Here is a 57,186-nt window from a genome sequence, read left to right on the forward strand (position 1 = left end):
GCTGACGAGATCGGCACGGCGCCTTCGACGTTAAGCCATGCGATGCGAGCGCTCGAGGAACGTATGGGCGTGCGCCTGCTGAACCGCACCACACGCAGCGTTTCGCCGACNGAAGCAGGTTACCAATTGCTTGGGCGCCTTCAACCGGCGCTTGCCTCACTGGACGAGGCGCTCGACAGCGTCGCGGGTTTTCGGGGCAAAGTTGCGGGAACAGTCCGCATTAATACACCGCGGCTGGTGGCTGGCCTTCTGGTTCGCGCGGCTCTCCCCCGGATGGCGGAGCTGCACCCTGACGTGACTTTGGATATTGTCGTCGATGGGCGACTCATAGACATCGTGTCCAGCGGCTTCGATGCCGGCGTGCGCGCCCTTGGATCGGTGCCCAAGGACATGATCACCGTGTTGCTTGCGCGCCCGCTGACATTCATCTGTGTCGCCTCGCCCGCCTATCTCGATCGCTTCGGCGAGCCGGGAACCCCCGAGGAATTGCGGCGCCACCATTGCATCGGTCACCGCATGCCCAGTGGCAAGCTTTATCGATGGGAGTTCGAGCGCGCGGGCCAGGAACTCGCACTCGAGGCAAACGGCACCATCGTCCTTGATGACGAAGAGCTGATGGTCGAAGCTGCAAGAGAGGGTCTGGGCATCGCCTACGTGGCCGATTGGGCCGCCGAGGCGGCCTTGTCCGAGGGCAGTTTGCGAAAAATTCTGACCGCGTGGGTGCCGGCTCCGGAAGAAGTTGCGGTCTACTACCCTGGACACCGAGCCGTACCGCCCGCACTGCGGGCCTTTCTCGACATTGTCAAAGAGCTGCGGAAGAAATGACCGAAGCGACGAGCGGCCGCACCATGACTGGTCATTGAGCTAGTCTGGTCCGCTGGCTCTGCCGTCGAGCTTTTATTGATGACCTGAGGGCGGAACTGGGTCGGGCCCGCCATTATATCTCGATCAAGGCATAGGCGACGCCAAAACAACGGTTGTGATGACCACGAAAAAAGCCCAGCCCCTCAGAGCGGCCCGCACGTCCTCTGGCTTTGCGCCCTTCTGATCATCGTAATCGTTCATGCCGAACTCCTATGTCTCGCTGTCGATGACCGCTTCGCCTCGAGTGAAAACGATGCTCGCTCGAAAGCCAAACCCCCGCCCTCATCTCGCGCCACAAGTTGTGGTGAACGCGATCGAAGCGCGTTCTGACACTCCGTGCCTTGACCGTCGTGGAAGATGGTTCCGTTGTCTCGATTTGTTCTCGCGCGCTCACGCTTTTCAGACTGGGCGCGCCACCTGGCGGAGCGGAATAGCCGTTAACTCTAGTTTCAACAACTTCAGTAACGGTTGATTCAACCATTGCTGGTATTTGTTCCGGAGTGTGGTGGCGGCTCCGACTGTGCGATGGGTCGCTGGGTTGCCGGAGCCGCCTGCGCAGTCCGGTTGGGATCTGACCGCGCTGTCTCAGAATAGGACAGCGCGGTCAACGATCCGTTAAGATTTCGCTGGCCGGGCAGCTTATCAACCGTAGCGATGATCGCCCTGGCCAGCGCCTCGGCCCGTGGATCGGTTAAGGGCCGTAGAGTTCCGTCACCGCATCTTCGCTTGGTTGCACGCGGGACGGACACGTTTCTTCGATCGCCGGAGCGCGACCAGCATTCTTCAACACCGTTGCTTTCATAAGGCGGCCAGAGCTTGAGCACAGCGTCCTAAACTCGCGAGCCGTGTGGAACATTGTTGCGTCGAAACACTTCGGCGGTTGCACCGTCGGTTCTCCCATTCCGGTGCATGTTCCCACGACTGTTGGACTGGCCCGCTGCCGAAAGGTAGCGGGCTTCTTTCCTATTTCCGTCGAGGAAACACGAGAATCTTCGCTGCGGTCTCCTGCTCCAGCGGTTCATGGCTTGGCTGCTCGTGCCACATCACCTGGCGAAGATCGCACATGTCGACCGCTTGACCGCAGATCTTGCACAAATAGAAACGCTCTGCGTCGGGCTCGCCTTCGTGCGGCTTGCCTTCGATTGGTGGTCCGAGGTCGGATAGCTTTGTCATGGCTGTGGCAACATCCCGCTACCTAAAATGTTCCGGAACTATTTTAGCTAAAGCTGATTGAATCGCGTGCATTTGCATGAGTCGGTGCATGCGTCTGAAGTTCATCAAGCCGATGGAGCCGGAACTGGTCGACACGCCACCGCAGGGCGATGACTGGCTCCATGAGATCAAATTCGACGGATACCGCACCCAGGCCATCAAGGACGAAGACGGGATTCGGCTGATCACCAAGAACGGCTACGACTGGACGGGCCGCTACATCCAACTTGCTGGGGAGGCCGCGGCTATCGGGGCGGAAAGCTTCATCATCGATGGCGAGGCGCTTACGATCAACGAAGCGGGCCTGTCGGAGTTCCACGTGCTGCAATCAGCCGTCACCAGCCGCAAGCCCTTGCGCGACCTGTATCTGGTGGCGTTCGACCTCCTCCACCTCAACGGACACGACCTGCGGAACCTGCCGGTGGAAGACCGTCGCGAGATCCTGCAGGAGTTGCTTCCGCCCAGCGGCCGTATCCAGTTCAGTGAAGCGATGCCGGGCACTGGCGCGGCCGTTTACCACCTAGTGGACCAGGCCGGCCTTGAAGGCATGGTATCGAAGCGCAAGGACAGCGTTTATCGCAGCGCCCGACAATGAACTGGCGCAAGATCAAGTGCTATGCCGAAAAGGAGATGGACATCATCGGCGTGCAGCGCGAGAGCGGGAAACCCTTGATGGTGCTGATGGCTGACAAGGGCCGTTACGCCGGCGGCGCATTCGTCACTTTCAAAGCCGACAAGCGCCAGCGCCTGTGGGACCGGGTGCAGGGGAAGGTAGGCGGGCCGGTCCCGAAAGGGCTCAAGAGCGACAAGGCGGAGTGGCTGAAGCCAGGTCTCGTTGGCCGCGTGCGGTTCCTGAAGGGCGAGGAGAAACTCCGCCACGCCAAGCTGCTCGATTTTCGAGATAAGCAATAGCCAGCGCTTGCCCACGATCATTGGGGGCACTCGGAATCGGCGTGATCTTCGGCACAGCGGGGTTTTGGCCTGGGGAACGCGGTGTCCGGCGAGGTGCTGTAGCTTGCAGAGGCTTTACCCTCGATCTCAAGCTTGAACGCTCGCACGCCGGCGTGGCAAACCGCATGCCGGCTCGGCATCCAAGAAGGAGAGTTGCCCGGGAGGACGCCGAGCCTAACAGCGAGATAGCAGGGGGCTGCGTCGTCTCGCCGGCTAAGTGTTATGCGCTCTTTAAGGCACTCGCACAAAGCATCCGAACGTACTAAGGGGTCGGCCGATCGGCGATAACAGGCAATTTCTGTCGACGTTGCCGGTACTTAGAGGGGCTGACGTACATGAACTTGCCGGATGATCTTGGTTCCGTTTGATCCCTTGTATTCTAGCGGAATCTAATATGCGCTTGCGGCCTCTTGGGAAATGAGCACGCGCGGCGTCAATTTTCTGCCAAATGGCCAGGCAGCAACCGTCAGGCCTCCCCCAGTGCCGACGTAATTTCGATTGCCGAGGCGATCCAGAAGCCTTTCGCGGACGCCAAGGCAATCGCGATCAGCAGCGCCGAAATCGAGGAAGAGACTGGCAGCGTTCGTGAAACGGTGCTCGATGCCGGGTTCATCATGACGCCGGCTTTTTTGCACCGTATAGGAACCTGATATTCGTTGGCAGGTTCGAAAGGCGGCAGCGCCCGTGCTGCTGGTCAGGTCCCCCAAGACCTGGCCGGGCCCGCTTCTCCGCCAGTGAGGCGGGCCCACGGGGACTGCCTGCAGCGCGGGCCGCGCCCCACGCCCAAGATAGATTAGACGCAACTAAAAGCTCTTGCCTGAAGTCTACCGCCTCGAGCGCGAGCGTGAGAAGCAATGGCGTGGCGAGCATCGGGCGGCTGCGTCAAGAGCGATGCGTTGCGGCCGCAGCGAGCCGAGGTCCGAACGGAGGCTCTGCACAAGAGCATCATCAAGCCGTTTGTATCGCCCCATTGCGACCATTACCGCTCAACGCGGATCCTCCACGAGGCGCTGTTGAAAAACGTGCGAGAGGAAGTCGATTTCATCCGGTGGAACACCACCGGCCCGGTTCAGCCTGCCGTTGAGTAGCGTTCCAATAGGCCCGCGAAGCCCATGGGCCGGAGAGGCCTGGCGACCTCCCTTTGCCAACAGGGGACAAACCAAAAGCGCCGCCGGTTAGGCTCAGCGCCCTTCTCCTCGCCGAAAACGACAAATTCCCTTGCAAAAATCGGGAAAGGGTTCATTTCCTGGCGTTCCGGTTGATTGCTCCGCGGCGTACCGATACGGCAGGCCGCTCTGGTCGATCTCGACAATGCGTATAACCGCTGTCGTCACCAAGCTAAGGCAGGAGGCCTGGAGCCGATGTCAGAGCCTTCGCCTATCAGAGTAAGATGCCGTGGCCGGCTGGTCCAGCTGCCATTGCCGACGTGACGGCCGTGGCGCTCTCGCTTGTCCAGCAGGACCCGCTGGATAGCCGCTCGGAGGAGCGGGAATATTCCGGGCTAACATTGTTAGAGGGTTCCTAGACAAGGCTGTTCCCCCTCAAACGATCCTGGCTAGCATCCTTGTAGCCGCTGCAAGATTTGCAGGCGGCTCTGGTTCGGCAGCCCGCGCAGCGGTGGAACTTTCCCTGCGCCTTGGGGTTGGACACCTGTCGATTGCCCAATCCAAGCATTGGAACGGAGAGAGCTCGCCTCGGCTGATGCCGGGACGGGTTTTTCCAGCATGGCCGAGACGGTCATCCGACCCAGCGGTCATAGCGATCACTTGCCTCTCCTGTGCGGCGCGTCGGAGACTGTTTGACGCAATTGCCACCCGTCGATGGACTTCTGCACGTCGAAAGATATGGCTTGCGCGGTGATCGGCGCGGCCCATGAAAGGAGGGCAACGCTGACCGAGAATGAGATCAGCAAAGCGAAGGCGGTCGCGAACAAGACGTGGTCCTCTTTGGAAGCACGAGCTTAACCGCCGCCCATCCGGTTCGTTCATTCACGATCCGCTAGCCTGTGTGTCGTGGTTACCCCTTGCTTAACGAGCCGTTGGCAATTTGACGCGCGGCCGTTTGCTAAGCTGGATATGAAACGCAAACTCAGTCATCGGTCGCGCATTTATCCGGCAACGACAGTCTGCCATCACTGGTGCGCGAAGCTCCCTTGCTGGCAAAAAACAGAGCTGCGACGAGCTTAGGCGCCCTGGAAGGGGCGCCGCGCATGTGCCAAAGCCATTTTGTGGTATGATTTGCGTTGTGGGTAGAAGGCCAAGAACAAAGCAAAAAAGGTGATTGAAATCCCGATGGAAGGCGAGCTTGAAGCGGATGCCGCCTACTATGCTCGCAAGTGCGGCATCACGACACGTGAAGCCGCCAAGATTATTCGGAAAGCCCACGCGCCAAAGCTCACCATCGTGCCTAGAGGACGTTAAAGCCGGCGATTGTACACCCAACCGGAATCATAGGATTCTGTCGGTGACAGGCGGCACGGGAATTTTGTACGCATTCGGACATGCCATTGCGAACAAGTCCACTTAGGAACATGCTCAACCTTCACCGGCTCGTGCCCTCGAAAGCCGGCGTACGGCCCGGCCTGCGGGATCCTGTGTCACACGATGAGCAGGCCGGGCTGTTGTCCTTTGTGGGTGTTGCCAGATGACTGACAATGTCGGTCACGCTTTCGAGATAGCTATGGTCCTCGTCCTGGCCGTTGCGGCGATTGGGGTTATCTTGGTTGTTACGGGCATATTCTGAAGGGCGCTAGTCCCGTTGCCATCGGGGATTTATGTGAAAAGCCCCGGCGCATGGGCTGACCGGGGCCTTTTGACATGTACGAGATACCAGCATGTCCGCTTATAAGCATCTGCTGATATGGTGAAGGAATGGTGAATAGGCCGCTACCCTGACTCCGGCGGGCTTTTCATTGTGCAACGTGCTAGCCGGTACGATGAGCAAAAAGCCAGCCTTCGTCGTCTATGCGCCCCCATTGAAGGGATTGTCGTTCCTGGGCCGTGACCCTTGATCCAAACGGAACCGCTATCGCCAACCCGTTCGGCACCCAGTATGAGGCGGTCGCGCACAATCGACAACTCGCCGCTTCGCTTGGACATGGCACCAAGCACTAGCGCGTAAAACAATCATGTTCGGCGGCACCGCCGCCCACCTTCGCACGGAATGGAACCTGCCGGTTAAGTGCAATGTCCGGGATCATCTAAGCACGGACAAATTCAATATGATTATTCAGATGGAGGGGGCGATCACGCTCCAACCCGACGCTCTGCGCAATCGGGACATTTCTTTTCAAGCATTGGACCGAAGGTCGCGGAGCCGGTTTCTGTTTCGATGACCTTGACCGCTTGGTTATCTCGAATACCAAATAAGCATGGCAACGCGGGCAGACCTACCGGCGAGCGCCCGGCCCACGGCAATGCCCCGGACGATGGCGAGGCCAAAGCAGCATTCGTTAGCAGGCGAAGAAGGAAAGGCCAGCAGGCTGGTTTGCGGGTCCTTCAGGATGCGAGCGAGATCATCAAGTGTGTGCAGGCCGAAACAGGTTCGCTGCGAATCCCGGTGCCCCGTTGACGGTTGTTTTCAGATAAGCTATTGCACAGGATCATACAGGTTCACTGAACAGGTATCCATATGGCCCGTCGCGCGATGCAACTCACTCCCGGCACGGGCAAGCCCGAGCAGATCGCGACGGTTCTGGAGCATGAGATACGCTCCGGCCTGCTTGGGTTCGGCGACCGCCTGCAGAGCGAAAACGAGCTCGTCCAGCGCTTCTCCGTCAGTCGCAACACAGTCCGCAAGGGGCTCGAAGAATTGTCGAGCCGGGGGCTCATCACAACCAAAGTCGGCATCGGATCCTTTGTCACCTTCGACGGCATGCCGGTCGATGACGCGATCGGCTGGTCGCGCGCGCTTGCCAATGCGGGCGCCAATGCCGAGACCCGGACATTGCGGCTCGAGATTATCGAGGACGCGGAACTTGCGGCCAGGCTCGGGGTCGGGAATTGGTCCTTCATCGCCGTCGATCGCGCCCGCACCAATGCCGATGACGGCCACGCCATCTCGATTGAGCGCAGCCGCCTGCCGCTGTCGCCCGAATTGGAAGACATACCGCTGCGCGGCTTGCGCGAAGGCTCGCTGCACCAGACGCTGCGCGGGGCAGGGCTTGTTCCCGATCATGGCGAGGAATGGGTCGACGTCGAAATGCTGAGCGCTGCCGACGCCGCGATACTCGGTTGTGCGCCCGGCACGCCCTTCCTGCGCACACGCCGCCTGACGCGCGCCGCTGACGGACGCGCCATTGAATTCGTCACCAGCCTGCTCAATCCGGCGCATTTCGCGCTCCATCTGGAGTTCTGAGCATGGCGGACGCTGCCGTGATGGATCGGGCAATGGGGGCGCTGATCGGCGGGGCGCTTGGCGATGCGCTGGGCATGCCGACACAACTTCTGTCGCCGTCTCGCATCGCCGAGCTCTATGGCCATGTCGAGGATTTCGTCGCGCCTGCCGCCGATCACCCGGTGTCGAAGGGGCTAGCCGCCGGCATGGTCACCGACGACACCGAACAGGCGCTGCTGCTTGGCCGCATCCTTGTCGAGTCCGGCGAGCGCTTCGACCATGCGCGCTGGGTCAACGCGCTGCTCGACTGGGAGCGCGACGTCAAGGCGCGTGGCAGCTACGACCTGCTTGGACCGTCGACCAAGCGCGCCATCGACGCCATCAACAGCGGTGTGCCCGCGGACCATGCCGGCCGCGGCGGCGACACCAACGGCGCGGCTATGCGCATCGCGCCGGTCGGCATTATGGTGCCGCCGGAGCCGCTCGATGCCCTCGTCGCCAAGGTCGCGCAAACCTGCCGGGCCACGCACAATACTTCGATCGCCATTTCATCGGCTGCCGCAGTCGCTGCCGCTGTCAGTCTCGGTATTTCGGGTGGCGACTGGCGCGCCGCTTGCGGCCATGCGGTCGCAGCGGCAAGACTTGGCGCCGCGCTCGGCCATTGGGTCACCGGCGGCGACATCGCCGCGCGCATCCTCTGGGCACAGGACCTTGTTCGCGGCAAGGGTGAGAAGGAAGCGATCAAGCTGATCGTCGACCTGGTCGGCACGGGCGTCGCAAGTCAGGAATCGGTGCCGGCGGCATTCGCGGTGCTGGAGGTCGCGCAAGGCGATCCATGGCGGGCTGCGGTCATCGCAGCCAATCTCGGCGGCGACACCGACACCATCGGGGCGATTGCCGCCGGCATGGCCGGCGCCTGCGCCGGTCTGTCGAAGCTGCCGCAGGATCGCATCTGCGAACTGCATGGTATCGACGTCGCGGACGTCCGCACGTTGGCTCTTGATCTGGTCGCCGCGCGCCATTCCAAGACTGGCCCAGGCAAGGAGGACGCCGCATGAGGGGACGGCTCGTCCATGTCGGCAGCGCCGTGGTCGACTACGTCTACCGCATCGATGCCTTGCCCGCGGCGGGCACGGAAAAGACCGCGACGAGCTACGCACGGGTTGCCGGCGGGGGCTTCAACATGATGGTCGCGGCAAGCCGCACCGGCATGAAGGTGGTGTTCGGCGGCCAACTCGGCACCGGGCCGGACGGCGACTTCCTGCGCGCCGCTTTCGCGGCCGAAGGCATCGAGACGCTGACGCCGCCGTCGCCCTCGATGGACAGCGGCAATTGCGTCGCCATGATTAGCGGCGACGCCGAACGCACCTTCGTCTCGTGGCCAGGGGCCGAGAGCCAGCTCACGCCGGCCGTGATGGCGCCTGTCACGATCATGGCGGGGGACTGGGTTTTCACCTCGGGCTACACGCTGAGCTACCCCGATAGCCGGGATGTGCTCGCCGACTGGATCGAGGCGCTGCCGGCCGGCATTCCTTTGGTCTTCGACCCGACACCGGTGATCGCCGACATTCCACGACCAATCCTGAACAGGGTGTTGGCGCGTACGACCTGGCTGAGCTGCAACACCAACGAGGCCGCCGAAATCGCCGGCCCCGGCGATGCCCAGACCGTCGCGATCCGATTGCTCGCCGAGCACTGCCCCAGGGGCGATGGCGTCGTCATCCGCGCCGGCGCGCATGGCTGCCTCGTGCGCATAGCTGATGGCGGCACTCTCGCGGTGCCCGGTTTCGAAGTGGAGGCCGTCGATACCAATGGCGCCGGCGACACGCATATCGGCGCCTTCGTCAGTGGGCTGTCGCGTGGAATGCCGCCGTGCGAGGCGGCCCGCTATGCCAATGCAGCGGCGGCCCTTTCCGTCACCCGCCATGGCGGGTCCTCGGCACCCACGCATGAAGAAACCCAGGAATTCCTGACCCAGCACGACCAAGCAACGACGGCGCATGGCCGGGAGGAAGCGACTGCAACTTAACAAGCCCATCAACCGGGCAAACAATGAGAGGAAAGAAAACATGCGCATGCCAAGACTGACCGCGCTTCTGACGGCGACCGCCGTCTTTGTCTCAGCCTTCACGGCTTATGCATTCCCTTTGGCAGCACAAGCGGCCGAGGAAGTGCATGTGCTCAACTGGAAAGGCTATGGCGCCGACGAGCCTTGGGCGGTCGCCAATTTCGAGAAGGCGACCGGCTTCAAGGTGGTCAACGACTTCTTCAACTCCGAACAGGAGATGCTGACCAAGATCCGGACCAATCCCGGCCTCTACGACGTCGTCATGATCAACGCCGCTTTCAACGACCAGGCTATGGCCGGCAAGCTGATCCAGCCGATCGATGTCTCAAAACTCTCCAACTATGCCGACATCGCCAAGGATAAAGCCGGTTCGCCGATGCTCGACCATGACGGCAAGGTCTATGGCGTGCCGTGGGTGTGGGGCCTGACAGCGTTGGCTATCAACGACAAGTCGTTCGACAAGCCGCCGACCAGCATCGCCGAGATGTGGAACCCGGCCCATAAGGGGCGCGTCATCATCCGCGACGACGCCGTCGAGGCGGTGCAGTTCGGTGCGCTGGCTTCGGGACAGAACATCAACGACATCAAGGATCTGGAAGCGGTCAAAGCGAAGCTCACCTCGCTGATGCCGCAGATCAAGACCTTCTGGAGCTCGGAGAACGACTGGAACCAGATGGTCGCCTCCAACCAGATCGACATCGGCACCTATTGGAGCGGCTCGGCCGATCGCGCCAAGACGCATTTCAAGCTGCCGGTCTCGCTGGTCATCCCACAGGAAGGCTCGGTCGCCTGGCTCGACGCCTTCTCGATCCCGGTCGGCTCCAAGAATGTCGCCGGCGCCGAGGCCTTCATCAACTACATGATCGATCCGAAGTTCTATGTCGAATGGGTCACCAAGGTCGGCGCTCCTGTTTCCGCCAACACCAAGGCGGTCGAGGCACTGCCCGGGGATGCCTTCAACCGCAAGGTGATGGGTGATCCGGAGGTCGCCAAGCGCATCCAGTTCCAGGCGCCGATCACCGACGAGCAGCGCGAGAAGTACTTGGCGCTGTGGCAGGAGCTGAAGGTCAACGTGAAGTAACGCGCGTCTTTCGGAGGAGAGGCAAAATGGCCGACCAGCTTGCGATCGGTTCGCGCCGTGGATTGAGGCCCGCTCTGCCGCTTCTCCTGCCCGCCTATCTGTGGCTGACGGTGGCGATCTTCTTGCCGCTGTCGGCCATGGTGTTCTTCTCCTTCATGACCGATCTGCCGCTGGCCGGGAAGGAGTGGTCGTTCACGCTCGGCAACTACGCGGCCTTCTTTTCGCAAAGCCTCTATTCGAAACTGCTGCTCGCGTCGCTGCGTCTCGGGCTCGAGGTCACGCTGTGGTGCGTCGTCATCGGCTACCCGGCAGCCTATGTGCTGGCCAAGGTGCTGAAGGGCCGCAGCCGCGAGGCGATCTTCCTGCTCGTCATCCTGCCCTTCTGGTCGAACGGGCTGGTGCGCATCTTCTCGTGGGCCATGGTGCTGCGCGAAGGCGGCATTCTCGATACGGCTCTCAATGCGGTGCTGCCGTTCAAGATCAACATCGATCTGATGTATTCCTATCCCGCCGTCATCATCGGCCTTGTGCACTCCTACGTGCCCTACATGGTTCTGACCTGTTACCTGACGCTGCAGGCCATTGACGACTCGCTGATCGAAGCCGGCCGGTCGCTCGGCGCCTCGCGGCGGCAGGTGCTGTGGCGGGTGATCGTGCCGCTGTCGATGCCCGGCCTGATCGCCGGTTCAGCGCTAATCTTCGTGCCGGTGGTGGGCTCCTTCATGGAGCCACGCATCCTAGGCGGCCGCACCGGCACCTTCTACGGCACAGTCATCGAGGACCAGTTCGTCGCCGTCTTCAACTGGCCGCTGGGTGCTGCGCTGTCCTTCATCCTGCTGGCGGTCGTGCTGATCATCCTGGCGCTGGCCGCTCCAGTTTTGCGGAGGGCAGGCTGATGGCGACGACGCGCATCCTCGAATGGCTCGGGCGCTTCTACATCGTACTGCTGCTCGCCTTCCTCTATCTGCCGATCATCATCATGGCCCTGATGTCGTTCAACACGTCGCCCTTTTACCAATTGCCGTTCGAGTGGACGACGGACTGGTACGCTTCGCTCTGGCAGAACGACCAGCTGATCGCGGCGACCTGGAACAGCATCGAGATCGCCGTCATCACCACGATCATCTCAACGGTGCTGGGCGTGATGGCTTCGCTCGCGCTCTACCGCTACGAATTCCGCGGCAAGAAATTCCTGCAGGCGCTGCTCTTCCCGCCTATCGCCATTCCGTGGCTGATCACCGGCACGGCGATGCTGATCTTCTTCTTCGGCGTCGGCATCGGCCGCGGGCTCGTCGCCATCCTGCTCGGCCATGTGGCGCTGGCGCTGCCTTATGTGATCGTCGTCGTCTCTGCCCGGCTGCAGACCTTCGCGCCGGAACTCGAAGAGGCGGCCCGTTCGCTCGGTGCCAACCAGTGGCAGGTGACCATACGCGTCACGCTGCCCTGGATCATGCCTGGCGTGATCGCCGGCGGGCTGTTTGCATTCGCCGTGTCGTTCGACCAGTTCGTGGTCTCGTATTTCCTGTCGACGCCCGGCCAAACGACGCTGCCGGTCGAGATCTATGCCGCGATCCGCAAAGGCTTCACGCCCGAGATCAATGCGGTCTCGACGATCATCATTGTCGTATCCATGGCGCTGATGCTGCTGACGGCACGCTTCTTCAAATTCGGTGGAGAGAAATAATGGCCGGCGTCGAGGTAGCTAACCTCTCCCGCAGTTTCGGCGCGCACAAGGCGCTGGACGATGTCTCGATCGATTTTGCCGATGGCGGCTTTTACGCGCTGCTCGGCCCCTCGGGCAGCGGCAAGACGACCCTGCTGCGCCAAATCGCCGGCTTCGACTTTCCGGATTCCGGCCGCATCGCCATCGGCGGTGAAAGCGTCGAGCGCGTGCCGGTCGAAAAGCGGCGCATCGGCATGGTGTTCCAGAACTATGCGCTGTTTCCCAATATGAGCGTCGCCGACAACGTCGCCTTTGGCCTTTCGGTGCGCGGGGAAGCGAAGGCGGCGATCGCCACGGAAGTGCAGCGCGCGCTCGACCTCGTCCAGCTCGGCAAGCTCGGCGGCCGCCGGCCGCATCAACTCTCCGGCGGCCAGAGGCAGCGCGTGGCGCTGGCACGCTCCATCGTCACCAAGCCGCGCGTGCTTCTGCTCGACGAGCCGCTCGGCGCGCTCGACAAGGCGCTGCGCGTCGACATGCAGATCGAATTGAAACGCATCCAGCGCGAGATCGGCATCACCACCATCTTCGTCACCCACGACCAGGAAGAGGCGCTGACGATGAGCGACCGCATCGGCATATTGCGCGACGGCCGGCTGGTACAGGAGGGGCCGCCCGAAGAAATCTACGACCGGCCGCAAAGCGAATTCGCCGCGACCTTCCTCGGCGACGCCAACATCTTGCGCGGCGAAGCGACCGCCAACGGCATAAAGCTACCGGACGGCACAGCGATCGCTGCCTCTGTCGGCGCGTCCGTGCCCACGGGTGCAAAGGCGAGCTGCGCCGTGCGGCCGGAGCGCATCCAGATCTCGACTGGCGCGGGGAAGTCTGATCACGCCAATGCCAACACGCTCAAGGGCCAGGTTTCGAAGCGCATCTTCGCCGGCAACAACAGCACCTATTTCGTCGAACGCGGTGACCAGACGCTAAAGGTGATCGTGCAGAATACAGGTGCCGAAAGGCTGGCCGAGGGCCAGGAAGTTGTGCTGAACTGGTCGCCGGAGAGCACGGTACTGATCGCTGCCTGAACTCGCCGATCGCGTGGCATCACGAGAGGCCTAAATCTCTGGAATGCTCTCGCAGAAATCTCCTGAAGCCGCGGCTGGTGGAGTTCGTATAGCTGTCCCACTGACAGAGCAGGGCTCTCCAGGGAGCGTCATGCATAGGTGAAGCTCATCTGATCTGGAGAGGATCGGAGCCCGAAAACGTCCGCACGTGTTAGACTAGACTAGCTCGAACCAAGCGTGGAGGAGGGACCGACGAGCTGGTGGAGCGTGTGAGCGCCACCGGGAGCGCGATCAGTAAGCTCAATGCCAATATGACCAGCGTCAAGGAAGTGACGGCCGAGGTGACGCGCTGGAAACTTATTTGGGCTGGGGGGCACTTGGCGTCACCCGCATGGCAGCCGCGGCCCTGGCCTCCCTCGTCACCGCATATTGCTCGGATATCTGGCGCGTGCTGCGGGGAGGGTGAATTTGGAAGGGCGTATGACTGTCCCTCGATACAGCATCACAACTCGTGTCGAGCGGCGCATCGCGCGGGCTGCGACCATCTTGCCGTCATCAAGTTCGGCGCTCGAACGGGCCGCGTACCCATCGCAACGGTGCGGTCCAGCGCCAGCTGCGCGACGCGAGAAGCGCGTCGCGTTCTGCAAGGAAAGCGTCCCGATCGCGGACCATCGCGTCACATTCGAGGCTGAGCTCGCGAACGCTGTGGCCATTCGTTGACCTATGCTGGTTGACCCCAGCACAGTCCAGACCCTCCCGCTGCCGAAAGGTGGCGGGCTTTTTTGCAATGCTCGGCAACAGCCTGATCGAATGCAAGTTCGGGCAAACGCAGCGCTCTCCCGATGTCCCTTCGCGCTGTTGGCCAAGGGCCAAACTTGGTCGGCCCGGCTTTTCTGCCGAGGGGCGGGCTTCCATTTGCAGGCTGGACTCGCTGCGGCGCGCTGCTCAAACCGAGTACGGCGGCTGGCGATCCTGATCGTAGATCGAGCTTGCCAGCTCGTCTAGGAGGCTGAGGCCCTTGCTTGGCTGGCCTGAAATAACCATGTCCTGATCTCTTGCGGCTTTGACGAAGGCCTCGAACGCCATGGATTGCCGGCAAGTACCTGCCTGGGCCTCTTCGAGCAAACGCGATGCCTGTCGATAGGAATGCATTTCCTTGTTCTTCCACGCTCCATTCATTGCCGCTCTGGCTTCGGCCACCGACGAGATGGCCCTCGTTTTAAAGTTCACAAACGTAATCTGCACAGGTAGGAAAGCAGTCAAGGTCAACCCTCTATCACAGTCACAAGTCTTGCAAACTTCACAGACTTGGATTGGTTGCAGCCGGCACGAACTTTTTTGAAAGGGCTCTTGAGGCGGGTCGTTCGTATGCAGGCTCGGCGATGAAGCCCCCCGGCTGGCCTACCATGAGGCGACATGCTGAGTAGCTACGCGTGGGGTCGACCCGCTGAAGCTGAAGTTCGACGGCAACCGGTGCAAACCGGAAGTGAAGATCACGCTCCTCGAGGTCTATCCCGAGCATCTTCCCAAGCGCCTGATGATCCACAAGCCCAAGGCGTATCAGGGAGGCTGTCGCAGACTCCTGGTCAGCCAGACCCTGGAACTCCGCGAACTGCTCCGGCCTGGATCAGGTCCGTCGCGGATATTCACATGCGATCAGTGCGGTCAAAGGTACGGCTCTCTTAGGGCGAGAAGCTTGAGATTTTCAGACTTGGGGCGCTCCTTTGCCCGATGCCCGGCCTGGGAACAAGAGGCCGGAACCGGCATGCCTCTGTGGTCGGTGTCTCTATCGTAGACCTCACATCCAAGACAGGCCGGCGATCTCCGGCTCTACCTCCTCTTCCAAAAATTCTCCATGGAGAGGTAGGTGAACGAGGCCGTCCAGCTTAACAGCACCAGGCCGGTGAGCGCCTCTGAAGAGGCAATCAGTCGCATCGGACCCTCCGCCCTGACATCACCGACTCCCAGCGTTGTATAGTTTGTGATGGAGAAATACAGGAAGTCGATCCAGCCATCGGAGATTTTTCCGACGATTCCGCCTAACAGGCCGTAGCTATGGAGGCCCCAGAAGACGAAACCGTAGAGCGTAATCTCGACGGTATGCGCGGCGAGCGCTCCAAAAATAACGATCAGCAATCGTCCTCGGCTCGGAAATCCGCCGATCTCGGTTGACCGGGCCGAGCTCGCGACCATTTTGAAAGCCTCGTAGTGGACGAGAACGCACGCGATTGCCAGAACGAGCGATACGAGACTGACTGCGATGACGTTCATTATGGATGCACCGTTTGAGGAAGGCTTCTGTTGATCGCGCAAATCGGTGCCTGTGTGAAGGTCTGGTTTCCTGCGGTACAGCTGATTGGCTCGTCCGGCTCGCCCCCACGCCGCGGACAAACTCATCGACCGCCCGGCCTGATAATGCCCTCATCTACCATGCGAACGAGCTTCACATCTGGAGGGATAGAGGACCTCGCAAATTGGTCTCCGCGCCGATGCAGAACACAGCCTGGAGGTTGGGATACCGCCGAAGGTTCGCTGGCATATCCATGTCACGATGAGCCGATGTCGTCGTCATCGATGGCGCGGTTACCAGCCTGACAACAGCGGCATCGCTGGTGCGGGAATACCCAGGTTCACCGTCACGCGGTTTCCCCATATCTTCCCTGTGACGCGTCCATCTTCTCTTCTGTTCATTTAGCTATCGCTGAAGTTGAAGGGGAGACTGAACAATGTCTACTTCACGTCGTGCATTGCTTTCCATCCTGGGTGCAAGTGTCGCCCACGTCGCCCTTAATGGCAATCGGTGAGTGGTGAGGACTCGATGACCCCTTCGCAAACGTCGCAACTCAAAACGACCGGACGCCCCGGTTGTCCAGGGCAATTGCCAACCCGCAAAGGCGTTTGATGCAGGACCGTCGATTCGCGGCATCCTCGTCTTGGACGGAACAATTACACTCCTGCACCGGTACGCGTCCAAGTTCGCATTGGGTTATGGATTCGAACCTTGCATATTCGCAAAAACCCACTGCAACCATTAGTCTCTGCTAACGTTGCAGGCCAACTGACCAGGCGCCCTGTCACTGAAGGGCAAGGTGGAGGGGTTATTGTGGGGATCGATCGTAACGACAGATATCCCCTTCTCCGGACTGCAAAGTACCCTTTCGGTAGCACATCGGCGCACCGCGTTGCCGACCGTCGCGACAGTCGAACCGGACCTGATGCCTGGCGTGGCGGTTGCGCAATATTACGAAGCTGGGACGCTTGCCGGTGACATCACCAATTTTTGGGTTCCCAACAGAGAATGTCTCTTTGCCATGCTGCGGGACGTCGGCTTCACGTCGAACGGGATGACAGTTGGGGCAAACGCCTTCTGGTGGACGCTTCATTGAACACCGATGCGAAGAGCAAAAAGATGGGTCGTGCCTACGGTGTGATTCCGGGTTGAGGGGACGGCAGCCAACATCGTTCGGTACGACCGCGCCGAATCTACGGTTTTCTGAAGCCGGCCCTCAAGGCTCACCTTAGGTCCCCAGCCGATCGCCTCCTGGCTAGACTGATGTCGGGGCGGCGGCGTTTAAGGTCGGCTTGCGGCAAATCGTGAAAGCTACCTCAAACTTCGATCCGACCAGCTGCGTGGTCCGTTGGCCAGGTCGATATCGTGAATTCGTGCGGATTGCCGATGGTAACCGGACCGGTCACGTCAGATCCCGTGTCCATCAGCTGGATGGTGCCTTCCACCAGGTCATCGACGTCGCAGAAAGACCGCGTCTGCGATCCGTCGCCAACATGGCTGCGGCTCGCCTCGAAGCGCCTGCACGATGAAATTTCGACACCACCCTGCCGCCCGCCGGATGCACGCGGGGGCCGATGCACGCGCTGGTGTCGCGGTGGTTCGTGCACGATCTGGTTTGCCTTCCGCATGCGGGCGCATTGCATTGCAAAGAGAATGCGACCAATTACATGACTGCTGTCTGACCGTCCGCTTTTGGAAAACTATGCCACTGGCCCGAACGACTGCCTGAAGGCGTAAAGCGGTCGCAAACGGATCGCCGCATCGGGTCGCAACTGGCATCTTCGCAAGCCGAAGCAGTTGTCTCGAATTCACATATTGGGATGGCTTCAGATTTGGACCATCGCTCGTACTTTGCGTTCCAGCTAGTGCCGTTTGGCCAAGCGCACGCCAGCACCGCCGCCATTCTCTGGCGCCGATCACTTGCCATCGGTGGCGGCGCGGCTGTGGCGGCTGTACAGCAATGCCCAGGCAATTGCGAGGCGAAGGCGGCATTCGTGACCAGTCGAAGCAGGAACGCGCCGTAGCGGCTCCGTAGACTCGTTTGCGGAGCCTTCAGGATGCGAGCGAGATCATCAAGCGTGTGTTCCAGATCAAAGCATAGATCGAAACAGATTTGCTGTGAATCCCCGGTTTGTTCTCAAAGTTTAAGTGTCTCAGAAATGCACTAGAAAGCACATGCGGTAACCGTTAGTTCGACCATTGCTGGTACAACGTAGGCTGGTGGCGGCTGCTTGCCTACCTGCTGTTGACGATCGCCGTATGCCGCCCTGGTCGCGCTGAAGGATGGCTGGCAAAATTGGATGATGCGCCAACTGCCCAGTTGGCCGCCCGTGTAGCAATTACATGCGAAAAAAGCCCACTACGGAGCCCCATTCAGATTATTGCGACGGCGGCCGCAAAAATGCCCGCTACCTTTCGCAGCCGGCCAGGTCCAACGGTCCATGGGAACACGCACCGTAATGGGAGAACAGTGCAACCGGAAAAGAGCCAGAAAAGCAAAGCGTCTTTCTGGCGAAATACCATCGGCTCAATGGACCGAGGCTCCCCGCCGCCCACCACATTGGATGGACAGGCCGGTAGAGGTCTTCAGGACAACTCGCTCCCGTCATCAGAGCAGACACGGCAGCAATTCGCACAACAACTGCTCGATAGGTCTGGGATCCATCAAGGTGTTGCTAATATACAGCACCCCGACTGCTTCTCAAGCGGCCTCGTGCGGAACGGCTTCCATCGGACACCCGTTAGCGGCAAAATGATAGCGAACAATGCGAGACGGCGAAGATGGACAAGCGGCAAGATACGAGGACCATCGAGATGTGCTGTCTTCTAGCCGTGCCGGTATCACTGCTCCTCACTGTGGTATTCGCTGGAATGGTCCTTGGCTGAACTGACGCTCCCAAAGGGTCCGCAGGTCCGTTGCCGCCTGTTCAAGACCGTCGGCAAGGCGGTCGATAAGCTCCTCGCAAAGATCAATGAATACTTCCAGGCTTGAGGTCGGCGGCTCGCCGGGATCGGCGAAGTGACCAGCAACTGCGTCAACGGCCGGCAAAGTCGCGAAGCGAATGGTGATCAAGCGCTCTCGCGAGAGCACAAAGCCGAGGGGAGCCATCACCGGCGCTCTGCCTTCGACATGGGTGACGATCGGAACGCTCATGGTAAGCACGCCGTCCCGGGCTTTTAGTCGGCTTGAGCTTTCGATCTCGCTGAGATTTTCCCGGCTTGGGAGGGCAACGCCGACCAGCCCCTCGACCTCTTTCACCTCGGCCGTATCGGGGTCGATAAGATCCAGCAGAGCGCCCTTTTGGTCGCGTTCGGGGAGTCGCTCTGCGGATAAATGCTCAACATTTCTGGAAGTGCCATGAAAGGCCGGCTTGCGTGGACGGGACTTGGGGCCAGTGAGCCAGTTCGAACCGAGGGTCGGTGTACCAACCAGGTTTCCTTGCCGTTCCTAAGCCATCCAGCGTGCTGGGTAATGCTAACGGTTGAGCCCTCCTATTTTGAACGACCGGTTGGGGGGTTATGTTCCAGACCTCCTGATCTCGGAAGTTGTAAGTGCGGCAAATTCGTCAGTGGACCGCGTCAATTTCTGCGATGGTGCGGCCTCGATCCGGGATTGCCCGCGCACTTCCCTGATCGCCGTTACGAGTCGGTATAAGCGGTAATCGGCGACTGAGTCGCCCTGGTGGAGGGCAGCACGCCTGGGCTGTTGCTGTGCCCCGGTCGGATTGAGCCGCCTCTGCATTTGTTGGGCCGGGGCGCCCTTCGCCTCCGTGCGTACCGATCGCGGCAGAACGGCCAGTCGGCGCTCATCCGGCATCTCCGTCGTTTATGATTTCAAGCGCCGACTACTCTTGCGCTTTGGTTAAGAGAAGTATGCGGCTATCGCTGCATGATTATACGGCTTTGGACAGTTCAGGCCGCGCTTCGGAAGAGGCGTCGCCGCCACTCCCAACGTCCGTCCTGATGGGCGGCTGTCACGAACAGCCGCAAAGAGTTTAAACCCTAGTGACGCGCGCGTTTGCCTAATCGGGCCGTCTTTATGGCATGAAAAAACCCGCTGCCGGGAGGAGGTGGCAGCGGGTTCGATATTAAGTTCACCACGGGAGGAGGTGTGGCTCACTTTGCATCGGCATCGCATCTGGGAGGAGTAGATGGCCGACCTGGGCAACATCGAATCATGCGAGGCATTGTGCAATGCACAATTTTGCATGGCTGCCGTGTGGAAGCCGACGCCTTTGATAGCGCCGCTACCAAGCCATGGCTGTGAGGCCGAGTGCCGGATTGCATCCTCCAGACGCGCAACAAAAAGTTGAACACAATCTCCAAAACCAAAAGTTGACGCAGCCATGGAAGCAGGATACGAATAATCCTGTCGATATTGCTTGCTGAGCTTTGGTTATCGCGCGTTTGGCACCGCGCCCTGAACGAACCTTCCCTTCAAAATCGTCATCGTCACAATCGGAAACGCTGTCGCGTTGCCGTCGCACAATATTGCTATGAAAGGGTTCATCATGACCACTGGCACAGTTAAATGGTTCAACTCCACCAAGGGCTTCGGCTTCATTCAGCCTGACAACGGCGGCGCCGACGCCTTCGTTCACATCTCTGCCGTCGAACGCGCCGGAATGCGCGAAATCGTCGAAGGCCAGAAGATCGGGTACGAAATGGAGCGCGACAACAAGTCGGGCAAGATGTCTGCCTGCAACCTGCAGGCCGTTTGATCGGTTCAGCTTTCCTTTGACCACGGATGTACTGGCACTGTTGAAAGCATGAGACCAAGCGAGGTCAGGCAGAAATAGCCTGACCTTTTTTATTTCCGGCCGACCGACCCACTAATTTGCGCGTATCGCCGCCTCTTGTCGATGGCCGTCAAGATCAAGGAGATCTGGATGTCCGAAAAAACGCGCGAGCTTCAGACGATCAATACCGCTTGGCAGATCGCCATCCAGGAAATCCTGCGGATGGTCGTGCGGGATATGTACAGGACCGGCGACGAAGCGGTGTTCAAGTCGCATATCAAGCGGATAGAAGAGGCTGCGGTNGACAGCATCTACACAGGCCTGATGCTCCGAGGGACCGACGAATGGACGGAGCTTCTCGTCAAAGAGAAGGCCAGCAATTTCGTCACCACGCTTCTGACGTCCTTCACCTTCGATAAGGTTTAAGACCAAGCCAGCCAGCCTTCGCGAACTCGCGCGAGGCGTGGCGCAGCTTGTCCTCGCCTTTGAGGAATTTCCATTGTAGCAAAAAGCCTCGTGGGCGCTTGCCTGTATCAAACCGGCGGGGCCTCTTCCATCGTACCCTTTCACGCGGCCTAGGGCGAGTGGGCAGTATTGCGTTGTCTTCAATCTCGCCTCCGGCCGTTTTGCCATGATCGACGACGGTGTCGGCTTCCAGCTCGTGCCTTGGCAGCCAGCGCTCGAAAAGCGCATCGGCCAGCACATCACCGGCATGGCCCGTGACAGCGGCGGTGTCGAGTGGAGCTTCGGCCGGAGGCGCGGGATGGGGCTTTGAGTGTTACGGCCTACCGGGCAAGTACCGTCGGACCGTCGTTAGCGCCTCCTGGGCGGAAGCGTGTGGTTCACAACGCGACAGGCAGCTTTGCGCTTCATATCGGCCGTTGAGATTGCTTTGCTGATTCATGAAAGCTGACCTTCGAGGACCCTGCAGGCGGTCATTGTTCATTGCCGCCCTTGGAGGCCGCTCCGCTAACTGACGCAAACGGGCGCCTAGAGTGTGGTCATGCGCTGTGACTTCGGCCGCACAGGGGGCCATGGTCCTCGAGCTACATGGTGTAGACGACAAGAAAGCGAGGCATACCGCACTTCGGGCTCGTGGAAGAAAAGGGCGCCTCGTGGCGAAGCGATAGCATTATATGGGGCCCGCGCGGCGAACCGTCATTTGCCCATTGTCAACCTGTAATGCTTGCTTTTGATGCCTAAGAGGCCCTGGGCCCGGCCAGTTGCCTCGCCTAAAGCTCTTAGAGCATTGAAGAATGTCGCCCCTCCCGTAAAGGGCGCGAGCAACAATAGCACCAAGCCCGACAGCAGTTTGAAAATTGCAGACACAGGCGCACGGAGCCATTTCGTCGCCGGCCTACGATCGAATTTGTCATTCAAGGAAACAAGGGCGTGGTCGCGCGCTCGTCTTATCTGATACCATGGCGACAACCGTTCGCGAACGATCTGCTCGCGAACGACAGCCTTGTGTGCCCACCCCGTTTTGGCGCCAAGTCGCCATGCATCACGTAAAAACCGCGTATCTTCTCCTCCAGTTAAATTATAGCGCTCATCGAACCTCAGCTTCTCCTTTCGAACGAAAGGCAGGCTCACAAGCCAGTTGTTCGTTGAGAGGACAATTTGTGATTCTTGGCCGTTGGCTTTCCTTTCGCCGCATGTTTGCTCCACCTGCTGGACGCGGGATGAAAGACCCTTCCAGACGATCCGATTCCAGAAGGTCAATGGATGCGGGTCGACAAATGCCCTGACCGGCCCTCCGACAATGTCATACTGGCCGCGTTGCTGTTCCGCCACGAGTTCGAGAATCCAGCTGGGCGTGACGACCTCATCGTCATCAACGAACGCCAGTCCATCGAAATCCGAATTGGTGGCAAACTCGAGAGCGGCGTTACGCGCGAAAACAATACCCAGACGCGGCTCGACGAGATGGTGAATCTTGATGCCGGTACAGTTTGTCGCAAAACGTTCAACTGCCTGCCGCAAGACTTCGCCATTGCCATTCTCAACAAGAATTATTGCCAGCTCAAGGTTCGCGTCGGTGTCGAGGCGAGCAACCGAGTCAAGGAGTTCCGAAACCATTTTCGGCCGATCTCGCGAGGCAATGCCGATATAGACGCGCGTCACGGCCCCATCACGCAGTTCGCCGATCATCGTCTTGCCGTCAATGATATCTGAGAGTCGGGACCTGGCTCATAGTGGAAGTGACCCCGGCTGACGGTCCCATAATTCAGGAGTTTGACGGAGAAGTTTTCTGCGAGCTCCTCGACAAGCAAGCCGCTCAACTGAAGTGTCCAACCAGCACCCAGACATCGGTGATGATCAAGTCCAAGCGGCGCATAGGAAGCGCTTGAGAATTTCTTGTCGACAAACCGGTCAGGCTTGAAGACATCCGGCTCGAGAAACTTGTTCGCGTCTCGATGCGCTTCCCATATGCAGATTCTGACTCGACTACGCCTCGGAATAAGAAAGCCTTCGAAAACGATCGGCATGATGGCAGTTCGAAGGATAAACTCGCTTTGCTGCATCCGGAGAGTCTCAGATACGGCTGATTTCGCCATCACCTCGCGTCGCCCGGCGTCGGGTTCGTCTGCTATCGCATTCAGGTAGTTCTCCTCGCCTGCCGTTTCGAGGAGTATCCAACGCCACAAACCGTGGAAATCGTAGCGAGCAAATTCAGTCATGTGTATTAAGTTGCCGACAACGGTGTCATCGAGCGTTTGGAATCGGACCATGTACTCGAGCAAGCTCGAAGGCGGGCTTTCCGAACCCTTCAGATCGTCAGCCAAATTAAGCACTAAACCTTTGATACGCTCGTACTTGGCGCGCTCGGTGGGCGTGATGACAATGTGCATGCCATTTGGAGCATAAGCATTGTATGCGTCTGTGAGTTCACCAGCGATCTTCGACCCGTCTTTGGCACCCAAGATGAGTTGCAGCATCAACGCTGTCGACGCCTGTTTAAGAATTTGGGCTGCCCTCTGGGAACGCAACCGGCCTTCGCCGGTGGTCAGTTCGGTCAGACGACTGTGAAGGATAGCCCTGAATTCCGCGCTGCGACCCTCAAGGGAGATGGCTCGAAAAGCAGCCAAAAACATGCGCCGATAATCGACATGGGTAGTTCCCTCCATTGCTCGTAAAAAGCCCTCGGGAAAGATCGGCGTCATATCGATAGTTGCGGCGCGCAACTTGGCCTTTTTTTCCGTCAGAAACCTCAAGCCAAGTTCATGCCCGACGATGCAGGTCGTCAGCTTTCCACCCGACCAGGTCGTGAAGATGTCGCCATATTTGCGGTGCAACTCCAGGAGATGAAATTGGTCACGGGGCGACCCGGTACTCTCTGAAATTATGCTCCCAGGAGCCAGTCGGCTGGAGGTGAACATACCCTGCAGCCGGGCCTGGCCTATCTTGCTGGCAATCTTGAAGCGGTCTAGATGTCTTTTCGCAGCGCCCATTAAGCTCTTTCCCTGGATGTCGGTGCGCGTTCCCTCAATCGGCGACCGACCGTTGGTGTGATCAAACTACCATTTGTAGCACATTAGCTCGAACTCATTTGAGGCAACGGCTTCGATCTTGCGGCGGAGCTCGGTTCCTATGATCGATCGATATGGCTCCCGATTGGTCCGCCACGCACCCTTGGCGCGCGGAAGCGCGATCTCCTCGGCGATAGGATCTCAACAGGCTTGCAATCTCTTCCGAGAGATTTTCATAGCGCATGATACGGTCAACAAGGGAAACCTTATCGTCGGCATATATGTGCCAGTTTGTCAGATCGCGGTCCGGCAAAGTCTGCAAATACTCATTGATGTCGTCTTTGGAAGGCTGTGACCCCGGAACGATCTCGAGTGATGCGTTGTGATGCCGGTCGTGAAAATATTTGCTGATGTCGCGGTCGAATGGATTTCGAGCGACTGTAAATTTGAGGAATGAATGCCATTCCTGTTCCGGAATCTGCGCCCGAAGCTCAATCGCGGATATATTGTGGTCGAAGCGACGTTTCTGTTTTCTGCGTTCCCATCCGAGCAGCCTTCCCGCCAATCGTTTGTGGAAGGCGTCCCGATTGTTCTGCTGAGGGCGTCCTCCCAAGCTGCGGCGCAGTCGTTCATCGGGGGGCGGCAGATAGGTGATTACATCTTTGGGACCGCAAAATCGCGACAAGACGATTTCGCAACTCGTGCCGCCAGTCTTGATCGTTTTGAAAAAAATGAACCTGCGATGTCTACTGAGTATCAAGCTGCCCGCCCTCTCTTCAATGCCTAAACGAATGGCGACCGAATTTAGTTCATGGGGACGAGCGAATAACGCAGCGGATGCGTCCACCTTCGCTCTGCATTGCACTTCAAGGCCGTGTATAAGCCCGCCTGAGCAGGCCTTCAGGCTCAACCTTCGCCTTCAAAGGCAGCCTGCCGCGTGGTAAGTGGCTTGTCCATGCGAATATTAGCGCCGTCTTTTGCGAGGTTGCTTTCCACACCCACCGCCAAGGAGCGAAAACGCATACTTGCATCAATGTCAGCTGGACCGTGCACGTCGAAAACGACTCGGCCTAACCGGTTCATGGACTTGGACACGGCCATCATCTTGGCCATCCGGCGGCTGCCGATGGACAAGGAAGTCACCGTTCACGATATGGCGGCATCTGACGGCATTACGTCTTTGGAACTGTTCGACAGGCTAAGCCATGAGCGACCTGTCAGGCTGACGGCAAGCGATTACTACGATGAGATTGGCGCGGCCCGCAAAGGGATGTTCTGGGTCTTCTACGACAAAGACCAGGTTGTCCTCCAAGTAGCGCTGGGCGCTATTGCATTGAGAAGCAGGCGGGCAAATGAGTTTCTGGCCTGGCTGTTGTCGCCCAGCCTTTCAACGCTGACGCCCGTGTCACTTTTTCATCCTGACGTCATCGAGAGAGCGAAAATTGACGGCCGCTTCGTGGCCACCAGGCATAATTTCTTTTCGCCGTCGCCTATGCAGTATGATGTCGTGCGCGTGATGAACGCCCTTGGGGAGAGGAACTTTCCTCGTGGTCAAATCGAACGCGCGCTCCGTGCCGTTGCAAAGACAGTCGTCGATGGTGGTTTGCTGGTTTTAGGTCGCAGTGCCGATGAACTCGACGGTAGTCCTCAAGCCACGATATTCCAGCGGCGTCAAAAAATGTTCAGAGCTGTTTCCGACATGAGAGGCGGTTACGAATTGAGGGATTTCGTGTTGGAGCTGCAGCCTGATGCATAAATTGACAAGGCTGTGTTTCTTGCTTCGTCACTCGGCGATTGCTTGCGACCCGCCTCCGTGCCTGACACCTCAGTTCAACCCAAGGAAGTCCCTGAAGTTCGATTGAATGACAAAGCTATCTGATCAATCTCTGGCCGCCCTAGGAACGTCGTCTGCGGAACGGCAGTTTTCCGGCTTTTTGTTTCAGAACCGCACAATCTGCTTGCGGCCCCAAAGACGCCTGTTCGAAAGGCGACTATAGCGATCGTTCTGATTCGATCTTGGCAACCCCAAAACCGCCGTAGACTAGGCTTGATTGCAGGGCACAATCGGCACAGCTTGCACGTCGGCCGACCGGGCAGGTACGCAGACCTTGAGTAGCTCCCAGCCTCCGAAACGTTCGCAAAAATTTGGACAGACCTTAGGGACCGACGAGCCGGTCTCCGTAACGCTCGATTAAGAGTCCCAGGACTTGGGCGCTGGCATATGCGGCAAAGCGCTGATGTCCGTCTTCCTTGTCCGGATCTGCGAAATCGCACACGCCTTTCAACGCGAAGCATAATGGCTGCGGCCTGGTCGCGGCGTGCACTGCTGCGAACACCATATATCTCCATCTCGACGCCGATCAGTTCCTGATGCTGGGCTCGGATTTCTTTAATGACATTGCCATCAGCGAGCACTGCCGACCCCGATGCCACTGGACCCACAAAGATCCGCGGCACCCCTGAGGGATTTTCTGGGTAGTTGGTGGCAATGGCTCCCAGAGCGGCCTTGTCGTCACGCAATTGCTCTACATGGCTACGCACCAGTGCTGAGGCGGGAAGGTGATGTGGCCGCATCGAAAACTGGGTATTCTCCTTGTCGCGGACTCTCTTGCCACTTTGGAAATCCCACGAGGGGTCTGCGAACAGCACATCGCCCAATTTGACCTTGTCGCGGACGCCAGCGCAGATACCTATCATCGCCACCAGTCGGGGCTTGAGCAACGCGATGATTGACGCAGTACGCAGCCCAGTCGAAACCATTCCCATGCGCGGTGCCGTCGTCAGGCACACAGTGAGGCGACGACCACCGACCGCAAGATGGCCGTCATGCACAAACACCAAGTCATCGATCGGCCGAGCGGCCGACCAGTTCCATGGAAGTTTGAGCACTTCTGCCTGTTCTGGCTTGGCCAGAGCGCAGACGATCGCCAAGTCGATCCGCTCATCTTGCTTCTGGGGCTCGGCTCGACGGGCGAGGAGGAAGCGGGGGCAATTTGTCGCGCGACTGACCCATTCGTCATTGTCGTAGGCATAATTTAGGACCGTCCATGTCTGGTCTTCAAATTCCCCCAGCACGGAACCGGCAATTCCGCGATCGGCGGTGATGCCGAGAATGTGGCGGCGGCGGGTTAGGGAGCTCCTTTTCACGGATCTCGAACAGCAGGTCGGCGGAATGCTGAACCGACACGTCAGCTTCGGGCCAGAGCGGCAGCAGGATATCGAGGATGAGTAGATCATAGAGGTGCTGCTCGATTTTTTCGCGGGCGGCGTTAGCGCAACCGACCAAGTCGATCTGCTCGCGCGCAACGCCGATTCCGCCAAACGCCGCGATCAGCCGGTCATAGCGTTTGGGATGATCGTCCACGATTAAAATCTTCATTGCGGATCCTTCCTGAGCCCGGTCTCGACGAGCATTGAGCGAAGCACGGTCTTCCACGACCTTGCCCGGCGCCATGTCGTCGAAGACTGCGCGATAGGCGGCGACGAAACCCCTATGGTCGGTGTTGTAGCCCGCGCGCCATGCGGGTCGAACACCACTGTGTTGACCGAACCGATGCGTCTGATCAGGTCGTCGTGTATGCACAGCCTGGAGACCACCATCTCCTTGTATGGATAGATTGATGCCGCGAAGACCGGCGTCGCGGCAGGCGTCGAACACGGCGTCGAAGTCCTTACCCAATCCGCGCGGGATGAAGAGGTCATAGCTGACGTCCAGGCCGCTGAGGCGGCCGGCGAGACGATGCAGGTCCGGCGAACGCGAGCGCTTTATGTTGTCGCCGATCAACCCAAGCCTGACCGGGTCGGTCAGGCCGGCACTTCGGCGATCGTGCGGAGCCGTGCTCATCCCTGGTATCTGAACTGCCTCGGCAACCACAGCACGATTTCCGGAAACAGCATCATTAGCAGTAGCGCAAAGACCAGCACGCCGATGAACAGCCAGATCTCGCGGACGATTTCGCGACGGCGATTTAACCCATTGGCGGCGAGGTTCATCCTCTACAATGGTGCCTCGCTCGTATCGGCCTTACGAGGTGTGGAACCCGCATCAATTTCAATAGTTCTTGGCAGGTCAAAGGGGACCAAAGTGCGGCCTAAAAGTTTCGGTGCATTGTCGGCTTTCAGAAATGCCGTCCCGACCGGACGGAGGTTCGCCCGTTGCCTCGACGCTCTCAAGTATGTCGCGGTGGCAATTGCCACGTGTTTCTTCACCCTGGTGGCCATAAACCTCACAGCCGAACCACGTGTCCTGCGATCGATCGTGGTGCATCGTTTTGACGCGACCGATCCACAATTCGCGCGAAGCATGGCGGCTTATTCGCAAGGACAGGTATTCGAGGCAAACGCTGTGCAAACGCTGGTCAATGGAGATGAGATCTTCCCAGCGATGCTGCAGGCCATCCATGCGGCTCGGTCGACCATCGACATGGAAACTTACATCTACTGGTCCGGAACGGTCGGCTACGAGTTCGCCAATGCCTTGGCCGCGAAAGCGCGGAAGGGCGTCGAGGTTCGTGTGCTGGTGGACTGGGTCGGCAGTCTGCCATTCGACGAGGATCTCATCCACATCATGACAAGCGCGGGCGTGCGGTTTCAGCGCTACCGGCCTATCTACTGGTACACGCTTGACCGGGTGAATAACCGGACGCATCGGAAGCTGCTGATCGTTGACGGACGGTTCGCCTTTACCGGCGGGGTGGGTATCGCAGACAACTGGCTGGGGGACGCCCGCAACCCTGATGAATGGCGCGACACCCACTACCAGATCGAGGGCCCTGCTGTATCCGCCTTCCAGGCAGCCTTCGCTGAGAACTGGCTCGAGACCGCGGGCGAGACTTTGCAGGGAGAGAAGTTCTACCCGCCACCGGAAGCAGCGGGAGCATTGAGTGCTCAACTGGTGCTATCTTCCCAGCCAAATGGCTCCGAAGGCATGGAGCTGATGATGTTGGCTGCGATAGCCGCCGCCAAAGAACACCTTCGGATAGGGATGGCCTATTTCGTCCCCGATAACATTGCCTTGCAGCAAATATTGGACGCCAGAAAAAGAGGGGTGGCGGTTGATGTCATCTGTCCCAACGGCCTGACAGACGTTCCCATCGTTCGAAAAGGCTCTCGCTATTTCTGGGGTGATTTGCTCAAGGCCGGAGTTCGGATTTATGAGTTCCAGCCCACCATGTACCACCCTAAACTCCTGATCGTTGACGATGTATGGACGAGCTTCGGTTCAACCAATCTGGACGAGCGGTCTTTGCGGCTGAACGACGAAGCCTCTCTGAACGTCTTCGGCCGGGATTTTGCGCGCACGCAAATCGACTTGTTCAACGAAGACCTCAAGCGATCAAGGGAGATCAGTTTGGCCGAATGGCAATCGCGTCCATTGAGCGAGAAGGTCACGGACTGGATGGCCAGCAGGCTGCATTCACAACTTTAGATGTTTAGTCCCGGCATTTGCTGAAGCGAATTGAATTTGGAGCGTCCCGGTTGTGATGTCACGCCTTGCATATGAACTCGTAGGGTTAGTTTGCCGCTCATGCTGGAGACATGATGGCTCCGAGTAAATGATCTCACAGCGTATGGGCTGAGGCTCGCGGAGGACTTTTGCGGTTTGTGGGTCCGACACTGGTCCAACTCCCACGTTATCGACCCGCACGGTCAGGCCCGACTTCATCGAAAAGCTGCCGCTGGACGACCTTTCAAGCAGGATATGCTGGTCGCGACGGAGATGGCCCCAGGCCCATCACCCCGCACCCCGCGCTGGCGAGGGATACTTGGCTCAGAGGAAAGCGGCATGGCGTCGATGCGGACCAAAATGGGCGGCCTTGTTGGCCCAACATGGGCGATGTTCTCGCGCGGGCTTCGCCTGCCCACCCCTCGCTTGGCTGCAAATCTAGCGAGAAATGGTAACTGTGACCTGGGTCCGCCGATTGTTGACAGGCCTGCTGTTCTAACGACTATCTGAATGCCTCCTCGGTCACCCAATGGCATCGCGGACCGGCGCGAACCGGACGCTGCGCGGCATCCTCGCAGCAGACATCAACGGCTGGGAAACCTGGTCCAGCAACTGTCCTGCGTTCTGTTCCTCCCCTAAGGAAAGGGTGAGCAATTGAGCGACTGGTGTCAGGCCAAGCTGCAAGGCAAGGTTTCGAGCAGTTGTATAGGCCGCAATTTCATAGTGCTCGACACGCAACGCCGCTCCGATCAAGCTCAGGTCCGCAGGAGCGTCATCCTTCTTCTTGCCTTCCTGCATCACCTCCTCGCCTTCCTCGACCAGGCCCGCCATGCCCTTGCAGGGCTTGGCGCGGGCTGACGAACCAAGCGCCCGTAGGCACTCGTTTAGCCGTTCGACCTGACCTTCGGTCTCGGCCAAATGATTCGCCAAAACTGACTGGAGCTGTTTTGAGCGAGCAGCCTTCTGCATTTTGGGTAGTGCCTTCAAAAGCTGCTTTTCCGCATGCAGGAGATCGCGCAGCTCAGCTACAAGCACTTCTTGAATGGCGGCTGATCCTTCCAGGAGCCCACTTTGAGCGCGGATGGCGGGTTGGCCCTCGGCTCCCTTTAAATCCTGGAAAGCGGGCGCCTCTACAAACTCCCATGGTTCTCCCTCATTCCATGGGCCGCGACCATCGACCTCTCCGAGATCACCTTCGCCGGTTGAGTCATTGAAGAACTGATCGACGAGCCCTGGAGTCGGCGCGATCTTGCCGATGCTGAGCGGCGGCTTGCCCAGGCTCTCCAGCGCCAGAGAAAACGCGCGCATATGGGTGATCTCTCTGGTCATCAGAAATTGCAGAGCATCTTTCGTGCCGGAGTCGCGACAGAAATCGATCAATCGCTCATAAACAATCTTGGCGCGCGCTTCTGCTGCAATATTGCTTCGTAGGTCCACATCCAGTTCACCCGTGATCTTAAGGTAATCGGCTGTCCAGGGATTCCCCATGGAGTTGAAGAGATTCACGCCGCCACCGCCAGCAATAGCTATGAGCGGATCGGCTTCGGCCTCCTCTCTAACAGACTTCAATGGCTTCAGGTGCATCCTTGCGAGGGTGCCAACAATTTCAAGGTGACTGAGCTCTTCTGTCCCGATATCCATCAGCAGGTCTTTGCGCCCCGGGTCCTCGCAGTTTAGGCCTTGGATAGAGTACTGCATGGCCGCGGCGAGTTCGCCGTTGGCGCCCCCGAATTGCTCGAGAAGCATGTTTCCGAACTTTGGATCCGGCTCATCAACTCGAACGGTGTACATGAGCTTCTTGACGTGGTGGTACATGGGTTGTCCTCCTGATCGACGCCAACCAATCCAAGAGAGGAATGTTCCATACGTTCTTGCGACACCGGACCGGAGCGGCGACAATGGTAACGGCGTTTGCATAATAACCATGGCTCATCGCGATGCCGCGATTGCCGCAACGGAAATGGCACCGAAACTCGGAGCCGCGGTCGCATTGAACTACGAAAGCACGTCCGACACGCCTTTACTGACTACGACACCATCCTTCGCGCGCAGATGACGCGAGCGGAGGCGCGGGCCTACATTGCGCCGCAGGTCAAAGAGATTCTTCAAGCTTGGCGAAAGCCTGGGCTGAAGCTTCGCTTGGCAAGGGCGTTAGCCTGCCGCCGACACACTGGCCGTCACTGCATCGGCCGCTGCGCATTCCACTGAAACCCCAAAACCGGCTTCGGTGACGGGAACAGTCGGTCGTCGTGGGAGTTGAACAACACTGGGAACCCTTCCAAGGTCGTGGTGGAGGACTGAGCATGAGTATGTTCGGCAAGTACTTCGCAGGGCTGTTCAGCAGGAAATCATCGGCGGCCAAGACCAGCGGCGACATGCGAAAGGCGACCGGCGCTGGTCCGGCTGTTGCCGCGCATTCGAAAGACGCCAAGACGTCAGCCGTAAGTGGTCAAAACCAGAATTCTGCGAGGAAAGGCAAATGACTGACGACAAGACCAAGCGCGATTTTCACGATGGTGACCGCGTGTCGGCGGAAGAGGATTGCGAAGTGGAATATTTCGCCCAGAAGGCCGGCATCACTCCGCGACAGGGGAGGGATCTCATTGCCAGGCACCCTTGAGCTCGAGACGAAGGCGCTCAGGGGCCGGTGGCGTATGATGGCTGTCTTTCCAGATAGAAGAGCTCTGCGGTAACAAGGTCGTGTCCTCTCGTACTGTTGTGGAACCAGCCACGGCGACCGGTGCGCCACGGCCGAGGTGGCGCCCTCGCCGGTGATGCCACGGTCCCAAGCGGCAAGCGGCGTCATGCCAATGCCGCGATGCAGTTCGCGGTGATAGACGCCGGCGATTGCGTGGCCGAGTCACCGCTCCACTTCGTCAGGTGATGGCGGCGGTCTGATCGGGTCTCAGGTCGCCCTCTCCTCGATATTGGAGAAGGTCGTGCCCGGCAGCAAATTGACCTTGTCCACCATCGTGCCGATCAGCCCCTCGATGTGTTCGCCATAATGCGAAGTGCGCACGGGACAGTAGTCGACGGCAACGCCATATTGCTCGCAACCGCGCTTCACCGCCTCGGACCGGAACTCCTTGGCGTTGTCGAGGTGCAGTCGCTCGGGGATGCCGCGCACAGGCCACTCCGAATCGATGCCGCGCTCGGCCAGCCAGCCTTCCTTGGCGAGCGCGGCATGGGTCAGGCAGAGTCGAGGTGAAGAGGCAGGCCACCGCTTTTTCATTGCACGTGGGCTAGTCGCGAGAATCCTAGTCTAGGCCAGTACGATGTCACCCTCGACGATTGGCCGGCCTTTTTCGAAGCGGTCCAGGGCGAAAGGTTGCATGCGATGGTCGATCGTGCCCTTGCCGATGGCCTCGGCGAGCAGTTTTCCGGCGCGCCGGCGAAGCCGTGCCACCATCCGGCCGAGAACCAAAGGTCCTCGCCCAGCTGGGGGAACATATCCAGGTAGATGTTGACCATGTTAGCCATCACCGGAAAATCGACCTTGAGCGACATACGTGGCCGTTCGGGCACTTCCGTGCCACCGACCACCTCGCCGCGCGAGGTCTGGTGGAAATACGCCAGGCTATCTATGAGCGCGATCGCCGGCTTTATGAGGGGACGGGTTGGCTCCAGTGCCATCGCTTCGATGCGTATGCCGAATCCGTTCAACGGCACATCCGCCAGAGATGCGATATCGGGGTTGTTGGGCCCGGCGCAGGCAACGATGCATTCCGCTTCGATCCGATGCTCCCCAACCAGCACGGCGGTCACCCTCGAGGCAGTTCGCTCGATCCCGTGAATTTTGTACGATATCGCATCTCGATCTGATTGCGGTGGGAGAAAACGAGGAGTCCTTTCATTACGGCATGGTGCGGCGCCCCCCTCCGTGCGTCTGGTGCTGTACTGCCCTGACGCGGGATTTGTTGATTGCCGGGAGGAGCTCGTCGATTTCGCGACGGGACAACATCCGGCTCTTCACGCCGAAGCTGAAACTTCAGGCCTTCCAGGAGCATCGCTTCGCCTTTCTCCCGCTTGGAGATGACGGAGTAGCCGCGTTGCGTGAGCGTTATTTTTTCGGCAAGTCGTTTTGACCAGCTCTCCCATTCACACACAGTGAGCGCGAAGAGTTCAGTCCAAGCAACCGATGGGAAGCCCGGTCGGATGAGAATGGAACCGGTCGGAACCGACGCCCTTCATCATGCCATTTGCCGGCTTTCGCCCGGGCATATCCGTACTTGAGGCTCGGTCGCCTCTTACTCCCTCGCGTGAGTTAAAATGCGGAATACCGGCCAATGGGCAATCGCTTCGCGCAATTTGCTGAAAAGCTTGCCTTCTTTGCTGGCGGCAGATCGAACTTGAACGGCAGCCCATCCGGCTTTCATCGTCCCGCCGACATGGCAATGGCAGACGACAGCGTGCAACTGCCAATCCGTAAGCTCGAAGAAGCGCTTCGCTTCGCCATACGTATCGTTCTTCAGCCCTTCAGCCCGCAAAGTTGGATCGGCGAAAGCGATGCTGAGCGCGGAGCCGAGGGACTGGGTTTTGTCGCGCACGTCCAAGGTCATGTATTCCGTCCCGGGGAAGGCGGCGAGGCACCGCTCGGGATTTCGCTCGAGCAGCATGGCCCAGTGTTCCAAACGCTGGCGCCGCGTCATAGCCGGAAAGGATGCTTCGACTTCCGCGACCCCATGTAGTTCCGCAAGTGTCTGATGTTTCATGGCCATCTCCTGTTGGCGAGGCGCTCCGCCTGCAACAGGCCGAAGTAGCCTCAGTCGTCCCTATGCAGGCGAACCTGCAGCCCGTCGGGAAGTTCCACCGGCGAGAAAATTTCACAATGCGGCTGCTCCGATTTCCCGCTGTCTCGGTGCGGTGGACCATCCCATGCAACGAGTTACTTCGATGCTTGGACCAAACGTCGGAGCAACGGTTAATCCTTCAGATCCTTATAAGGCGTGAGATCTAAATCCCCAGGCAGCGAAGCTGTTCCTCATCGATCGCCTTCTCATGGATCTTGATAACGCTTTGGTAGTGCCGCCAGGTCAGGCCAGCCCCTTTGACCGCGTCTCTTCGACGCGCGAAGCGATTTGATGGACGTGCAGATGATGAAGGCGCAAATCGTCCAAGAGCTTTTCAACAACTTCGTGGCACACCGGAAACGGTTCCAGGCGCCCGTCCTCGCCTCTCCATCTGATGGTACGCCGGCAGGTGTCGGTCGATGTAAATTTTCATTCCATCGCTGCTTTACCCAGCAATGTCAGGAATATCGAACTGGTGGCTGACCTTAACTCGTCGATGAAGCGCGGATACGACGTCAGACAGAACGAGGTCGCTGATATCTTCAGAGCTATGACGGACCTCGTCGGCTAGTTCACGTCCGCTCCTGCTATTTGGCTGCCGAAGCGCCCGCCCCAAGGCGAACGCTTCGAGATGACTTTTTTTACTTATTGACGATGATACGCTGCTTGTCGCGGTTTTGTGCGTAAGTTGCCTTGTCGTAGGCAGTCTGCGCCTCCAGCTGGCCCTTGGTGAAGTTCGTATAGAGGTAACGGTTGCCGTTTTTGTCGGTCATGAACTTGAGGTTCTCCATACCGACGGCGACCTCCTTTTCGCCGATGCCCAGAAAGCCGCCCACATCAACGATTATCGAGTCGACCTTCTTGTCACCGGTCAGGATAACGTCGCCGATCTCGCCGACCTTCGCATCATCTGCGCCATAGACGTTGGTTCCGATCAGATTCGCCGCACTGATTTTGTCGGACGGCATTTCGGTCAAGGTCGACTTGTCGATCGAGGCCGTCGCAGTCGTATCGGTTTTGCCATTAGCCGCTTGGCTGTCGGCCGTGCTGTTGGTCGGCTGGGCTGTTGGGACTGCCGCAGTATTGTAAGCCTTCGTATCGAAATTGGGCTGAGCTTTAAGCTCATCCTTGGTCGTCTTTGCGACCAACCAGCGATCGCCCTTCTTGTTGATCCATTCAAGCTTGTTGAAGTCGTAGGCCACATTTTTTTCGCCCACACCAAGGAAACCGCCGACGCCAATGACGACGAGTGTGGCTTTCCCGTCCTTGTCCAGGACGATGTCATTAACATCGCCGATCTTCGTCGCGTCATCGGCGCTGCTGTCATAGACTGCGGCTCCCATGATCTTCGAGACGAGTTTGCCATCAGTGACCGGGGCAACAGCCTCGGTCTGGGTAGCGGGTTTGCTGGTATTTGCGGCCTGTGCACCGGCCGTGCATAGCGCTGTCGACATGAGAGCAGCCGTCGCTATCGTAGTTAGGATCTTCCGCATCATGGTGAAATTCCTCCTGTTGCCTGGTTGGCGACGTCGGTAGCTGCCAACGCCATTTCGACCAACGAAAACAGCGGCCCTAGGTTCCGGGAGTAGGTCTATGGTCCTAACGATATAGACTGAAGGCTCATGCAGAGCCTGATGCTAGCGCGCTATTTCGGGAAGGGCGCCATTCCCTGGGCCCGCAGGCGGCATAGCATTCCAGGCGGCGTTTCGCGCGGCGCCCGGTCCCCAAGCTGGCTCTCTCATATTTTGGATCCGAACGGGACTCCGAGTTGGCCAGTTCGCCAGCACCTTCACCCCGCGACGGTCCCTCGCGCTGCGCTACGCCAACGGCTCCGCGCCAGCGCCCGTGGCTCCACCCGCCCAGCAGGGCATACCCAACGCCGGAAACGAACTCAGAACTGGATAGAAACTGGGGGCAACCCCAACCAAGACGATCCCGAACCTGGTCCACTGGTTCCTCGCATCCAAAACGTAAAACGCCGATCTAAACGCCGAAAAGCAGAGCGCCTCTGCGTGATCTCGCTTGAACTGCGAGGGGCATGTTGACCGCCACAAGAAAGGGGTTGCGTTATGAGGCCTTCATCGCGTTCCCGGCGCTCCGAGCGAACCACACCAGGCAGCGACTAATTTGAGAACTGGTGCCTGTTTGGGGCCGCTATGAACTCGGGCCTCGCGCGACAGCTTTCCGCGGAGGCGAGCGGCGCTTGCCGCCGGTCTTTGACCCGGACTTGCGCTTTGAAAGGTGCGCAAGCAGAGCTGCCAAAGTCAGCGCATTAAGAACCCGCGTCCTGGGCACTCCTCCCTTGCGGGCCATCTCGACACCCCAATGCATGTGGTCGAGTTCGCGGATTGAATGAGCGTCCGGATTGATGCTGAAGATGCAGCCGTAGTCGAGCGCCTGTTGATGCCACCGCCAGTCGAGATCGAGCCGCCACGGATGCGCGTTGATTTCGATAGCGACGCCATATTTTGCGCACGCTCTGAGGACCTTGGCGACGTCGAGATCATAGCCGGGACGACGCAACAACGGCGACCTGTCATGTGCCCGATAATTGTCGTGCGGGGATTCGCGATTGCCTCAATGATACGCTCTGTCTGCTCTTTCTTAGGCAACTTGAAGCGGCTGTGCACGCTCGCGACAACGAAATCAAACTGCTTCAAGACGTGGTCCGGATAATCAAGCGAGCCATCGGCCAGGATGTCTGCCTCGATGCCCTTCAGGACACGGAATTTACCACCGTACTTCGTGTTCAGCCGATCCGCGTCGCGGTGCTGTTCAGTGATCTCCTGCAGTGTGAGCCCGCCCGCGTAGTGGGCAGACTGCGAATGGTCGGCGACACCAAAGTATTCAAACCCGCGCTTACGTGTCGCTTCAGCCATTGCCTCAAGCGTTTCGGTGCCATCGGATGCGGTCGTATGAGAATGCAGGATGCCATGCAGATCTCCGTCCCGGACGAGGGGTGGTAACTGCTGGCTCGCTGCCCGCTCAATCTCGTCCCTGCCTTCGCGCAGTTCGGGTTCGATGAACTGCAGGTCCAACGCTTCGTAGATTTCCTCCTCTGTCGCTGCTGCGATCAGCTTTCTGCCGCGATAGAGCCCGTCGGGTTTGAGGGCGAACCCTCTCTCGGTCGCGTGCATCTTCAACTGCTCAAGATGGGCGGCCGAACCGGTTGCTTCGAGAAGGCTCGCGCCAAAGTGCTTCTTTTCTGTGACCACAAGTGTGAGGGTGGACTGCTCGATCGCGGTCCGCTTCTTCCCCATTGCGACCAGTGCGAGGTCGGTGACCAGTTCGCAACCGCGCCGGAAATCACCGGCAATTTCCACGCGCGAAAACTCGGGATGCTCTTGCTTCACCGACATGATCGCATGCTCAAGAAGAGCGGCGGCCTTGTGCAGGTGAAGCTGTGTTTCGCCGCATCGCGCGATAGGGAGGTTCTGCAGAATTTTTGTCTGAAGCGAAGCACCGAGGCCTTTGACTGGCCGGATGCGATCTGCCTTTGCGGCGGCTTCGAGCTCAGCCAACGAGTTCACGCCGAGCGCCTGATGAAGCTTCAGGATCTTGTCGGGCCGAAGCCCTGGTACGGTAAAAAGCTCCATCACACCTGCCGGCACCTCGTCGCGCAGCTTCTCAAGGCGTGGATGCGTGCCCGTTTCATAGAGCTTGCGCACAATATCTGCGATCGCGTTACCGATCCCCGGGATCCTGATGAGGGCGCCCGCGGCAATGATCCGGTCGAGCGGCTGCGACAACGCAGCCAGACTGTCGGCAGCGCGCAGATATGCTTTGGTGCGATAGGGGTTGTCCCCGCGCAGCGCCGTGCGATGTCCGTATTCCCTTAGGAGGCTGGCGACTGTCCTGGTATCGGTTTTTGCCATGGTCGAGGCAAACGGGGCCAATCTTCACAGGTTCCAATCAGGCCAAGGCAACGAAGCCCTTATCCAGCCTTACTGCCTTCGCGGAGTGGGCCTACAAATTTGGCAATGATTGGTCGGCTCGCCCCCATCCCGCCAGGGATTTGCTGGTTGCGCGTTTCTTCAATTCAGAAGCGTCGCCGACGTGGAAATGCGAGGGCGCATCAATCGTCTTCATTTCCGCCCAGGTGATCGGCGCCGCGACCGGAGCGCCCGATCGGGACCTTGCGCTGTAAGGCATGATCGCGGTCGCCCCACGCTGGTTGCGCAAATAGTCCACAAAGATGCGACCCTTACGGCGCTTCTTCGACAACGCGGCCGTAAAGTGAGAGGGATCGCTTTGAGCGACCGCTTGCGCGAGGCGATGCGCGAAGTCTTTCACTTGCGGCCACTCGGCCCGAGGGGTGAGCGGCGCGATCACATGCACTCCTTTGCCTCCGGTCAGCATCGGGAATGTCGTAAGTCCCAATGATTTCAAAATATCACGAAACTGGAAAGCTGCGGCGCGGACAGCTTCAAAATCGAGACCCACATCGGGGTCGAGATCGAAAACGAGGCGGTCGGCCTTTTCGATATCCTCGATCCGAGCTCCCCACCCATGCAGCTCGATCGTTCCCATCTGTACGCAGGTCATCAGCCCATCGGCATCGTCGACATAAAGGTATGGCTCCTCGTGGCCGTCCTTTTCAGTGATACCGACGTGGTGGACTTTGTCGCCAAAGCTCCCGGCATCATGCTTCTGGAAGAAGCACTTCTTGGCCCGGCCTTGGGGACACCGAACCAGACTGATCGGTCGACTCCCAACCCAAGGAAGCATGATCTCAGCGACGGCCGCGTAGTGGTCGGCGAGCTGACCCTTGGTGATATTCGACTCCGGATAGATCACGCGGTCACGGTTGCTGATGGCGATGGTCTTCGCCGGCGACGTGGTCAGCTTGGCTGTGCGACGTTCCGTCTCCAGCACGACCGCCTCCGGCTTCTTGTCTTCGCGCAGACCGAGGTAGCTCGGATGTCTCAGCGTTCCTTCGTTAGTCATCTCGGTGAAGGCAATCTCCGCGACCAGCTTGGGGCGAAGCCAGTGTGCTCCGCGAACTTCGGCTCGCGGCGCCGCGACGGTCGCGGCCTTCTGCTCGAGCGGTGCCATGATCTCCATGAGACGGAAAAGTTCAGCTGTATCGAAGCCGGTACCGACTTTTCCGGCATAACGCAGCTTGCCGCCATCATGCACTCCAAGGATCAATGACCGGAACGCGCGGACCTTTTCGGACGGCGTCCAACCGACAATCACGAACTCCTGCCGCTTGATGCACTTGATCTTGAGCCAGTTTCCGCCGCGGGCCGCCACATAAGGCGAATCGGCGAGCTTGGAAACCACCCCCTCGAGCCCGGCTGCGCAAAAGCGGTCGAGCAGCTCTTCTCCGCGCCCCAGAATATGATCAGAATAACGAAGCACCGGGTTCTTCGCGGGCAAAATTCTCTGGAGCTTCTCCTTGCGTTCAAGGAGAGGATGCTTCGTGAGATCTTCGCCGTCGAGTTGAAGGAGGTCGAACGCATAAAAGTCGATAGTGGCTGGCGCACCCTTTAATGCGTTCTGAAGCGCCTGGAAGTTTGATCGTCCGTCGGCATCGACAACGACGGCCTCTCCATCAATCAGGGCAGAGCGGACCTGGAGCTTGCGGGCCTCCGAAAGAATGGACGGAAAACGGTGAGACCAGTCCAGGCCAGATCGCGTGTAGGCACGCGCTTCGCCGCTGCCGACCGCAACAAGAATGCGATAGCCGTCGTATTTCATTTCGTGGATCCAGCGGTCGCCGGCAGGGACGACGTCCACGAGCATTGCGAGCTGGACGGGCCGAAAAGTGGGCAGTGCTAAATTGGCTTGGTCTCGCGTTGGCGACGTCGCTTGATGAGCGGTTGACCCCTGCATTGCCTTACGCGACGTTGGCATACCACTCTCACCCGCCCCGTACCCAAGACGAAATAGCTTAATCGCGTCCAACGCGCGACTGCTTCTTAAGTTTCGCCGAGAAGCTTGGACCTTGTTGCCATCATTGTCGCGCCTTATCCGCGCCTCGGCCTGTCTCAGCTGAATCCGTACTGCCTGCCTCCGTCCACCATCTTCTCAGTTTGCCCGCACAATGTCGCTGGGCCGGGCAGAGTAGTTGCGGAGATCGCTTGAAGCGTCGGGGTGTCACGGGCCTATCGGCCTTCCGCACCGATTTGGTGAAGGAAACTCCGGGTCATCGGTCCGCACCCACTCCTTAATGAGCCGGCCTTCATCGTCGAAACAAAAAATGTTGGACAAATCCCAAGTCACACGCCGGCCGTTCGGAGGCAAGGGGGCCGACGGGCGACTGTGTGAATTGGCGGGCAAAGCGTCCCCTCGATCCAGGTTTGGCAGGCGACATAGTCACCTTCGACGATGATGATGCCCCGACGGATCGAGCGATCGTCGAATGCTATGGACTTGAAGTAGTTGGTAAGCCCGGCGTAGTCGCCCCGAAGCCGTCCGGGCCGTGGAAACGGAACTTCTCCGTGTCGAAGCACCCGCCATCGATCGCCGCGCCTGCATGGTTGGCGATGTGGCAACGTTATAAGACCTGCAATTGTCTTATAACCTCACTTGCGTCCCTTGAGCTCATGTCGTTATAAGATAAACGCATTTTTCTTATAACGGAGCCGACGCATGAAGACGGTCGATCTCGTTTATCGCACGATGTATGCGGAACTCGTTCAGCGCTGCCTTGATGCTTCGTTCGTAACCGACTTCTCCACGGCGGGTAATTTCGTCCGGGTTCCGGTGAAGGGGCGGGGCTATTGGTATTTTGAGGAAACCCAACCCAAGAAAACGCGGAAGTATGTCGGCCCCTCCGACGATCCCGAGATCGCGAAACGCGTTGAAGCCTTCCAAGAGATCAAGGAAGACCTCCGTAGCCGACGGAAACTCGTCTCCACGCTGACTCGCGAAGCAGGGCTGACCGCACCGGACCGGTTCACTGGCGATGTCGTTGAAGCCATGGGAGCAGCAGGAATCTTCCGCCTAAGAGGCGTGCTCGTCGGTACGGTTGCCTTCCAGACGTATGCGGGACATCTCGGCGTAAGATTGCCTGGTGCTTCATTGCAAACCGGCGATGCCGATTTCGCGCAGCACTACTCGACTTCGTCGTCAGTCGAAGACACCCTGCCGCCGATCCTGGAAACCTTGAGAGAGATTGATCCAACCTTCAGGGAGATCCCCCACAGATCGGATCCCGGACACACGACCCAATTCGAGAATGCAACGAGATACAAGGTCGAGTTCCTTACGCCGAACCGGGGATCCGATGACTACACCGACCACGCCAGTCCGATGCCAGCACTGGGCGGAGCTTCGGCGCAGCCCTTGCGTTTCCTCGATTTCCTGATCCACGAGCCCATCCGGACCGTGATGCTGCATCGGTCAGGGGTGCCTGTAATCGTGCCGTCGCCGGAACGCTATGCAGTTCACAAGCTCATCGTCGCCTCTCGCAGGAAATCAGATGCAAACGGCGTCGCCAAGCGCGAAAAAGACGTCCATCAGGCCAGCCTCCTCGTCGAGGCACTGGAGGCGACCCGTCGCAAGGATGACCTTGCAACAGCGTTCTCGGAAGCTTGGGGGAGGGGGCAGCACTGGCGCAAGGCGATGCTGAAGGGGCTGGGCCTGCTGCCGCCGAAGAAACGACAGGAAGTTGAGGACACAGTCAGAAAGGCCCTTGTCGAGATCGGCGAGGAGCTGGACGGCTTCGACTCGGCCGTGAACTCGAAGTCGTAGCCAAAAGGGCGAGACTCGAAAGCCGCCCTTGTCGCTTGGATTGAGGAGGACCAGCGTTGATCAGGATCGCTTACGAGGGAGTATAACCTAGCTGTTGAGGTCTGTTCGCCGTGTGTTCGTCCAAAAATGGCATAAATGACAGTCTGGAATTGCAGAGAATTTCCAGAAGCCGCCATCTCTTCGCGGCCTCAGATTTGCGAGCATGGCAAAGCTGCGAACGGATTCAATGGATTGGGTGACGCTGTCAGAGCCGGTTTCGGCATCCAGGCTGTGCATTGTTCGAGGCGTTCCAGCGTAGCTTTTGACCAACGAAGCTGGTGACCCGCATTAAGCAAATTGGATTGCCTTTGGAAGCAGCCGCATTGATCAATTCGGATTCAAGCAGGACTATTCGATCTCCCATCTGCTGAGCCTCCGTCAATCGTATTTCTCTAATCAGCCCAAGCTGCGCATATTCGACGTCACCATCCATGCAGCGTGGAGTAGCGCAAGAAAACTAAACACCGGCAGATTTGAAAAACTCGCAAGAAGATGTCGCGCATCCCGGCTGATCACCCGCTGGTCATCCCCCGCGAGGAACACCACCTGCTACCGGGGAAAACGGCTGATCTGTGCCGTCTGGCACATCCTGAGCCTAGTTGCAGAAGAAACTTCAATGACTTTGAAAAGACCGTTTCAGAGCCTTTATCTGAAGAAGCAGTGCCAATCTCCAACGACACGACATGACGCCTCGCAGATGCCGGTCAGATTAATGTGCTCCCGGAGCACTGTGCATCCGGCGGCCGTGGCCGCCCTTCCGCGCGGTGCGGACGAGGATTTGCCGGAGAACGCCAAACCCAATGCGCTGCGTTTATCGCTCGCTGGTGTGCAGTTCTAATTCCAAAAGACTGTACGTTTCCGACCAAGGCGCCTGCTCACCATCATTTGTTAAAGACTCAAAGGGGCAGGCGGAGTCATGTTGCAACGTTCAATCCACATCTGCGGGACGGAGGAGCCATGTTGTTTCCGGGTCAAGTCGTCATGTCCGACGAACTGGAAATGCTCACCCGCGTCTGTCGGACCGCCTGCAAGGAGCGGGATATTCCGCTCGACAGCCCGCAGGCACAGACACTCGCATCCCATGTCCTGAAGCTTTTCCTGAACGGGCTTATGGGCGAGGAAGAGCTGCTAAGCGCCGAGCGAAACCGTATGAAAAGGCAAGCTCACATCGCCGCCTTGAATCAGCCGCCTGCTCCAGCAGGCTAATCCCGAACCCCGCAGCGATTCCTATTGGCGGCGCAGGCGTACCCGATGGTCAGCGCACCAGGAGGAACATTCCTGCCAGCCCGGCGTTAGGGGGGTTCCGCCACACCCGGTGCGCTCGTGCTGATCTCGAATCCTCCACGTGAGTGGCTCCCCCGAGCCGATTGGCCCCTTATATCGCGGCGCGCGTTTCTTGCAGCGCTTTCCTCCTTGATCGTGGCCGGTCCCACTGCAGCCGCGTCTGGGCAATCCCGCCCTGTCCGGTTTGGCGTGCTAGGATTTGGCACGGCCGCCTGGGAAGTCGACGTGGTCCAACGATATGGGCTGGACATTTCGCACGGCGTCTCTCTCGAGGTGCGGCGCCTTGCAAGCACGGAAGCCGGCAAGACCGCGTTGCTGGCCGGCAGCGTCGACGTCATCGTATCGGATTGGGTCTGGGTGACGCGCCAGCGCGCGGAAGGCGCCGATCTTGTTTTTGTTCCCTATTCGCGCGCGGTCGGCGCACTAGAGGTACCCGCCGGTTCCCCCGTGCGCAGGCTAGCGGATTTCGATGGCAAACGGCTCGGGGTCGCGGGCGGCCCGCTCGACAAGAGCTGGATCTTGCTGCGTGCGCTTAACCTTCGACAGTCGGGACGCGACCTCGCCGCGAGCGTGCAGCCTGTATTCGGAGCGCCGCCTTTGCTCGAACAGGAATTCCTTGCAGGCCGGCTCGACGGGTTGCTGACATTCTGGAACTTCGCGGCCCAGCTCGAAGCCGCCGGAGCCCAGCGGTTGCTGAACGTTGGACAGATTCTGGAGGGGCTGGGCGTTTCCGGCGAGCTGCCGATGCTCGGCTATGTCTTCCATGAAGACTGGGCGCGTGCTGATCCTGCGGTTCTTAGCGGTTTCCTGAAAACGGTCATGGCCGCAAAGTCGCTTCTTGCCACTTCCGACAGCGAATGGCACGCGCTGGCGCCGCAACTGGGAACAGATGATGTCCGGCTTCAGGCCGCCTTGCGCGACGCCTATCGGGATGGAATCCCCCGCCGCTTCGGCAGGAAGGAGCGCGACGACGCGGCGCGCCTGTTTTCAATTTTGGCCGATCTGGGCGGTGAAGCTCTGGTCGGCAAGGCGAAAAGCTTCGATCCCGGCATCTTTTGGAGCATACCCGCTTGAGACCGCATCCATGAGCAACAGCTTGGCCGCTTCCGCCAATGCCCAGCGATGGCAGAGCGTCGCGGCGCTGCTTGGTATGCTTCTGATCTGGCAGGCGGCGGCATGGGTGGTGGCCAGCCGGCTGTTGCCAAGCCCTTTTGAGGTCACCACCGTCCTCCTTCAAGAGGCGCTGCAGGGCGAACTCGCTTTTCACCTCGGCGTCTCGTTGACGCGGGTGATTGTGAGCCTTTCCGTCGCGATCGTGGTCGGCTCCGCGCTTGGCTATGCCGCCGGCCGCTCGCGTGATGCTGATCTTTGGTTGAAGCCATGGATCGTTCTGCTGCTCAACGTGCCGGCGCTGGTGACCGTCATCCTCATCTATGTCTGGCTCGGTCTGGTCGAGACCGCGCTTGTGTTCGCGGTCGCGCTAAACAAGATCCCCAATGTGGTAGTGACCATTCGCGAGGGCGCCAGCCGGCTGGACAAGGACCTCACGGAAATGGCCGAGGTCTATCGTTTCAGCGGCACGAGGTCGCTGCGCTACATCGTACTCCCGCAATTGGCACCGTTTTTCCTCGTCACCCTGCGCAACGGACTGGCATTGACCTGGAAGATCGTGCTGCTCGCCGAATTGCTTGGCCGCTCCAACGGGATTGGATTCCAGCTGCAGATCTATTTCCAGAACTTCGACGTGTCCCACATCCTGGCCTATGCCATAAGCTTCGGAGTGGTGATGCTGGCCATCGAGTACGGCCTGCTCGGGCCTCTGGAACGCCGACTTGGCGTGTGGCGGCGTTGATGCTGACCATCAGGATAGAGATGAAGACCTTCGCTATTCCTGGCCAGCGCCAGGGTAGGACCGTGTTCCGGGACTTCGCTCTCGATGTGCCGCACGGCCAGGTCTGTGTGATCGCTGGGCCCTCGGGAGTTGGCAAATCGACGCTGCTCTCGATCGTCGCAGGCACCGACCGCGAATTCCGCGGCGTGGTGGACGGACGCGCGCTTCCTGTCGGGATGATGTTCCAGACACCGCGTCTGCTCCCTTGGCTGACCGTGTTGCGCAATGTCGAACTCGTGAGCCCCGGGCGGGAGCAGGAGGCATCGAGGTGGGTTGCCGCCGTAGGCCTTGAGGATCACGCAAACGAATATCCGCAGCGTCTCTCCGGAGGCATGGCCCGGCGCGTGGCGCTCGCCCGCGCGCTTGCCGTCGAGCCCGCCCTGTTGCTGCTCGACGAACCTTTCGCTTCGCTCGACGAGGCGACGGCGAACACGATGAGCCTCCTGCTGCGTGAAGTTTTCAATACCCGGCCGCCCATCGCGCTTATTGTCACGCACAATTTGGCCCAGGTCTCGTCGCTGGCCGACCGCTTCGTCGTTCTGGAAGGCTCGCCGGCAGTTATCGTGCGCGATGTCGGGATTGCCCGGGGTGGCGGACCGGCTTCACGGCGTGGCCCGGCCAGCTTGCAGGCAGGCGGAGCGGAATGAGACTGGTGCTGGCGATCGTGCTGCTCCTGTTGGCCGCTGCCCCCGGCTCCGCCGCACCGCAGACCATGGTGGTCGGCTATATCGGCCAGGAGCGCACGCCACCCCTGCCTTTAGGACCGCTTGACCAGCCCGTCAGCGATGACGGCCTGCAGGGGGCTCGGCTGGGCATCGCCGATGACGGCGGCACCGGCCGCTTCCTCGGCCAGCACTTCCAGCTCGAAGAACGCGTGCTGAAGCCAGGCGAAGCGCCCACCGAAGCAATCGCCAGCCTTGCCGCGAGCGGCGTCACTTTCGTCGTGGCCGACCTCGATGCGGCCACGCTGAACCAGGCTCTCGCAGCACCCGGAGCAGACAAGATGCTGTTGTTCAACAGCCGTGCGCCGGACGATGCGCTCCGCCAGCAGCACTGCCGCAAGAACCTCCTGCATACCGTTCCAAGTCGCGCCATGCTCGCCGACGGCCTGGCGCAATATCTCATCTGGAAGCGTTGGCAGCACTGGTTCCTGCTGGTCGGCCCGCATCCTGCTGACGAGGCGCTGGCTGCAGCATTGCGCCGCGCGGCGACACACTTCGGCGCCGAGATCGTCGTCGACAAGCCTTGGACGTTCCGGCCTGCCAATGGTCGTGCGGACACGGGACATGTCACGCTTCAGACCGAGATACCGGCCGCCACCCAGGTCGGCGATTACGACGTGCTGGTCGTCGCCGACGAGGCGGACGAGTTCGGCGCCTATCTCGAGGGCCGAACTGCGCTACCACGGCCGGTCGCCGGAACGCAGGGGATCGTGGCGACCGGCTGGAGCGCGGTCAACGAGGAATGGGGCGCAACGCAACTTCAAGACCGGTTCCGCAAGCAGGCCGGGCGCTGGATGACGGCTTACGACTACGCCGGTTGGCTCGCCGTGCGCAGCGTCGGAGAAGCGGCAACACGCCTGCGCAGCCTCGATGCTTCGGCGATCACGGCATATTTGCGCAGTGACGACTTCCTTCTCGCCGGCTTCAAGGGGCAGGGGCTCAGCTTCCGGTCATGGGACGGCCAGATGCGGCAGCCCATCCTGATAGCGGGGCCGCGGCTGCTCGTCTCCAGCTCACCGCAACCCGGTTTCCTGCATCAGCGCACGCCCCTCGACACGCTGGGCATCGACCTCGAGGAGAGCGCATGCAGGTCGTGATCCCAATCCTGCTGTCGGTGTTGATTATCGCCGGACCTGCCGCAGCGGAGACGATCTACGTATCGAACGAGCAGGACAACACAGTGGCGGTGGTAGAGGGCGCCAGCATGAGCCTCTCCACGGCCATCAACGTCGGAAGGCGCCCGCGCGGCATGGCGCTTTCGGTCGACAGGAAGCTGCTCTTCGTGGCTGTGGGCGACGACAACCGGATCGACATTGTCGATCTCGCCAAACGGCAGGTGACCGGCCAGCTCCCCTCAGGAGTCGATCCGGAATTTTTTGTCGTGCATCCTGACGGCAAACGCCTGTTCGTCGCCAATGAGAATGACAATCTGGTCTCAGTCGTCGATATCGCGTCCGCCAAGGTGATCGGTACCGTTGACGTCGGGGTCGAACCCGAGGGTATGGCGGTCAGTGCCGACGGCCATTACGTTGCCTGCACCTCGGAGACCACCAGCATGGTGCACCTCATCGACGCTGGCACGCTCGACCTCGTAGACAACCTCCTGGTCGACACCCGTCCCCGCGCGGCGTCGTTCTCGCCGGATGGGAAGCAGCTTTGGGTGTCTTCCGAAATACGCGGAACCGTGACGGTCTTCGACACCACGTCTCGTGCTGAGGCTGGCAAGGTCCAGTTCGAGGTTCCCGGTATCCGCCGCGAGGGCGTCCAGGCGGTAGGCATCGAAATGACGCGCGACGGCGCCACTGCCTATGTGGCGCTTGGTCCGGCCAACCGGATTGCCGAAGTCGATACCAGGACGCTGGCCGTGCGCCGCCTTTACCTCGTCGGCCAGCGCCCGTGGCATGTGGCGCTGTCGGATGACCAGAAGCGCCTGGTAAGCGCCAATGGCAATTCCGGGGACATCTCGTTCATCGATCTTGAAGACGAGGCGGTGGTGAAGTCGGTGCCGGTGGGACGCGGCCCCTGGGGAGTGGTGATCGGCCCATGAAGGCGCTGTCACTCGAAGGTCTCGGACACAGCTTCGGACAGCGGCGGGTTCTCGAAGCCGTGTCGTTCTCGGTCGCGGAAGGCAGAATGTGCATACTGCTCGGACGCAACGGCGCCGGCAAGACGACGTTGTTCTCGCTGGTCACCGGCCTCTATCATGCCCGATCCGGCCAGATCGATGTGTTCGGCCACTCCATGCGGGCCGATCCGGCCGCCGCACTTGCCCAGATGGGTGTTGTCTTCCAGCAGCAGACGCTCGACCTCGATCTCACCGCCGCCGAAAATCTGCGCTATCACGGCGCCCTGCACGGGCTGGCGGCCGGCATCTGCGAAACGAGGTTGCGCGAAGAACTCGAACGGCTGGAGGTCCTTGACCGGTGCGACGAGCCGGTCCGTTCACTTTCGGGCGGTCAGCGGCGACGTGTCGAAATCGCGCGCGCCCTGATGCATCGGCCCCGCATCCTGCTGCTCGACGAGCCGACGACCGGGCTCGACGTGCCTGGGCGCCGGGCGATCGAGCAGCATGTGCGCGCGCTCTGCCGGGAACGAGGTATTGCCGTTCTCTGGGCAACGCATTTCCTGGAAGAGGTGTCGGCCGACGACGACCTGGTGGTGCTGCATAAGGGCAGGCTGCGTTGGGCTGGCGGGGCCGGCCGCGTCGCGGCGGATCTTGCGGTCGCCAGCATGGCCGATGCTTTCGATGTGCTGACGGAGGCGGCATGAAAAGGCGTCACGCGCTGCGGGCCCTTACAGGCATACTGCGCCGGGAGATGTTGCGAACGCTGCGGCAGCGCGGCCGGCTGCTCTCGGCGATCATACGGCCGTTGGTCTGGCTCGCCATCTTCGCCGCCGGGTTCCGCTCGGTGCTTGGCCTGTCGATCACGCCGCCCTACCAGACCTACGTGCTCTACGAAGTCTATGTCGTCCCCGGACTGGCGGCCATGATGCTGCTCTTCCATGCCATGGCAAGTTCGCTGGCCATGGTCTACGACCGCGAGATGGGCAGCATGCGCCTGTTGCTGACGGCACCGCTTCCGCGCTGGTACCTGCTTGCCGCGCGGCTGCTTGCGAGCGTCATCGTCAGTCTGCCGCTGGTCTATCTGTTCCTGCTGATCGCGCGCTATTGGGACGTGCGCCCCCCAGTTCTAGGCTATCTGGCCATGTTTCCGGCGCTCGTCCTGTCCGGCCTGATGCTCGGCGCGTTTGGGTTGCTGGTTTCGTCGATCTCGACGCAGATGGAGAACTTCGCCGGCGTGATGAACTTCGTCATCTTCCCGACCTTCTTCGCCTCGACGGCTCTCTATCCGATATGGCGACTCGCCGAGGCGGGGCCGGTGCTGGCAATGATCGCCGCATGGAACCCGTTCAGTTCGGCGGTCGAGCTGATACGCTTCGCCCTCTATCTGCGCTTCGATCCCGTTTCGGCGCTCGTCGTTCTCGCTTGCCTCGTCGGGTTTTTCCTTGCGGCAGTGGTCGGCTATGACCCCGGTCGTGGCTTGTGGTCCCGGCGCGGCGGCGAAGGCTAATCATCTGAGGGCATAAAGATAGGCGGCGATATCGCGCGCCTGCTGCTGCGTAATCCTTGTCGATGGCATCGCCGTGTGCGGATTGATCTCCCTGGCCTCTCGTATCCAGCGGATCAGGTTCTCCGGATTGTTAGCCAGCACCCCGCCGATAAAGACCCGGTCGGCAAGGCTGGAATCGAGGCTCGGACCAACCTGGCCTTGTGCCCCCGGCACGCCGGGGATTGTATGGCACCCCGAGCAGCCATTCGCGGTCATGATCGGAATGGCGCGCGCGCCCACGCCACCGGTCGCAACCTCCGATTCGTGGCGAACACGATCACGCCGGTCCGACCACAAGGTCGCCCCGGCGACGGCGGCGATCAGCAGCAGGATGGCGGCGAGCGCGCCGCCGGTCATCTTAGCCAGGCCGGAGCCCATGGGTGGCCTCCCTGAGTCCGCTCTTGCTTATCCAAAGGCCGGCGAGCAGCAAGGCGGCTCCGCCATAGATCAGGCCAGCCGGAACCCACATCACCAAGCCGGCGAGCTGCTGGTCGTCGATCGGGGTCAGTCCCCAGAGCGCCGCGCCAGCGGCATTCTGCGGATACCAGAGTTTGGGCGACAACAGCAGCAGCACGCCAAGCAGACCGGTGTGCAGCGAGGTGAAGAAGAGATGCATGATCGCGCTGCCATAGGCCTGCTGGCGGCCGGAACGCGGCAGAATCACCCACCAGAACAGCAGGGCTGTGCCGAGGAAGCTCGCATGCTGGGCATAGTGCAGGACGCCCTGCTGAAGCGCTGCCTCGAACAGGACGGGGACGTGCCAGATCCAGATCGCGATACCGTGGATGGCGGTTGCGTTGAGCGGACGGCTGGCAACGGCCCAGACCGCCTGGAGAAACTTCCCGTGCGTGAGCATTCCCGTTCCTCGGCGGAATGCCGCCGGCAATGCCCATATCAAGGCTGCGCCGGGGCAGGCGGCGACAAGGAGCGGCGCCGCCACCGCCATCAGCAGTTCATGCTCGATCATGTGGGCGGCAAACACCCGTTCGCCAAGCGCATGGATCGGGCTGACCAGCGCTCCCGTCAGAAAGCCCCAGCCGGCGGCGAACAACAGAGCTTGTCGCGTCCGCTCGGGGCGGCCCCGGCTGCTGCGGCGCCACAGCCGGCTCGCTCCGATCGCATAGATCAGCGCGATTGTGGCCAGAGGGAGCGTGATGGGAAACGCAAGTGTCCATCCCGCTTCGGGCGCGCCGGCGCCATAGCAGATCGATGTTGAGAGGAAAGCCTCGAAGCTCATCGCAGGCACTCGTCAAGGATGAGCGCGGCGCTCCCCTGCATGACGATGACGAGGGCAAAAAGCAAAGCCGCAAGAATGCCGAGATCGGCGACGAATTGTTCGGTGCTGCGCGTGCGCTCCGGTTTGAAAGCCGCGCCCCCCTGCCGCTTTGCCCGCCAAGAAAGCATGCCGCCGAGAAGCGAAAGCAAGGCAAGCAGCAGTGCGATCGGCAGCACGACCGGGACCTGGCGATTGCATTGCCAGGGAACAAGCGCGTAATTCAGCTGCGTCGAAATTGCCCAAGCCGAGGGCCCCGACAGAAGGCCACCCCAGGACGTTCCCAATCGCAGCGCGCGCATCAGCCTAGCCTCGGTACCCAGTAGATGAGCAGGTAGATCGGGATCCAGGTGAGCACCACGAAATCCCAGTAGAAGACATTATCGCCTACGTCGCCGAAGCGCCGGCCGCTGTAGCCATGGCGTGTGAACATCAGCACCGTCAGCACGATCGTGTCGCCGACATCGGTGATCAGGTGGGTGGTGTGCAGTCCAAGCAGCACCCAAAGCATCGAGCCGTACGCGTTCGTGTCCCAATAGATATTCAGCGCCGGGAACTCGAACCAGCGCACCACGAGCGGGGCGAGACCGAACAGCGACATCACCACCATGCCGATCCGCACCGGTACAATGGCGCAACGCTCGGCGTAGCGATTGAGAATGTGGTTCGGCACCAGGCTGGCGATCAGCAGGAGGGTGACGATCGTTCCCGGCCAATGGTTAGGCTCCGGGGCGCTCAGACGCCAGTTGGGCCACGACATTGCCAGGTAGAGATAGGCGCCGGCCGCCAGCGCGAAGCCCGTCCCCTCCAGCGCCATGAAGCCGAGCGTGCCCCACCAGGTCGGGCTGCGCGGACCATGTCCAAAGGTGGGAAGCCCGGAAAGGTCGGCGACGGGTCGCTGGTTCATTCCTCGTCCTCCGGATCGCCTTTGGGCCAGAACCAGCCGACCAGCGTGACCGCGATCGGCACGGCGCCCCACACGACCGCCCACGGCGTGAAGATCGAGTAGAGGAAAGTGCCGCCCACGGCGATCGCCGCAAGCAGGGGCCAGATTGACGGCGTCGCCGATTTCTCGCGGATGTCGGGATGGGCTTCCGCCACCGTCGAGATGAGCAACTCGCGCACGTCGACGCGCAGGCCGGTTGCGACGGGAAGCGCGTCTCGTTCGGCCCACAGCGGCTCAACGTTTGTCACGATCGGGATGCGTGTGAAATTATAGCTTGGAGGCGGCGAGGACGTTGCCCATTCCAGGGTGCCGGCATCCCAGGGATTGTCCCCGGCCGGTACGCCTTTCAATACGCCGTGCAGGAGGTTGAAAGTGAACAGCACGAAGCTCAGGAAGAACAGCACCGCGCCGGCGCTGATGAGCAGGTTGATGTTGCCCCAGCCAAGCTCCGCCGGATAGGTGTAGACCCGGCGCGGCATTCCCCACAGGCCGACCAGATGCATCGGGAAGAAAGCCACGTTGAAGCCGATGAAGGCCAGCCAGAAATGCCAGCGTCCGAGACGTTCGCTCATCATGCGGCCGGTGATCTTGGGGAACCAGAAATAGGCCGCGCCCAGCAGCGGGAATACCGATCCGCCGATCAGCACGTAATGGAAGTGGGCGACGACGAAATAGGTGTCGTGCACCTGCAGGTCGAGCGGCACCGAGGCGAGCATGACGCCGGTGAGCCCGCCGATGACGAAGATGAAGAAGAAGCCGAAGACGAACAGCAGCGGCGTGCGGATCACCGGTCTGCCATCCCACAAAGTCGCCAGCCAGCAGAAGATCTGCAGGCCATTGGGTATGGCGATCAGCATGCTGGACGCCGTGAAGAAGCTCGCCCCCAACTTCGGCAATCCCGTCGCAAACATATGGTGCACCCAGAGGCCGAACGACAGGAAACCGACCGCGATCAAGGACAGGACCAGCCCGAGATGCCCGAACGCCGGTCGCCGGGCAAAAGCGGGAATGATCGAGGAGACCATGCCTGTCGCCGGCAGGAAGATGATGTAGACCTCGGGATGGCCGAAGAACCAGAACAGATGCTGGAACAGCAGGGCGTCGCCGCCCTCCGCCGGATTGAAAATGTGGGTTCCGACAAGCCGGTCGAGAATGAGGAAGGTCGAGGTGATCATGACTGCCGGCATCGCGAAGACCACGACGAACGAAGTGACCAGCAGTGCCCACACATAAAGCGGTATCTTGTCCAGCGACATGCCGGGTGCGCGTTGCTTGAACACGGTCACGATGGTGGCGACGGCGACCGCAAGCGAGGACACTTCGGTATAGGTGATCATTTGCGCCCAGACATCGGCGCGCTTGCCGGGAGAGAATTCGGGACCGGACAAAGGCACATAGGCGAACCAGCCGACGTCCGGTGCCATGTTGAGGAGGAATGAAACCCAGGCAAAGACGCCGCCCGAAAGATAGACCCAATAGCCGAATGCATTGAGCCGCGGGAAGGCGATGTTGCGGGTGCCGACCATCAGCGGCACCAGATAGATTCCCGTTGCCTGCACGATAGGCACGGCGAACAGGAACATCATGGTGACGCCATGCATCGTGAACAGCTGGTTGTAGAGGTCCGGCCCGATCAGCCCACGCTGCGGCCCTGAGAGTTGGATTCGCATGGCGACCGCGTTCAGTCCGCCAAGGCATAGGAAGATGAAGGCCGTGATCAGATAGCGCCTTGCGATCACCTTGTGATCGACGCTCGACAGAGCGCCGATGATGCCGGGCGGCGTGCGCCATGCCCGCGCCAGCCAGCGGTGCAGGCTGGCGTCGTCCATGCCGGTATCACGCGGTCCGTCATGCTCGGGAGCAACGTCGCCTTCGGTGGCGGTCTCCCGTTGCGGCAGGTCGCGTTCGCTCGTCAGATCCGCGCTGCTCATTTCAGACCCTCGAGATAGGCGACGATGGCGTTGAGTTCGTCGCCGTTGAGCTCCACCACCGGCATGTGGGAGCCGGGCTTCACGCCTTGCGGATCCGCTATCCAGGCCGCCAGATTGCCGCGGCTCATCATCAAGGTACCGGCAGCGATGGTTTGCCGGCTGGCTACATGCGTGAGATCAGGCGCGACGGTTCCTCCCGCTGGAGTGCCGCCGATCCTGTGGCACATCACGCAGGGGCGCTTGAGGAACAGGTCCGCGCCATTTTTGGCCTCCCCGTTCGTCGGGGGCCCAGCCGGCTGCAACTGGTCGTTCCACCAGGCGTCGAACTTTGCCCGCGGCTCGGCGATGATAAAGGTGCCCATATTAGCATGCTGCGCACCGCAGAACTCGGCGCACTGGCCGCGATAGACGCCGGGCTTGTCGGCCCTGATATCAAGTACATTGATATGACCGGGGATGAGGTCGAGCTTGCCGGCCAAACTCGGGATCCAGAACGAGTGGATAACATCGGTCGAGGTCAGCAGAAGCCGCACGGGCTCCCCGGCGGGAATGTGGATCTCGTTAGCCGTGGTCAGGATGCGGCTCGGCGTGGCATCTTCGTAGCGCACCTCCCACCACCATTGGTGGCCGGTGACGCGGATGGTGAGCGCAGCGTCCGAGCCGATCGCCGCCAGCGTCCTGTTGGCGAAGAAGCTCAGCAAGGTCAGCCCGACCACGATCGCGGCAGTCAGCCCGACGGCGATCACGATGACCCGCAACTTGCGATGGTCGGCGCCCGCGTCGAGCGCGAGCGGCTCGGAACGTGTGCGAGGCCGCATCAACAGCGGCGCGGCAAGCGCGATCATCACCAGGACCCAGATCACTGCGCAAAGCGCGGTGAAAAACCAAATGAGCCATGCCAGCTCACTGGCAGCGGGACCTTTCGGATCGAGCGCTGATTGCCATCCCGAGCATCCCTGCAGAAACAAGACGCAGGCCGTGCCGAACCCGGTCGACGCAAGGCGTTTCACGGTGATTTCCCCAGTGTGGCGGCATCGGGCAGGCGGTTTTCCGACGGATGTGGCATCATGTCGTCATTGCGCTGCGGGGCGGCGGACGAGGGCGCATTGCCGCTCAGCGAGCGGACAAAGGCGGCAAGCTCCCAAATCTGGTCATCGGGGATCTTGTCGCGGAAGCTCGGCATGCCTTTTGGCCGACCATCGCGGATCGTAGCGTGGATGCTTTCGATCGAGCTGCCGTAAAGCCACTTCTGGTCCATCAAAGCCGGCCCCATGCCGCCGCCGCCATTGGCATGACAGCCTGAACAGTTGAACCAGCTGAACAGCCGCTTGCCTTCGCTGAGGTGGAAGGCGTTGGCCTCGAAACTCGCCGCCTTGTTATCGCTGGCGGAAGCCCGCTGTCCGCCGGGTTCCAATGTCGTCACAGGCGTCGGCTGCTCGCCCGATCCGAGCGAATTTTGCGGGCGCGTGTCCCGCTCCTCGCGCTGGCATGCCGCAAGCGTCAGGAGCGCAAACAGGAGCATGGCGGTGCCCGGCCTCATCGCACTGGCCCCCCCGAGCCGTCGAGCCGCGGCACGCCATATTGCGACAGCAATGCGTCGATCTCGGCCTTGTGCCTGGCCAGCGCGCTATTCACATCGCCACGTAGCGCATCGTCCTCGCGCCTAACGCCCATCGAGATGTCGTAGATCATGGGCAACTGCGGTCCGTCGATGCGAGGCGTGACCGGCGTGATGCGCAGCGGCACTTTCTGCTTCTGGGCGAAGTAGCCGGCGAGCGGGCCCCAGACGACGGCAAGATCGATCTCGCCGGTCGCCACCGCTTCAACGATGCGCGCTGGGGGGTTGGGTGCGGAGTAGTCGCCATAGACCGGGTAGCCGACGAGGTGCCCGACGATGCCACGGCGGCCAAGCGCCTGAACGGGGGGCGAATTGGCCCCGTCGTCGCCGATGAGTTGCACGCCGATCCGCATAGCGCGCAGTTGCGGATCGTTGAAGGACGCCACATCCGGACCGTCCTGGCGGGTGACGAAAACATAGGATGAGCGATAATAGGGTGTGGTGGTGCGCAGCATTTCGAGGTTGGCGGGCGTGCCTGGTACGAGATCGCAAAGGCCGGCTTTCAGCGTGTTGCGCACGAAGCCGCGGCGCTGCGCCCACCAGGTGTAGGTCAGCTTGGCACCGAGATCGGCGGCCACGATCTCAACGATCCTGTTCTCGAAACCCTGACCGGCCGCGTTGGAAAATGGCATGTTGTTCGGATCAGCGCAGACCCTCAGTTCACGGGCATTGGCTCCCACCGGCAAGAACAGCAAGGCGAGCGCGGCCATGCCGAGCGCCAGGCGCGCGGCCAAGTGTTCAGGGCAGCCGGAACACATAAAGCGTGCCTCCCGCCGTTGTGGCCTCCTTGAGGTCCTTCATCGCGTTGACGAAACCGAGCGCGGCGGTGGCGTCGCGCGGATCGAGATCGCCCGATACGATCGCGCCGGCCCAGCCGCCGACACCCGACAGGATCGCTACATATTGACGTCCGTCGGGACCGCGATATGTGATGGGCTGGCCAATGATGCCGGACGCCGTCTTGAACTGCCAAAGCAGATCGCCAGTCTTGGCGCTGACCGCCTTGAACCAACCTTCCATTGTCCCGTAGAAGACGACATCGCCGGCCGTCACGACCGCGCCGCTCCACACCGGGAAGTTCTCCTTGAGGCTCCAGGCGGGCTTCTGCGCAGCGATGTCCCAGGCGGTGAAGGCGCCCCGGTTGCCACCGGGCCCAGGGATCATGCGCACGTTCATGCCGACATAGGGGGTGCCGGCGATGTAGTTCACCTCGACGCCTTCTTCGTCCATGCACAGATTGTTATGCGGAATATAGAGCAGCCCGGTCTTCGGCGAGAAGGCGGAAGGCTGCCAGTCCTTGAGCCCCGACGCGGTTGGGCAGATGTCGCGGACGACTTTGCCGGTCCCGGTCTTCTTGTCCGGGTTTTCGATCAGACGGCCGCTCTTGAGATCGACACCCTTGCTGGAATTGACAGGGCCGAAAGGTTTCGCGGACAGCACTTCGCCCGTGGTCCGGTCGAGGATGTAGAGGTAGCCGTTGCGCTCAGGCCGGACCAGCACCTTGCGCGGCTTGCCCTGCCAGTTCATGTCGAGCAGGACCTGCTCGTTGATCCCATCATAGTCGTGGAGGTCGTGCGGGCTCCACTGATAGAACCATTTCGCCGCGCCGGTATCGGGATCGCGGGCGAAGATGCCTGACGTCCATTTGTTGTCACCGGGCCGCAGATCGGGGTTCCACGGTCCAGGATTGCCGGTGCCGTGGAAGATCAGGTTGAGATCCGGATCGTAGGAAATCCAGCCCCACATGTTACCGCCACCGATCTTCCAGGCCTCCGGCGGCCATGTCGTGACGCCAAGGTCCTTGCCCTTGTCCATGTCGTAATGCGGCTTGAAGTCCGGGCCGATGAGCACGTCCTTGTCCGGCCCGGTACCGTAGGCCGTCCAGACGACGTGACCGTCGCCGGCGTCGAGCGCCTTGACCCAGCCGCGGACGCCCATCTCGCCGCCTGAATTGCCGACCAGCACTTTGCCTTTCACCACCAAGGGCGCCATGGTGATGGTCTCGCCGATGTTGATGTTGCCGATATGGGCGTTCCAGATCGGCTGACCGGTGTTCGCGTCGAGCGCTATGGTGTGCCCGTCCAGTGTGTTGAAGAAGATGCGTCCGTCCGCGAAAGCGGCGCCGCGATTGACGACATCGCAACAGGCAACGCCTTGCGCCGCGGGTTCCGGATTGGGTTCGAACTTCCATTTCATC

The 57,186-nt window shown here is 60.2% G+C and carries 54 protein-coding genes and 1 pseudogene (1 of these 55 only partly in view); 28 read left to right on the forward strand and 27 right to left on the reverse strand.

The window, feature by feature from the left end; all coding sequences use genetic code 11:
• On the forward strand, positions 1-825 hold an 825-nt coding region (locus M653_RS0122230), incomplete at its 5' end, for a LysR family transcriptional regulator (protein ID WP_027145333.1).
• Between the two features lie 1,002 nt (positions 826-1,827).
• Here the strand turns inward: M653_RS0122230 and M653_RS0122240 are convergent.
• Positions 1,828-2,037, reverse strand: a complete 210-nt coding sequence (locus M653_RS0122240) for a hypothetical protein (RefSeq protein WP_027145334.1) — start codon at positions 2,035-2,037, stop codon at positions 1,828-1,830.
• Positions 2,038-2,125: 88 nt separating this feature from the next.
• Here M653_RS0122240 and M653_RS1000000134615 point away from each other — a divergent pair.
• The 3 genes and pseudogenes from M653_RS1000000134615 to M653_RS0122255 all read left to right on the forward strand — a co-directional run bounded on the left by M653_RS1000000134615 (position 2,126) and on the right by M653_RS0122255 (position 4,115).
• Positions 2,126-2,988: pseudogene (locus tag M653_RS1000000134615) on the forward strand (ATP-dependent DNA ligase).
• Between the two features lie 449 nt (positions 2,989-3,437).
• Positions 3,438-3,677 carry a hypothetical protein gene (locus tag M653_RS1000000134620; protein WP_245262266.1) on the forward strand — a complete coding sequence of 80 codons (240 nt, stop codon included), beginning with the start codon at positions 3,438-3,440 and terminating at the stop codon, positions 3,675-3,677.
• Positions 3,678-3,881: 204 nt separating this feature from the next.
• A complete protein-coding gene (locus M653_RS0122255) occupies positions 3,882-4,115 on the forward strand; it encodes a hypothetical protein (protein WP_027145335.1) in 234 nt (77 codons plus the stop codon).
• 674 nt (positions 4,116-4,789) lie between these two features.
• Here the strand turns inward: M653_RS0122255 and M653_RS1000000136855 are convergent.
• Positions 4,790-4,960 (reverse strand): hypothetical protein, encoded by a 171-nt coding sequence (locus M653_RS1000000136855; protein WP_156938245.1) that lies wholly within the window; start codon positions 4,958-4,960, stop codon positions 4,790-4,792.
• Between the two features lie 1,697 nt (positions 4,961-6,657).
• Here M653_RS1000000136855 and M653_RS0122275 point away from each other — a divergent pair.
• Genes M653_RS0122275 through M653_RS0122305 form a run of 7 tightly spaced genes read left to right on the forward strand, consistent with a single transcriptional unit; the run spans position 6,658 to position 13,259 of the window.
• The gene (locus M653_RS0122275) at positions 6,658-7,383 is read left to right on the forward strand and encodes a GntR family transcriptional regulator (protein WP_027145337.1); all 726 of its coding nucleotides are present in this window, start codon (positions 6,658-6,660) and stop codon (positions 7,381-7,383) included.
• Between the two features lie 2 nt (positions 7,384-7,385).
• Entirely contained in the window at positions 7,386-8,420 is a 1,035-nt protein-coding gene (locus M653_RS0122280; RefSeq protein WP_027145338.1) for an ADP-ribosylglycohydrolase family protein, read from the forward strand.
• Complete coding sequence (locus M653_RS0122285; protein ID WP_027145339.1) at positions 8,417-9,391, forward strand: PfkB family carbohydrate kinase; 975 nt, start codon at positions 8,417-8,419, stop codon at positions 9,389-9,391. The genes M653_RS0122280 and M653_RS0122285 overlap by 4 nt, the downstream gene beginning before the upstream one ends.
• Before the next feature lie 40 nt (positions 9,392-9,431).
• A complete protein-coding gene (locus M653_RS0122290; RefSeq protein ID WP_027145340.1) occupies positions 9,432-10,511 on the forward strand; it encodes an ABC transporter substrate-binding protein in 1,080 nt (359 codons plus the stop codon).
• 26 nt (positions 10,512-10,537) lie between these two features.
• Complete coding sequence (locus tag M653_RS0122295) at positions 10,538-11,407, forward strand: ABC transporter permease (protein ID WP_027145341.1); 870 nt, start codon at positions 10,538-10,540, stop codon at positions 11,405-11,407.
• Entirely contained in the window at positions 11,407-12,195 is a 789-nt protein-coding gene (locus M653_RS0122300) for an ABC transporter permease (RefSeq protein WP_027145342.1), read from the forward strand. The genes M653_RS0122295 and M653_RS0122300 overlap by 1 nt, the downstream gene beginning before the upstream one ends.
• Entirely contained in the window at positions 12,195-13,259 is a 1,065-nt protein-coding gene (locus M653_RS0122305; RefSeq protein WP_027145343.1) for an ABC transporter ATP-binding protein, read from the forward strand. The genes M653_RS0122300 and M653_RS0122305 overlap by 1 nt, the downstream gene beginning before the upstream one ends.
• A 924-nt stretch (positions 13,260-14,183) precedes the next feature.
• Here M653_RS0122305 and M653_RS01000000133190 read toward each other — a convergent pair.
• Together M653_RS01000000133190 and M653_RS0122315 are read right to left on the reverse strand one after the other, a co-directional pair.
• Positions 14,184-14,483, reverse strand: coding sequence for a DUF982 domain-containing protein (locus tag M653_RS01000000133190; RefSeq protein WP_280940114.1), 300 nt, complete (start codon positions 14,481-14,483; stop codon positions 14,184-14,186).
• Between the two features lie 585 nt (positions 14,484-15,068).
• Positions 15,069-15,509, reverse strand: a complete 441-nt coding sequence (locus tag M653_RS0122315) for an ion channel (RefSeq protein ID WP_032935792.1) — start codon at positions 15,507-15,509, stop codon at positions 15,069-15,071.
• A gap of 830 nt (positions 15,510-16,339) precedes the next feature.
• Between M653_RS0122315 and M653_RS0122320 the strand changes: the two genes are divergently transcribed.
• Positions 16,340-16,624 carry a hypothetical protein gene (locus tag M653_RS0122320; RefSeq protein WP_156938246.1) on the forward strand — a complete coding sequence of 95 codons (285 nt, stop codon included), beginning with the start codon at positions 16,340-16,342 and terminating at the stop codon, positions 16,622-16,624.
• 1,755 nt (positions 16,625-18,379) lie between these two features.
• On the opposite strand, the gene M653_RS01000000133200 is transcribed toward M653_RS0122320, so the two are convergent.
• Positions 18,380-18,961: a CorA family divalent cation transporter gene (locus M653_RS01000000133200; protein WP_084636805.1), complete on the reverse strand. Its 582-nt coding sequence runs from the start codon at positions 18,959-18,961 to the stop codon at positions 18,380-18,382.
• 1,078 nt (positions 18,962-20,039) lie between these two features.
• On the opposite strand from M653_RS01000000133200, the gene M653_RS0122335 reads away from it, so the two are divergent.
• From M653_RS0122335 to M653_RS1000000135905, 3 genes are all read left to right on the forward strand, one after another.
• The gene (locus tag M653_RS0122335) at positions 20,040-20,249 is read left to right on the forward strand and encodes a cold-shock protein (protein WP_027145347.1); all 210 of its coding nucleotides are present in this window, start codon (positions 20,040-20,042) and stop codon (positions 20,247-20,249) included.
• 168 nt (positions 20,250-20,417) lie between these two features.
• Positions 20,418-20,693: a hypothetical protein gene (locus tag M653_RS0122340; protein WP_027145348.1), complete on the forward strand. Its 276-nt coding sequence runs from the start codon at positions 20,418-20,420 to the stop codon at positions 20,691-20,693.
• A 106-nt stretch (positions 20,694-20,799) separates the two neighbouring features.
• Complete coding sequence (locus tag M653_RS1000000135905; RefSeq protein WP_084636806.1) at positions 20,800-21,042, forward strand: DUF3363 domain-containing protein; 243 nt, start codon at positions 20,800-20,802, stop codon at positions 21,040-21,042.
• 383 nt (positions 21,043-21,425) lie between these two features.
• On the opposite strand, the gene M653_RS01000000133210 is transcribed toward M653_RS1000000135905, so the two are convergent.
• The 4 genes from M653_RS01000000133210 to M653_RS0122370 form a co-directional block, all read right to left on the reverse strand.
• Positions 21,426-22,418 carry a glycosyltransferase family 2 protein gene (locus M653_RS01000000133210; RefSeq protein WP_051442766.1) on the reverse strand — a complete coding sequence of 331 codons (993 nt, stop codon included), beginning with the start codon at positions 22,416-22,418 and terminating at the stop codon, positions 21,426-21,428.
• The gene (locus M653_RS0122355; RefSeq protein ID WP_027145349.1) at positions 22,415-23,719 is read right to left on the reverse strand and encodes a cytochrome P450; all 1,305 of its coding nucleotides are present in this window, start codon (positions 23,717-23,719) and stop codon (positions 22,415-22,417) included. Before M653_RS0122355 ends, M653_RS01000000133210 begins: the two co-directional genes overlap by 4 nt.
• 94 nt (positions 23,720-23,813) lie before the next feature.
• Entirely contained in the window at positions 23,814-24,647 is an 834-nt protein-coding gene (locus M653_RS1000000135910) for a sulfotransferase family 2 domain-containing protein (protein ID WP_084636807.1), read from the reverse strand.
• Positions 24,644-24,871, reverse strand: coding sequence for a hypothetical protein (locus M653_RS0122370; RefSeq protein WP_156938247.1), 228 nt, complete (start codon positions 24,869-24,871; stop codon positions 24,644-24,646). The genes M653_RS1000000135910 and M653_RS0122370 overlap by 4 nt, the downstream gene beginning before the upstream one ends.
• Here M653_RS0122370 and M653_RS0122375 point away from each other — a divergent pair.
• Positions 24,864-25,493 (forward strand): hypothetical protein, encoded by a 630-nt coding sequence (locus tag M653_RS0122375; RefSeq protein ID WP_027145353.1) that lies wholly within the window; start codon positions 24,864-24,866, stop codon positions 25,491-25,493. The two genes, M653_RS0122370 and M653_RS0122375, sit on opposite strands and share 8 nt — an antisense overlap.
• A 1,302-nt stretch (positions 25,494-26,795) precedes the next feature.
• On the opposite strand, the gene M653_RS1000000136860 is transcribed toward M653_RS0122375, so the two are convergent.
• A complete protein-coding gene (locus M653_RS1000000136860) occupies positions 26,796-27,581 on the reverse strand; it encodes a hypothetical protein (RefSeq protein ID WP_051442767.1) in 786 nt (261 codons plus the stop codon).
• Positions 27,578-27,730, reverse strand: a complete 153-nt coding sequence (locus M653_RS1000000136865) for a hypothetical protein (RefSeq protein ID WP_156938248.1) — start codon at positions 27,728-27,730, stop codon at positions 27,578-27,580. The genes M653_RS1000000136860 and M653_RS1000000136865 overlap by 4 nt, the downstream gene beginning before the upstream one ends.
• 91 nt (positions 27,731-27,821) lie before the next feature.
• On the opposite strand from M653_RS1000000136865, the gene M653_RS0122400 reads away from it, so the two are divergent.
• Positions 27,822-29,165 carry a phospholipase D-like domain-containing protein gene (locus M653_RS0122400; RefSeq protein ID WP_051442768.1) on the forward strand — a complete coding sequence of 448 codons (1,344 nt, stop codon included), beginning with the start codon at positions 27,822-27,824 and terminating at the stop codon, positions 29,163-29,165.
• Positions 29,166-29,705: 540 nt separating this feature from the next.
• Here M653_RS0122400 and M653_RS0122405 read toward each other — a convergent pair.
• Positions 29,706-30,998, reverse strand: coding sequence for a DUF892 family protein (locus tag M653_RS0122405; protein ID WP_027145357.1), 1,293 nt, complete (start codon positions 30,996-30,998; stop codon positions 29,706-29,708).
• A gap of 664 nt (positions 30,999-31,662) precedes the next feature.
• Here M653_RS0122405 and M653_RS1000000135035 point away from each other — a divergent pair.
• Positions 31,663-31,803: a DUF3606 domain-containing protein gene (locus M653_RS1000000135035; RefSeq protein WP_348626248.1), complete on the forward strand. Its 141-nt coding sequence runs from the start codon at positions 31,663-31,665 to the stop codon at positions 31,801-31,803.
• 285 nt (positions 31,804-32,088) lie between these two features.
• Here the strand turns inward: M653_RS1000000135035 and M653_RS1000000135040 are convergent, their stop codons facing one another.
• From M653_RS1000000135040 to ligD, 6 genes are all read right to left on the reverse strand, one after another.
• Positions 32,089-32,415 carry a DDE-type integrase/transposase/recombinase gene (locus tag M653_RS1000000135040; protein WP_027145359.1) on the reverse strand — a complete coding sequence of 109 codons (327 nt, stop codon included), beginning with the start codon at positions 32,413-32,415 and terminating at the stop codon, positions 32,089-32,091.
• Positions 32,412-32,990 carry an FAD-dependent oxidoreductase gene (locus M653_RS1000000136870; protein WP_348626250.1) on the reverse strand — a complete coding sequence of 193 codons (579 nt, stop codon included), beginning with the start codon at positions 32,988-32,990 and terminating at the stop codon, positions 32,412-32,414. The genes M653_RS1000000135040 and M653_RS1000000136870 overlap by 4 nt, the downstream gene beginning before the upstream one ends.
• A gap of 440 nt (positions 32,991-33,430) precedes the next feature.
• Entirely contained in the window at positions 33,431-33,895 is a 465-nt protein-coding gene (locus M653_RS01000000133230; protein ID WP_051442770.1) for a hypothetical protein, read from the reverse strand.
• Between the two features lie 719 nt (positions 33,896-34,614).
• Entirely contained in the window at positions 34,615-35,469 is an 855-nt protein-coding gene (locus M653_RS01000000133235; protein ID WP_084636811.1) for a PRC-barrel domain-containing protein, read from the reverse strand.
• A gap of 768 nt (positions 35,470-36,237) precedes the next feature.
• A complete protein-coding gene (locus M653_RS1000000134650; RefSeq protein ID WP_348626249.1) occupies positions 36,238-37,869 on the reverse strand; it encodes a PHP domain-containing protein in 1,632 nt (543 codons plus the stop codon).
• Between the two features lie 70 nt (positions 37,870-37,939).
• The gene (ligD, locus tag M653_RS0122455; protein WP_027145361.1) at positions 37,940-39,832 is read right to left on the reverse strand and encodes a DNA ligase D; all 1,893 of its coding nucleotides are present in this window, start codon (positions 39,830-39,832) and stop codon (positions 37,940-37,942) included.
• Positions 39,833-40,570: 738 nt separating this feature from the next.
• Here ligD and M653_RS01000000133245 point away from each other — a divergent pair.
• The 10 genes from M653_RS01000000133245 (at position 40,571) to M653_RS0122505 (ending at position 49,182) form a co-directional block, all read left to right on the forward strand.
• The gene (locus M653_RS01000000133245) at positions 40,571-41,674 is read left to right on the forward strand and encodes a GSU2403 family nucleotidyltransferase fold protein (RefSeq protein WP_051442771.1); all 1,104 of its coding nucleotides are present in this window, start codon (positions 40,571-40,573) and stop codon (positions 41,672-41,674) included.
• Positions 41,675-42,329: 655 nt separating this feature from the next.
• Positions 42,330-42,551 carry a hypothetical protein gene (locus M653_RS1000000136875; protein ID WP_156938250.1) on the forward strand — a complete coding sequence of 74 codons (222 nt, stop codon included), beginning with the start codon at positions 42,330-42,332 and terminating at the stop codon, positions 42,549-42,551.
• Between the two features lie 143 nt (positions 42,552-42,694).
• Positions 42,695-42,919 (forward strand): hypothetical protein, encoded by a 225-nt coding sequence (locus tag M653_RS0122470; RefSeq protein ID WP_245262271.1) that lies wholly within the window; start codon positions 42,695-42,697, stop codon positions 42,917-42,919.
• A gap of 213 nt (positions 42,920-43,132) precedes the next feature.
• A complete protein-coding gene (locus M653_RS0122475; protein ID WP_245262273.1) occupies positions 43,133-44,071 on the forward strand; it encodes an ABC transporter substrate-binding protein in 939 nt (312 codons plus the stop codon).
• A gap of 22 nt (positions 44,072-44,093) precedes the next feature.
• Positions 44,094-44,849: an ABC transporter permease subunit gene (locus M653_RS0122480; protein ID WP_027145364.1), complete on the forward strand. Its 756-nt coding sequence runs from the start codon at positions 44,094-44,096 to the stop codon at positions 44,847-44,849.
• On the forward strand, positions 44,849-45,535 hold the full coding sequence (locus M653_RS01000000133250) for an ATP-binding cassette domain-containing protein (protein ID WP_051442772.1): 687 nt from the start codon (positions 44,849-44,851) through the stop codon (positions 45,533-45,535). Before M653_RS0122480 ends, M653_RS01000000133250 begins: the two co-directional genes overlap by 1 nt.
• On the forward strand, positions 45,532-46,707 hold the full coding sequence (locus M653_RS0122490; RefSeq protein WP_027145365.1) for an ABC transporter substrate-binding protein: 1,176 nt from the start codon (positions 45,532-45,534) through the stop codon (positions 46,705-46,707). The genes M653_RS01000000133250 and M653_RS0122490 overlap by 4 nt, the downstream gene beginning before the upstream one ends.
• Positions 46,695-47,657: a PQQ-dependent catabolism-associated beta-propeller protein gene (locus M653_RS0122495; protein ID WP_027145366.1), complete on the forward strand. Its 963-nt coding sequence runs from the start codon at positions 46,695-46,697 to the stop codon at positions 47,655-47,657. The genes M653_RS0122490 and M653_RS0122495 overlap by 13 nt, the downstream gene beginning before the upstream one ends.
• Positions 47,654-48,379 (forward strand): ATP-binding cassette domain-containing protein, encoded by a 726-nt coding sequence (locus tag M653_RS0122500; protein ID WP_027145367.1) that lies wholly within the window; start codon positions 47,654-47,656, stop codon positions 48,377-48,379. The genes M653_RS0122495 and M653_RS0122500 overlap by 4 nt, the downstream gene beginning before the upstream one ends.
• A complete protein-coding gene (locus M653_RS0122505) occupies positions 48,376-49,182 on the forward strand; it encodes an ABC transporter permease (RefSeq protein ID WP_027145368.1) in 807 nt (268 codons plus the stop codon). The genes M653_RS0122500 and M653_RS0122505 overlap by 4 nt, the downstream gene beginning before the upstream one ends.
• Here the strand turns inward: M653_RS0122505 and M653_RS0122510 are convergent, their stop codons facing one another.
• The 9 genes in view from M653_RS0122510 to M653_RS0122550 are tightly spaced (at most 28 nt apart) and all read right to left on the reverse strand, a layout consistent with a single transcriptional unit that may run on beyond the window.
• Positions 49,183-49,599, reverse strand: coding sequence for a c-type cytochrome (locus M653_RS0122510; protein ID WP_051442773.1), 417 nt, complete (start codon positions 49,597-49,599; stop codon positions 49,183-49,185).
• Complete coding sequence (locus M653_RS0122515) at positions 49,580-50,458, reverse strand: cytochrome c oxidase assembly protein (protein ID WP_027145370.1); 879 nt, start codon at positions 50,456-50,458, stop codon at positions 49,580-49,582. Before M653_RS0122515 ends, M653_RS0122510 begins: the two co-directional genes overlap by 20 nt.
• Positions 50,455-50,796, reverse strand: coding sequence for a hypothetical protein (locus M653_RS0122520; RefSeq protein WP_027145371.1), 342 nt, complete (start codon positions 50,794-50,796; stop codon positions 50,455-50,457). Before M653_RS0122520 ends, M653_RS0122515 begins: the two co-directional genes overlap by 4 nt.
• Positions 50,796-51,401, reverse strand: a complete 606-nt coding sequence (locus M653_RS0122525) for a cytochrome c oxidase subunit III (RefSeq protein WP_027145372.1) — start codon at positions 51,399-51,401, stop codon at positions 50,796-50,798. Before M653_RS0122525 ends, M653_RS0122520 begins: the two co-directional genes overlap by 1 nt.
• A complete protein-coding gene (gene ctaD, locus M653_RS0122530; RefSeq protein ID WP_027145373.1) occupies positions 51,398-53,371 on the reverse strand; it encodes a cytochrome c oxidase subunit I in 1,974 nt (657 codons plus the stop codon). Before ctaD ends, M653_RS0122525 begins: the two co-directional genes overlap by 4 nt.
• Complete coding sequence (gene coxB / locus M653_RS0122535; protein WP_027145374.1) at positions 53,368-54,381, reverse strand: cytochrome c oxidase subunit II; 1,014 nt, start codon at positions 54,379-54,381, stop codon at positions 53,368-53,370. Before coxB ends, ctaD begins: the two co-directional genes overlap by 4 nt.
• Complete coding sequence (locus tag M653_RS0122540) at positions 54,378-54,911, reverse strand: c-type cytochrome (RefSeq protein WP_027145375.1); 534 nt, start codon at positions 54,909-54,911, stop codon at positions 54,378-54,380. Before M653_RS0122540 ends, coxB begins: the two co-directional genes overlap by 4 nt.
• Positions 54,908-55,699, reverse strand: coding sequence for a substrate-binding domain-containing protein (locus M653_RS0122545; RefSeq protein ID WP_245262275.1), 792 nt, complete (start codon positions 55,697-55,699; stop codon positions 54,908-54,910). Before M653_RS0122545 ends, M653_RS0122540 begins: the two co-directional genes overlap by 4 nt.
• Positions 55,700-55,727: 28 nt before the next feature.
• On the reverse strand, positions 55,728-57,186 hold the 3' portion of the coding sequence (locus M653_RS0122550) for a methanol/ethanol family PQQ-dependent dehydrogenase (protein WP_280940116.1). Its footprint extends 293 nt past the window's final position; only the last 1,459 of its 1,752 coding nucleotides appear in the window; its start codon lies beyond the right edge, outside the window — the gene reads right to left on this strand; its stop codon occupies positions 55,728-55,730.

It is taken from the genome of Mesorhizobium sp. WSM3626, from assembly GCF_000513935.1.
GTDB classification, from domain to species: domain Bacteria; phylum Pseudomonadota; class Alphaproteobacteria; order Rhizobiales; family Rhizobiaceae; genus Mesorhizobium; species Mesorhizobium salmacidum.

Excerpts from the sequence above, each read along its gene's own strand:
- M653_RS0122240 (WP_027145334.1), bottom strand. The coding sequence starts at position 2,037 with ATGACAAAGCTATCCGACCTCGGACCACCAATCGAAGGCAAGCCGCAC.
- M653_RS0122255 (WP_027145335.1), top strand. The coding sequence starts at position 3,882 with ATGGCGTGGCGAGCATCGGGCGGCTGCGTCAAGAGCGATGCGTTGCGG.
- M653_RS0122275 (WP_027145337.1), top strand. The coding sequence starts at position 6,658 with ATGGCCCGTCGCGCGATGCAACTCACTCCCGGCACGGGCAAGCCCGAG.
- M653_RS0122280 (WP_027145338.1), top strand. The coding sequence starts at position 7,386 with ATGGCGGACGCTGCCGTGATGGATCGGGCAATGGGGGCGCTGATCGGC.
- M653_RS0122285 (WP_027145339.1), top strand. The coding sequence starts at position 8,417 with ATGAGGGGACGGCTCGTCCATGTCGGCAGCGCCGTGGTCGACTACGTC.
- M653_RS0122290 (WP_027145340.1), top strand. The coding sequence starts at position 9,432 with ATGCGCATGCCAAGACTGACCGCGCTTCTGACGGCGACCGCCGTCTTT.
- M653_RS0122295 (WP_027145341.1), top strand. The coding sequence starts at position 10,538 with ATGGCCGACCAGCTTGCGATCGGTTCGCGCCGTGGATTGAGGCCCGCT.
- M653_RS0122300 (WP_027145342.1), top strand. The coding sequence starts at position 11,407 with ATGGCGACGACGCGCATCCTCGAATGGCTCGGGCGCTTCTACATCGTA.
- M653_RS0122305 (WP_027145343.1), top strand. The coding sequence starts at position 12,195 with ATGGCCGGCGTCGAGGTAGCTAACCTCTCCCGCAGTTTCGGCGCGCAC.
- M653_RS0122315 (WP_032935792.1), bottom strand. The coding sequence starts at position 15,509 with ATGAACGTCATCGCAGTCAGTCTCGTATCGCTCGTTCTGGCAATCGCG.
- M653_RS0122335 (WP_027145347.1), top strand. The coding sequence starts at position 20,040 with ATGACCACTGGCACAGTTAAATGGTTCAACTCCACCAAGGGCTTCGGC.
- M653_RS01000000133210 (WP_051442766.1), bottom strand. The coding sequence starts at position 22,418 with ATGATCGGCGAACTGCGTGATGGGGCCGTGACGCGCGTCTATATCGGC.
- M653_RS0122355 (WP_027145349.1), bottom strand. The coding sequence starts at position 23,719 with ATGGGCGCTGCGAAAAGACATCTAGACCGCTTCAAGATTGCCAGCAAG.
- M653_RS0122375 (WP_027145353.1), top strand. The coding sequence starts at position 24,864 with ATGGACAAGGAAGTCACCGTTCACGATATGGCGGCATCTGACGGCATT.
- M653_RS1000000136860 (WP_051442767.1), bottom strand. The coding sequence starts at position 27,581 with ATGAGCACGGCTCCGCACGATCGCCGAAGTGCCGGCCTGACCGACCCG.
- M653_RS1000000136865 (WP_156938248.1), bottom strand. The coding sequence starts at position 27,730 with ATGAACCTCGCCGCCAATGGGTTAAATCGCCGTCGCGAAATCGTCCGC.
- M653_RS0122405 (WP_027145357.1), bottom strand. The coding sequence starts at position 30,998 with ATGTACCACCACGTCAAGAAGCTCATGTACACCGTTCGAGTTGATGAG.
- M653_RS1000000135035 (WP_348626248.1), top strand. The coding sequence starts at position 31,663 with ATGACTGACGACAAGACCAAGCGCGATTTTCACGATGGTGACCGCGTG.
- M653_RS1000000135040 (WP_027145359.1), bottom strand. The coding sequence starts at position 32,415 with ATGAAAAAGCGGTGGCCTGCCTCTTCACCTCGACTCTGCCTGACCCAT.
- M653_RS01000000133230 (WP_051442770.1), bottom strand. The coding sequence starts at position 33,895 with ATGAAACATCAGACACTTGCGGAACTACATGGGGTCGCGGAAGTCGAA.
- M653_RS01000000133235 (WP_084636811.1), bottom strand. The coding sequence starts at position 35,469 with ATGATGCGGAAGATCCTAACTACGATAGCGACGGCTGCTCTCATGTCG.
- ligD (WP_027145361.1), bottom strand. The coding sequence starts at position 39,832 with ATGCCAACGTCGCGTAAGGCAATGCAGGGGTCAACCGCTCATCAAGCG.
- M653_RS01000000133245 (WP_051442771.1), top strand. The coding sequence starts at position 40,571 with ATGAAGACGGTCGATCTCGTTTATCGCACGATGTATGCGGAACTCGTT.
- M653_RS1000000136875 (WP_156938250.1), top strand. The coding sequence starts at position 42,330 with ATGACTTTGAAAAGACCGTTTCAGAGCCTTTATCTGAAGAAGCAGTGC.
- M653_RS0122470 (WP_245262271.1), top strand. The coding sequence starts at position 42,695 with ATGTCCGACGAACTGGAAATGCTCACCCGCGTCTGTCGGACCGCCTGC.
- M653_RS01000000133250 (WP_051442772.1), top strand. The coding sequence starts at position 44,849 with ATGCTGACCATCAGGATAGAGATGAAGACCTTCGCTATTCCTGGCCAG.
- M653_RS0122490 (WP_027145365.1), top strand. The coding sequence starts at position 45,532 with ATGAGACTGGTGCTGGCGATCGTGCTGCTCCTGTTGGCCGCTGCCCCC.
- M653_RS0122495 (WP_027145366.1), top strand. The coding sequence starts at position 46,695 with ATGCAGGTCGTGATCCCAATCCTGCTGTCGGTGTTGATTATCGCCGGA.
- M653_RS0122500 (WP_027145367.1), top strand. The coding sequence starts at position 47,654 with ATGAAGGCGCTGTCACTCGAAGGTCTCGGACACAGCTTCGGACAGCGG.
- M653_RS0122505 (WP_027145368.1), top strand. The coding sequence starts at position 48,376 with ATGAAAAGGCGTCACGCGCTGCGGGCCCTTACAGGCATACTGCGCCGG.
- M653_RS0122510 (WP_051442773.1), bottom strand. The coding sequence starts at position 49,599 with ATGGGCTCCGGCCTGGCTAAGATGACCGGCGGCGCGCTCGCCGCCATC.
- M653_RS0122515 (WP_027145370.1), bottom strand. The coding sequence starts at position 50,458 with ATGAGCTTCGAGGCTTTCCTCTCAACATCGATCTGCTATGGCGCCGGC.
- M653_RS0122520 (WP_027145371.1), bottom strand. The coding sequence starts at position 50,796 with ATGCGCGCGCTGCGATTGGGAACGTCCTGGGGTGGCCTTCTGTCGGGG.
- M653_RS0122525 (WP_027145372.1), bottom strand. The coding sequence starts at position 51,401 with ATGAACCAGCGACCCGTCGCCGACCTTTCCGGGCTTCCCACCTTTGGA.
- ctaD (WP_027145373.1), bottom strand. The coding sequence starts at position 53,371 with ATGAGCAGCGCGGATCTGACGAGCGAACGCGACCTGCCGCAACGGGAG.
- M653_RS0122540 (WP_027145375.1), bottom strand. The coding sequence starts at position 54,911 with ATGAGGCCGGGCACCGCCATGCTCCTGTTTGCGCTCCTGACGCTTGCG.
- M653_RS0122545 (WP_245262275.1), bottom strand. The coding sequence starts at position 55,699 with ATGGCCGCGCTCGCCTTGCTGTTCTTGCCGGTGGGAGCCAATGCCCGT.